We start from the raw sequence: 52,632 nt of genomic DNA on the forward strand, positions 1-52,632 counted from the left end.
CGACGGCCTGTGCGACGAACCCGATGACGGCGCCTCCTGGGCGGCGACGGAGCACCGCGGCGACGACCCCGAGCGGCACGCCGATCACCAGGGCGGTCACCAGCGACATCGCGGCGAGCGGCAGGGTGATCGCGAGCTTCTGCGCGATCTCCGGAGCGACGGCACCGTTCGTCACCAGGGAACGGCCCAGGTCGCCGCGGAACACCCCGCCGATCCAGTCGAGGTACTGCACCACGACGGGCCGGTCGAGTCCGAGCTGCTGGCGGAGCTGCTCCACCTGCGCCGGGGTCGACTGCGTGCCGGCGACGACCTGGGCGACGTCACCGGGCAGCACGCGGAGCGTGGCGAAGATGATGACGCTCGCCACGAGCAGGCCGACGACGAGCAGGAGCGCCCGCCCGATGAGGAACCGGGTCACGACACCGATGCTACGGGGATGGAGTGCGCCCCGGGCACGCGGCCGCTCCGGGGCGTGGTGTGGCTCCGCCTCACTTGACCGCGAGCTTCGACAGGTCGAGGCGCGAGTTGCCGCCGTCGACCGGGAAGCCCGTCACGCCGGAGCGCACCGCGGTGATCTCGGTCGCCGTGTAGAGCCACTCGCCGGCCGCGTCCTCGCTGACGATGCGTGCGGCCTTCCGCAGTGCCTCGGTCTTGGTGGCCTCGTCGGTCGCCGCGATCGACCGGGCGTACAGCGCCTGCACCTTCGGGTTGTCGTAGCCGAAGTAGTAGTCCGGGTTCGCCCAGTTGCCGAAGTCACGCGCCTCGACGTGGTCGACCATCGACAGGTCGAAGTCCCGCTCGCCGGACTTCGGCGCCTGGAACACCGAGGACAGCCAGGTGGCGAAGTCGACGCGCTTGACGGTCAGGGTGATCCCGACGTCGGCGAGCTGGGACTTCAGCACGTCGCCGATGGTGGTCGGGTAGATGTTCGCGTAGGTGAGCGTCAGCTTCAGGTCCTGCTGCCCGGCGGCGGCGAGGAGCTTCTTCGCGTTCGCGGGGTCGTACGCGTCGATGTCGGTCAGGTCCTCGTAGCCGGGGTCGAGCTCCGGGATCGGGCCGCCCTGCTCCACGCCGGTGCCGCCGATCGCCTTGATGAGCGCCTTCGCGTCGATCGCCTGCCGGATCGCCTGGCGCACGCGCTTGTCGGTGAAGGGTTCCTTGCGGTCGTTGAACGCCAGCGTGTACTTGTCGGTCGTCTTGCCGCTGTGCAGCGTGATGTCGCCGTTGCCCTGCAGCTGGCTCTTCAGGGTGCCGTCGACCGGGTTCAGGACGTCGAGGTCACCGTTCGCCATCGCGTTGACGGCGGTCGACGGGTCGGTGATGTACCGGAAGACGATCTTCGCGACCTTCGCCTTCGTGCCCCAGTAGTCCTCGTTGCGGTCGAAGGTGAGCGAGTCGCCCTGCTTCCAGTCCGCCACCTCGAACGGACCGGTGCCGTTCGCACTGTCGGACAGGTCGTTGTCCGCGGCCTTCTCGAGCACCAGGCCGGCGCGACCGGTCAGGTTCCAGAGCAGGTCGGAGTCGGGCTTGGCGAGTTGCAGCACGACGGAGTCCGCGGACGGCGAGGTGATCGACGTGACGCCCGCGAGCTTGGCCGAGTCGACGTACGAGTCGTTCGACTTGACCTGCTCGAGCGACCACACGACGTCGGCCGCGGTGACCGGCTTGCCGTCCTGGAACGTCGTGCCGTCCCGCAGCGTGAACGTGTACGTCAGGCCGTCGTCGGACACCTGGTGCGCCGAGGCCAGCACGTCGCGGACGTCGCCCTGGGCGGTCCGGCCGACGAGCCCCTGGTACACGTTGTCGATGAGCACCTGGTCGAGCGCCGCCCCGGACTGGGTGCGGATGTCGAGACTCGTCGGCTCGAGCACGAGCCCGACACGGACCGTGGCGTCCTTGCCGCCGGTGGTGTCGGACGAGCCGGAGCAGCCGGTCAGCGCGAGGGCTGCGACGACGGCGACCGCGGTGGCGGCGACGACAGCGCGCCCGGTGCGCGAGGAGCGTTCAGGACGACGGAGCAGGAGCGGACTCATGGGGTGGTGGGTTCCTTCCGGGCGCGAGGGCGGGATCGGGCCTCGCGCTCGCACGAGGCTACCGGCGGCCGGGGCCGTCCGGCGACGGTTCTTCGATCGGGTGCAACAATCCGTGCCGCCCCGCCCATGCCCGGATCGCCGACGCCAGTTCGAGGGGCGCCTGGTTCTGCACCGCGTGCCGCGAGGTCACCGTCACGATCTCGGCGTCCGGCAGACGCTCGGCGAACCCGGCGTGCAGCTTCGGGGAGACGTACCCGCGGTCGCCCCGGACGAGCAGGATCGGCACGCGCAGGGCCTCGAGGTCCGGCCACGCGTCGGCGAAGCGCCCCACCGACGACGTCCGGCCGGCGGGCAGGTGCGGGAAGTGGTGCCGGCGCACGAGCCGTCCGTCCGCACCGAGGGCCGTCGTGTGCCGGGCCTCGCGCAGCAGTACCTGCCGGTCGTCACCGACCCGAGCCTCGATCGCCCGGTCGACGACCTGCTCGAGGGACTCGAACGGCTCCTCGGCCTCGAGCGCACGGGCGATCCGGTCGACCGCACGCTGCGCGAAGTCCGGCGACATGTCGACGAGCACGAGTCCGGTGACCCGCTCCGGCGCGGTGGCCGCGAGCCGAGCCGACAGGATGGCGCCGAGCGAGTGCCCGACGACGACCCCCGGCGGCACCGCCAGTGCGTCGAGCGCGGCGAGCACGCTCGGCGCGGTCGCGGCGGCCGCGTAGTCCGCGTCCTCCCGCCACGACGACCGACCGTGGCCGGGCAGGTCGAGGGCGACCGCCGGCTCGCCCACGGCGAGTGCCGTGGTGTCGAAGCTGTGGGCGTCGATGCCGAGCCCGTGCAGGTAGGTGATCCGGGCCTCCTGGCCGACGTCGCCCCACCGGATCGCGGAGATCTCCTGACCGTCCGCGGTGCGGACCACCTGCCTGGAGGCGCGGAGCGGCGTGGTCACGCCGCTCGCGCTGGCGAGGGCGGGCAGGTCGGCGAATTCGTCGTCGGGGGCTTCGGACACGGGGACGATCCTCGCACCGTTCCGGGGGCCTGGAGACGTTAGGTAAGGCATGCCATACTCGGTTCCGTGGCAACCCGGTATCGCGTCTTCTCCGTCCGTGTGGCCGCCGTGACGTCGCTCACCCCGAACTTCGTCCGGGTGACACTGACGGGCGACGCGCTCGCCGACTTCTCCTCAGTCGGTCTCGACCAGCGGATCAAGATCGTGCTGCCCCTGCCCGGCATCGGCTTCTCCGAACTGCCCGAGGACGAGGACTGGTACGCCGCCTGGCGCGCGCTGCCGGACGAGACCCGGAACCCGCTCCGCACGTACACGGTCCGTTCGTTCCGGCCGGACGCCCGCGAGCTCGACATCGACTTCGTCGCGCACGGCGACACCGGTCCGGCGTCGCGCTGGGTTTCGGCGTGCCGCGTCGGTGACGAGCTGCGCATCGTCGGGCCGCGCGTGCCCGAGTCGCCGGAGGACCTGCCGACCGGTGCCGCCGAGTTCGCTCCCGGGCACGCGAACCGGATCCTGCTCGCCGGGGACGAGACCGCCGCACCCGCGATCTGCGCCATCCTCGAAGCCCTCGACGTCTCGACCGTCGGCCACGTCTTCATCGAGGTGCCCACCGACGCCGACCGGCTGCCCGTCAGCGCGCCCGCCGGGGTCGAGGTCCGCTGGATCGCCCGCAACGGCGCCACGCACGGCGTCCGGATGACCGACCAGGTGCACGCCTGGGCCTCAACCGTCGCACCAGCCGGTGCCGCCGCGTGCGAGCCGGCCGCCGAGCTCACCGACGTCGACGTCGACGAGCAGGTGCTGTGGGACGTCCCCGCCGCGGTCGACGAGCGTCCCGTGTACGCGTGGATCGCGGGCGAGGCCGGCTGCGTGAAGGAACTCCGCCGCCACCTGGTGCGCGGCGTCGGCATCGACCGCAAGCAGGTCGCGTTCATGGGCTACTGGCGGCACGGCAAGGCCGAGCACTGATGCCGACCGCGGGCACCGCGCACGGCCCGGTCCCGACCACCGCGCTGGGCGCCCGCGGGTTGACCCTGGCGTACGACGACCGGGTCGTGGTGGACACGCTCGACGTCGACATCCCCGACGGTGAGCTGACGGTCATCGTCGGCCCGAACGCCTGCGGCAAGTCGACGCTGCTGAAGTCCTTCGCCCGTACCCTGAAGCCCCGTGCCGGCACGGTGTTCCTCGACGGTGCGCCGATCGACTCGTACCGCCCGAAGGCCGTCGCCCGCCGGGTCGGGATGCTCCCGCAGACCCCGATCGCCCCCGACGGCATCACCGTGCGCGACCTCGTGTCCCGGGGCCGGTTCCCGCACCAGGACCTGCTGCACCCGTCGTCCGGGTCCGACCGGCAGGCCGTGCAGGCCGCACTGGAGCAGACGTCGACGGTGGAACTCGCCGACCGCAGTGTCGACGAACTCTCCGGCGGCCAGCGGCAGCGGGTGTGGATCGCGATGGTGCTCGCGCAGCAGACCGACATCGTGCTGCTCGACGAGCCGACGACGTTCCTCGACATCGCGCACCAATACGACGTGCTCGAACTCGCCTCGACGCTGCACGCCGCCGGCCGCACAGTCGTCGCGGTGCTGCACGACCTGAACCAGGCTGCCCGCTACGCCACCCACGTCATCGCGATGCGCGACGGTGCGATCGTCGCCTCGGGGGAGCCGTCGTCGGTGCTCACCGCGGACCTCGTCGAGGACGTCTTCGGTCTGCCGTGCGTCGTCGTCCCCGACCCCGAGACCGGCACGCCGCTCGTGGTGCCGCGGCGGCCCGCGGCCTGACGCGCGGCTGCGGCGGCGGCTGGGTGGGGCTGGTCACGACTCGTCGTGGGCCGGCGCGCGAGTGGTCACGAACCGTCGGCTGGCGGCGCCGCAGGCGACGGTCTGCGACCGCGCGGCGCGCGCCCGACGAGGTGTTGCGACCTGCCGTGGCCCTGTCCCGGCGCCGCCACGCGCCTCCAGGCCGTCGGCTGGTCGCGTTTCGTCGCCAGGCCGGCCCGCCGCCGAGTGGTCACGAACCGTCGTGGGTCGCACGTCGTGTGGTCACGAACCGTCGGCTGGCGGCGCCGCGGGCGACGGTCTGCGACCGCTCGCCGCGCGCCTCGCGGGGTGTTGCGACCGGTGCGCGGGTGCAGTGGGGTGGGGCGCGGTGGCCGGGAGGCCCGTGGCGGCGCCGGCACGCGCCTCCAGGCCGTCGGCTGGTCGCGTTTCGTCGCCTAGCCCTCCCGCCGCCGAGTGGTCACGACACGTCGTGGGCCAGCGCGCGAGTGGTCAGGAACCGTCGGCTGGCGGCGCCGCAGGCGACGGTCTGCGACCGCTCGCTGCGCGCCTGGCGGGTTGTTGCGACCCGCGACCGGGTGCAGTGGGGTGGGGCGCGGTGGCCGGGAGGCGCGTGGCGGCGCCGCCACGCGCCTCCAGGCCGTCGGCTGGTCGCGTTTCGTCGCCTGGAGCCCGCCTGCCGCCGAGTGGTCACGACTCGTCGTGGGCTGCACGTCGTGTGGTCACGAACCGTCGGCTGGCGGCGCCGCAGGCGACGGTCTGCGACCGCTCGCCGCGCGCCCTGCGGGGTGTTGTGACCGACCGGGCCCCGGCCGGCCGGCTCAGCGAGGCCGCACGAACTGCCGCCCGACGGACGTCGCGGCCACAAGTTCGCGCACCCGCACCCGTCAGCGGTACCCGCCGTCCTCCAGGCCGGCCTCGACCTCGAAGCGGTTCCGCAGCGGATCCCGGCCGGCGACGGCGTAGAGCAGCGGCATGAGCATGCCGTACCGCCGCCACTGCTCGACGTGCACCCGCTCGTGCCGGAGCACACGCGGGCCGTCGTTGTCGCGGGTCAGGTACACCGAGCCGACGCAGGTGCCGCCTCGACGGAACACCCAGCGCGGCAGCCCCGTGCAGACCACGAGCCCGTCGACCACCCGGATCCGCCCGGTCGACAGCGGGACGCCCACGGCGAGCCCGACGGCCGTCGCGAACGCCCACCCCGCCAGGGAGACGGGGGAGTCGAGCAGCGGGTTGCGCACGCTCAGGCCGGGCGGCCGTAGGTCTCGAGCAGGCGCAGCCAGACCTCGTTCATGGTGGGGTAGGCGGGCACCGCGTGCCACAGGCGGTCGATCGGGACCTCGCCCACGACGGCGACGGTGGCGCCGTGCAGCATCTCGGCGACGTCCTGGCCGACGAACGTGACGCCCACGACGACCCGGCGGTCCTCGTCGACGACCATCTTCGCGCGGCCCGTGTAGCCGTCGGCCTGCAGCGAGGACCCGGCGATCGCACCGAGGTCGTACTCGACGGCGCGGACGTTCATCCCCTGCTCACGGGCCTTCGCCTCGGTCAGGCCGACGCTCGCGACCTCGGGGTCGGTGAAGGTGACCTGCGGCGCGGCGGCGTGGTCGGCGGTGGCGACGTGCGCACCCCACGGCTCGGTGTGCAGCGGCGTGCCCTGGTACCGGGCGGCGATCGCCTCGCCAGCGGCGCGGGCCTGGTACTTGCCTTGGTGGGTGAGCAGGACGCGGTGGTTGACGTCGCCGACGGCGTACAGCCAGTCGGTGCCGTGCACGAGCATCGTGTCGTCGACGTCGAGCCAGTCTCCGGCGGTCAGGCCGACCGTCTCGAGCCCGAGGTCGCGTGTGTGGGCGGCGCGGCCGGTGGCGGCGAGCACCTCGCTCGTGATGACCGTGGTGCCGTCGTCGAGTTCCGTCGTGACGAGGCCGTGCTCGTCACGGTCGACGCGGACCGGGTTGACGCCGGTGCGGACGTCGACACCGAGTTCGCCCAGGGAGTCGGCGACGAGTTCCCCGGCGAAGGGCTCCATGCCGCCGAGCAGGCCGTGCCGGGCGACGAGGGTGACCTTCGCGCCGAGCGAGGCCCACGCGGTGGCGAGTTCGGAGCCGGAGACGCCGCCGCCGATGACGAGCAGGCTCTCGGGGACCTGCTGGGCGCTGGTGCCCTCGCGGGTGCCCCACGGCTTCGCGTCGGCGAGACCGGGCACCGGGGGCAGCGTGTGCAGGGAACCGGTGACGACCGCGACGGCAGCACGGGCGGTGTGCGTCTCGCCGTCGACGTCGATGGTCTTCGGTCCGGTGATGCGGGCGTGCCCGCGGATCAGGTCGATGCCGGCGGACTCGAGCCACGAGACCTGGCTGTCGTCCTTCCAGTCCGAGGTGAACGAGTTGCGGCGGGCCAGCACGTGGGCGGCGTCGAGCGTGCCGGTCACGGCCTGCTTCGCACCGTCGAGCCGCTTGGCCGCGGCGAGGGCGTGTCCGCTGCGCAGGAGTGCCTTCGAGGGCATGCACGCCCAGTACGAGCATTCGCCGCCGACGAGCTCGGCCTCCACGATGGCGACCGACAGGTCGCGCTTCCTGGCGTAGTCCGCCACGTTCTCGCCGACTGCGCCGGCGCCGATCACGATGAGGTCGTAGTCCGTCATGCGGCCGAGCGTACGCGGACCGGCATGGGGTGCGCCGGGCGCGCGGGGTGCGTGGTCAACCCACCCGGGAGGCGCTGGTCACCGCGCCGACGACGCGCAGGATCACGCCGAGGTCGTCCACTGCACGGCCCGGGTCGACGGGGGCGAACCCGGTGAGCGCGGCGCCGGCGAGGCGCCGGCCGCGCGTCGCGGCCTGGATGCGCTCGACGAGCGCTGCGCCGTCGAGGCCGAACGGCACGGGTTCGAGCAGTCCGTCGACCTCGGACGGGTCGAGGACGTCGAGGTCGACGTGCACGAACACGGACGACGCACCGGTGCGCTCGACCGCTGCGGCGAGGGCGTCCGGGGTGGCGGCGTCGACGTCGAGGTGCACGATCCCGGCCTTGTCGAGGGCGGCGCGCTCGGCGTCCTCGACCCCGCGGACCCCGGCGACGACGACCGAGGACGCCGGCACCGCCGGCAGGCCGGGGAACAGGTCGTCGGGGCGGTCGACCAGCAGACGCAGGGCGGCGGTCTCGGCGGCGACGGGCTGGGCACGGTTGAGCGCGCGGTACCCGCTGGAGCCGGAGATCCGGACGAACGCGGTGTCCGGCAGAAGGGCGGCGGTCGCGCCGAGGACACTGGCGCCGTCACCGCCGACGACGAGCACCGGTTCGGTGGCGACGGCGGTCTCCTCCGCGACGCGTTCGGCGACGGCGAGCACCGAGGTGTAACGGGCGACCGCGGTCTCGAGGCGGTCTCCGGCGCCGGCCGGGACATCGACCACGGTGGTGGACGCCCGGGGGAGGTCGGCTGCGATCGCCGACGCGCCGTCACCCAGGCGCATCGCGCGCGACGACGCCGAACCCTGCCACTGACCGACCACGAGGAAGTGCATCGTCTCAGTCTGTCAGCTGGGGTCCGGCGTCGTCAGGGTGTTCGTCAGATGCTCGAGGATCCGCCGGACTTCAGCGCGGCGAGCCGTGCCTCGACCTCGGCGTCCTTGCCGACGTCCTCGAGGCTCTCGAACTGGGCGTCGAGGCTCGACGACTGCAGCTCCTGCTGGCCGAGCACCTTCGCCTCTTCGCGGCGGACCTTCTCCTCGAAGCGGCCGAGGTCGCTCGTCGGGTCGAGCACGTCGATGTTGCCGAGGGCGTCGTTGACGCGGGACTGGGCCTCGGCGGTCTTCGAGCGGGCGACGAGGTTGTCCCGCTTCGCGCGGAGCTGCTCGAGCTTCTGCTCCATGCCGGCGAGACCGGTCTTGAGCTTCTCGACCGCCTCGTTCTGCGACGCCAGGTTCGGCTCGGCGTCCTTGACCTCCTGCTCAGCGGCGATCTGCTTGCCGATCGCGATCTTGGCGAGGTTGTCGAACTTGTCGGCCTCGGCCGACTTGCCCTCGGAGCGGTACTTGTCGGCTGCGGTGGAGGCGTTGGCGGCCTTCTGGCCCCACTCGACCGCGGCCTTCTTGTCCTCCTCGTGGTCCTGCTCGAGCAGGCGGACGTTGCCGATGGTCTGCGCGATCGCGGTCTTCGCGTCGGCGATGTTGTTCGTGTAGTCGCGGACGAGCTGGTCCAGCATCTTCTGCGGGTCCTCGGCGTCGTCGATGATCTGGTTGATGTTCGCGCGCACGAGGGTGGAGATGCGTCCGAAGATGGTCTGCTTGGCCATTGCTGTTCCCTTTCGTGGAAGTCCTGTGGACGGTGTTGTCGGGTCGGGTCGTGTCTGGTTCTGGGTGCCGGGGGAGTCCGTCGGGTCAGAAGCGGCCACCGCCGGAGAAGCCGCCGCCCCCGCCACCGCCACCTCCGCCGAAGCCGCCACCGCCGCTGAAGCCGCCGCCGCCACCGAAGCCGCCGCCCCCGAAGGAACCGCCGCCGTAGCTGCCACCGCGACCGCCGAGCAGGCCGCCGAGGACGAGTCCGGTGACGAGTCCGCCGAGCTGGGCGCCGCCACCGCCTCCGCCCTGACCGCCGCCCCAGCCGCCCAGGTCGTCGTTCGCGGCGTCCATCGCGGCTGCGGCGTACTGCTCGGCCGCGCGGGCGGCGTTCAGCGCCTGGCCGGGGTTGCTCGGGGCGAGTTCGACGGCGTCGTCGTAGGCACGCTGGGCCTCGGACAGTCGCGTCCGGGCGGTCGGGCCGATGCCGCCGCGGTGCAGGGAGACGTAGTCGCGGGCCTGGCTGATCCGGTTCCGGGCGTCGCGCAGGGCGGCGTCGAGTGCCTGGGTGGCGCGCTGGCGCTGTTCCTCGGCACCCCGTGCCGCGGCGATGGCCTGGTCGATCTCGGTGTTCGCCCGGGTCAGCGCGTCGACGGCGGCGACCGGGTCCTTCGGGTCGAGCCCCTGGCGGAGCACGGCTTCGGCGCGGGTGACCGCTGCGGCGAGGTCCGGACCGCCGGAGCGCAGGCTGCGGGCGGCGGCGACGTCGCCCTGGATGTCGATGCGCATCGCCGCGGCGCGGGCGGTGGCCTCGTCGAAGGACTGCTCGGCGGCGAGTGCGCCGTCGGTGAGCTGCTGCACCTGGGCGAGGGCGTGCTGGGCGTCGCGCACGGCGACGACAGCCTCGCCCTTGTCGCCGGCGGCGATCGAGGCGGTGGCCGCGTTCGAGCGTTCGGTCGCGAAGGCGAGCACCTGGTGGGCCTGGTCGACGTTGTTCGCCACGGTTGCGAGGGTGCGGCCGGTGTAGCGGGCGCGGACGCGGTCGAGTGCGGCGGCTGCCGACCCCACCGAGGCCGGTGCGGCGGCCACGGCCTGGGCGAGCGATGCGGCGGCGTCCTCGACGCCGTCCTCGAGTGAGCGGAGCTGGTCGAACGCCTCGGTCTGCTCCTCGATCGCGGCGTGCGCCCGTTCGCAGATGACGATGATCTGGTTCGCCCACTCGGCGCGCTGCTGGGGGGTGTCGGGGATCTCGTCGTCGAGCTGCTGCCGGATCGTGAAGGCCTTGCGGACCTCGCGCTGGGCGGCCTGCACGGCGTCGGCGAAGGGCTTGGCGGCGTCGGGGCCGAACTGCGCGCTCGCGAACCCGACCTCTTGCTCGGCGGTGCGGAGTTCGTCGTCGATGGTGACCAGGGCGCCGCCGGCGGTGCGTTCGAGGTCGGCGAGCGAGGCTTCCTGTGCCTCGGTGGCTGCTGCGGTGCGGCGCTTGTTGCGGGTCCGGATGACCAGGACCACGACGACGAGTCCGACGACCACGACGAGCAGCAGGATCCACAGCCAGGTGAGGTCGACCGGGGCCTGCGACTGGGTCAGCCCGTCGGCGAAGGCCACGGCGGCGCCGGACCAGTCATCCTGCTTGAGCCGGGGCAGCAGCGAATCGTCGACGGCGTTCTGCACGTCGGACTCTGAGATCGCGGTCTCGTTCGTCTGCTGCACGTCGTAGTTGCGCTCGGTGACCGCGACCGAGAGCAGGATGCCGTCGCTGTCGATCTGGTTCTTCTCGAGCACCGCCCGACCCCACTCGGTGTGGTCGGTTGGATCGGAGAAGGAGGGCACGAACACGACGTACAGCTGCGTCTGCGTCTCGGCGTACAGGTCTTGCACGGCCTGTTCGACCCGCGCCTGCTGTGGTGCGGTCAGCGCGTCGGCCTCGTCGAGGACGTACGTCCCGCCCAGGTCGACGGGCGCCGTGGCGTGGGCGGTCGCTGCCGGAGCCAGGACGATCAGCATCGCGACGAGGGCAGCCGTCACACGGCTCCACAGCCGCGTTGTCCCCCTGTGCCCGCTCGATCCGTCCGTGTCCGATCCGTGCTGGACCGCTCGCATCCGTCCTCCGTCCGTCGCCGGTCGGTACCCCGTGGCACCGCCCCGGACCGCGCCGCGAGGGCGCTGTCGCCCGGAGTCTATCCAGGCCACGCAGGGGCACCGCCAGACTCTGGGGGAACGCTCCGGAGGGTGCTTCCTGTGGACGTCTTGTCCCCCGTACCGGGGTATGCTGGCGCCACTGTTCGAGGATGAACGGAAGGGGAAGAACGATGGAACGCACCACGAGCACCGAGGTCGTCCCGCTCGAGGACGGCTACCACCGGGTGTCGACTCCGGCGACGGGCGTGATCGGTTTCGTGCGCGAGCACGACGGCCGCTACGAGGTCCTGCGCGGACGGGTTCGCCAGGCGACCCGCTCCGAGGGTCAGTACAGCACCATGAACGTCGCGCTCATCGCGCTGACGCACGCCTGATCCGCTCTGGGCCGGGCCACACGACCGACGGGCGCTGCCCGGGTCGGTGAGCCGCGCCTCCAGGCCGTCACGGTGACCATCCGGACACCGGGCGCTGCGCGCGCGGACGACCGGGAGGCACTGGTCGCCGCCGTCGCGTCGGCGACGGGTGCCGAGCCGGTCGCGGTGCGCGCGGGGCGCTTGTGCCCGCACTGCGCGGAGGCCGACCACGGCCGTCCGTGGGCGAGTGCCGCGGGCGTCCCGGTCGGCGTGAGCCTGTCGCGCGCACCGGGCGTCGTCGCCCTCGCGGTCGGACCGGCGGCACTCGGTGTCGACGTCGAACGGGTGTCCCGGGTCGCCGCCGCGCCGCTCGACGCCTTCACGCCGGGGGAACTGTTCCGGGCCGACGGGGACCCGGCGCTCCTCGCTGCCGCGTGGGCGGCCAAGGAGGCCGTGCTGAAACGCGACGGACGTGGGCTGCGCGTCGACCCGCTCGCGGTGGACGTCGACGTGGTCGGCGGCACGGCCCGCTTCGAGGGTGTCGGACAACCGCTCACCGTGCTGTTCCCCGCGCCGGACGTGGTGCTCGTCGTCGCTGCGGGTGGCCTGCCCGTCGACGTGGTCGGGACGGTCAGCGGGGGAGCGTGAGCACCTCGGCGCCGTCCTCGGTGATCGCGATGGTGTGTTCCGTGTGGGCGGTCCGCGCTCCGGTGGCACTCCGCAGGGTCCAGCCGTCGGGGTCGGTGACCAGGACGTCGGTGTCCGCCATCACCCACGGTTCGAGCGCGAGCAGGAGCCCCGGTCGGAGCGTGTAGCCGCGGCCCGGGCGGCCGGTGTTCGACACGTGCGGGTCCTGGTGCATGGTGGAGCCGATGCCGTGTCCGCCGAACTCGACGTTCACCGGGTAGCCCGCGGCTTCGAGCACGGTGCCGATCGCGTGCGACAGGTCGCCGATGCGTGCCCCGGGTCCGGCGGCGGCGATGCCCGCGGCCAGCGCCCGCTCGGTGGCGTCGATGAGTGCGGTGTCCTCGGGGCGTGCGGTGCCGACGACGAAGCTGATCGCGGCGTCGGCGGCGATGCCGTCGAGGGAGACCGCGAGGTCGAGGGTCAGCAGGTCGCCGTCGCGCAGCGCCTGGTCGTGGGGCAGCCCGTGCAGGACGGCGTCGTTCACGGCGGTGCAGATGTGGTGGCCGAAGGGGCCGCGGCCGAACGAGGGGGCGTAGTCGACGTAGCAGGAGTCGGCGCCGGCGGCCTCGATCATCTCCTTCGCCCACCGGTCGATCTCGAGCAGGTTCGTGCCGACGCGGGTGCGTTCGCGCAGGGTCTGCAGGATCGTGCCGACGAGGGCTCCGGTGGCGCGGCCCTTGTCGACCTCGGCGGGGGTCAGGATCTCGATCACGCGGATGATCATACCGGTATTACTATGTGGTCATGGTCCGTCTCCCACTCCGCCCCGACGAGGTCGCGCGCGGTCGTCGCCTCGGTGCGCTGCTCCGTCGTGCCCGGGGTCCGCGGTCGATCGTGGACACCGCCCTGGCTGCGGGGATCTCGCCGGAGACACTCCGGAAGATCGAGACCGGGCGCATCGCGACGCCGGCGTTCTCGACGATCGCGTCGGTCGCCGGTGTGGTCGGGCTGTCGCTCGACGCGGTGTGGTCCGAGGTCAGCTGCGACCCGGTCGACGGCGAGCTGGCGGGATAGTCGACGCGGCGAAGCCTGCTAGCCAGCGGGCAGCGCCGGCACGGACACCTCGTCGACCCAGGGCCCGGTCACCGCGTGGACGTCCGCGACGGAGCGACCGGCGGCGTCCGCGAAGGCGCTGAGCACGGCCTGCACGGTGACGGATCCGTGCCGGTGCCGCTCGGTGATGCTCCGCAGCCCGGTGAAGAAGGCGTCGTCGCCGAACGTGCGGCGGACGGCGTGCAGGGCGAGGGCGCCGCGCTTGTAGACGCGGTCGTCGAACATGTCCTTCGCGCCCGGGTCACCGACGACCAGGTCCTCCGGCTGCTCGAGCAGTCCGTGCCGGTACCGCTCGGCCAACACGTCGGCGGTGTCGTCGCCGCGGTCCTCGGACCACAGCCACTCGGCGTAGCAGGCGAACCCCTCGTGCAGCCAGATGTCCTGCCAGCGGGTGACGGTCACGGAGTTGCCGAACCACTGGTGGGCGAGCTCGTGGGCGATGAGACGGTCGGTGCCGTGCTCGCCGTCGACGTGGTTCCGGCCGAACACCGCCAGGCCGTGGGCCTCGAGCGGGATCTCGAGGTCGTCGTCGGTCACCACGACGGCGTACGCCGCGAACGGGTATTGGCCGAACCGGTCACCGAACAGCGCGAGCATCTCCGGCACCTGGCCGAAGTCGGTCTTCGCGGCGGCGGCGAGGTCGGCGGGGTGGTGCAGTGTCACGGGGACGCCGCTCGTGCGCAGCTTCGTGGTGCGGTAGCGGCCGATCTGCACGGTCGCCAGGTACGTCGCCATCGGCTCGGTGGTGGCGTAGGTCCAGCGGGTGCCGACGCGGTCACGTTCCTTGGCGAGCAGCTCGCCGTTCGCCAGGACGTCGTACGCCGCCTCGGCAGCGATCTCGATGCGGTAGGTGGCCTTGTCGTCGGGGCGGTCGTTGCACGGGAACCACGACGGCGCCCCGGTGGGCTGCGCGGCGACGATCACACCGTCGGAGAGTTCCTCCCACCCGAGCTGCCCCCATGCGCTGCGCACGGGGTGCGGGGTGCCCCGGTACCGCAGGTGCACGCTGAACACGGTGTCGGCGGCGATCGGTTCGGCCGGGGTGACGGTCACCTTGTGCGTGGCGGTCGACACCTTCTTGGCGCGTCGGCCGTCGACGTCGACACGGTCGACCGTGAGCCCGTGCAGGTCGATGACGACCTTGTCGAGCGGTTCGAGGGCGCGCGCGGTGATCGTCGCGGTGCCGTCCAGGCGGTTGGTGGCGACGCGGTAGTCGAGCCGGAGCTCGTAGTGCTCCGCACTCCACCGTCGGTCGCCGCTGTGCGGGGTGTAGGGGTCTGCAGCGGGATCGGTGGGCACGGGGACAGTCAACCTCATGGTGCCGGTGGGGCTGTCACCGAGGGCGGTACCGCTGTCCACGGAGCGATCGGGTTGCCGGCCCAGCGGGACCCCGGCGGCACCTGCTCACCGCGCATCACGAGCGAGGACGGTCCGACGGTCGCCCCGGCACCGATGCCGGCCGCCGGCAGGACCACGCTGTGCGGCCCGAGCGTGGCGCCAGCGTCGAGCCGGACGGTGTCGAGCTGCATCACGCGGTCGTGGAACAGGTGCGTCTGCACGACCGTGCCCCGCGCCACCGACGCCCCGGACCCGATCGTGACCAGGTCGGCCTCGGGCAGCCAGTACGTCTCGAGCCAGGTCCCGCGCCCGATCGTCGCGCCGAGGCTCCGCAACCAGACGGCCAGAGCAGGGGTGCCGGTGGCCTGCTCGGCGAACCACGGCCGGGCGACGGTCTCGACGAAGGTGTCCTGCACCTCGTTGCGCCACACGAACGACGACCACAGCGGGTGCTCCCGGGCGGTGATCCGGCCGACGAACGCCCACTTCGCGATCGTCGACACCACGGCGGCGACGGCACCGGCGGCGATGAGCACCGGACCGGCGAGCAGCACCGTCCACCCGATCCCGACGGCCGACCACAGCGCCAGCAGTGTGCCGGCCACGCCGAGCGCGATCGCGGCGGACACCATCGGGGCGACCAGGCGCAGCAGCTCCCAGCAGCCGCGGGCGACCTTCAGCCGCCGGGACGGACGGAACGTGCGCGCCTCGTCGAACTCCGTCGCCGCACGCCGCAGCCGCACCGGGGGCGACCCGAGCCACGACGACCCGCGCTTGGCCTTCTTCGGCACGGCGGACAGCACCGCCACCAGGGCCTCGCGCGGCACCGAGCGTCCGGCGCCCGTCATCCCGCTGTTGCCGAGGAACGCCCGACGGCCGACCTTCGACCGACCGATCCGCACCCGACCGCCGCCGAGTTCGTAGGTGGCCACCATGGTGTCGTCGGCCAGGAACGCCCCCGACGCGATCTGCGTCAGCGCCGGGATGAGCAGCACCGTGGAGATCTCGGTGTCCCGACCGACCCGGGCGCCGAGCAGGCGCAACCACACCGGCGTCACGAGCGAGGCGTACAGCGGGAACAGCAGGGTCCGCGCCGCGTCGAGCACCCGCTCGGTCGACCACACCTGCCAGCCGATCCGGGAGCGCACCGGGTGCCGCCCCTCGTGCAGGCCGACGCCGAGCAACCGCACCGCGACCACCACCAGCAGCGCGTACACCGCACCGGCGACGACCGTCGCCAGGGGGACCGTCACCAGCGCGCGGAGCACCGCGTCGCCCAGGGCCGACGCCCGCCCCACCAGGGCCAGGGCGACCAGCAGACCGACCGCGACACCGACCACCGGCAACCCGGCCACCGCCAGGGACCCGGCCCCGTACGCGAGCAGCCAGCGGCGACGGACCGCAGGGCGGGCCTCCCGGTCGCCGCGAGCCGACCCGACGCGTTCCGCCGGCGCCCCCGCCCAGCGTTCGCCCGCCGGCACCGGACCGCCCACGGCGGAACCCGCCGTCACCTCGGCACCCGCGCCGACGTGCGCCCCCGGCAGCAGCGTCGTCCGGCTCCGCACCACCGCGTCGTCGTCGATGCGGACGTGCCCCAGGTGGAACACGTCGCCGTCGAGCCAGTGCCCGGCAAGGTCGACCTCGGGTTCGATCGACGCGCGCTTGCCGATCGTCAGCATCCCGGTCACCGGCGGCAGCGTGTGCAGGTCGACGTCCCGCCCGATCCGCGCACCGAGCGCCCGCGCGTAGTAGCTGATCCACGGGGCACCCGCGGTCGACGGGCCGTCCACCGCCTCGGCGATGCGCTCGGCCAACCACACCCGCAGGTGCACCGAACCCCCTCGGGGGTACGAGCCCGGACCGACCCCGGCGAGCAGCAGCCGCGCCAGCACCACCGTCAGCGCCATCTTGCCGATCGGCGTCACGAACACCAGGAGCATCAGCACCAGCACCGGCCAGGGCAGCACCGGCAGGAACGGCAACGTCGTCGCGTGCAGCACCGCAGCCACCAGGGCCGTCCAGGTCAGCACCCGCAGCCCGCGGAGCACCTGCACCGGCAGCCCGAGCAGCGTCATCAGCAGCCCTGTCGCCGGGGGGACCGGCGCCACGTCGCGCGACGATGCCTCGACCGGCCCGGACTCGTCCAGCGCCGCCGCCAACGCCCCGATCCGCGGGTGGTCGTACACGTCCGCCACCGTCGTCGTCGGGAACCGCTCACGGATGGCCGACACCAGCTGCGCCGCCGTCAACGACCCACCGCCGTGCGCGAAGAAGTCGTCGTCGACGCTCGCCACCGGCACCCCGAGGATCGCCGACCACCGCTCGGCGATCCACGCCACCGTGTCCGGCAGCATCGCCGCGTCCGTCGCCCCCGGCAACGGCCACGGCAGCGCCGCACGGTCGACCTTGCCCGACGTCCGCGTCGGCAGCGACTCCACCACCGCCACCAACGGCACCAGCGCCGCCGGCAACTCCTGGCGCAACCGTGCGTTCGCCGCCGCCACGTCCACCGTCGCCCCCGCCACCGGCGCCACGTACCCGACGAGCACCTGGTTCCCCGCCGGGGTCCGCTGCACCACCGCAGCACCACCCGCCACGTCGTCCAGGGCCTGCAGCGCCGCATCGATCTCACCGAGCTCGATCCGCCGACCGCCGAGCTTCACCTGGTCGTCCGCACGCCCCTGGAACACCAGCCCCTCGGGCTCGTACCGCACCAGGTCCCCGCTCCGGTACGCCCGCTCCCACCCGAGCTCCGGGAACGGCGCGTACTTCTCCGCGTCCTTCGCCGGGTCCAGGTACCGCCCCAGCCCGACCCCACCGATCACCAGCTCACCGACACCGCCCGGCTCCACCCGCTGCCCGGCACCGTCCACCACGGCCAGGTCCCACCCGTCCAGCGGCAACCCGATCCGGATCGGCTGGCTCCCGTCGAGCAGGGACCCGCACGCCACCACCGTCGCCTCGGTCGGCCCGTACGTGTTCCACACCTCACGGTCACGACTCGCGATGCGCGCCGCCAGCTCCGGCGGGCACGCCTCACCACCGAAGATCACCAGCCGCACCTGCTCCAACGCATCGTCCGGCCACAACGCCGCGAGCGTCGGCACCGTCGACACCACCGTGATCGTGTGCGCGATGAGCCACGGCCCCAGGTCCACCCCCGTCCGCACCAGCGACCGGGGCGCCGGCACCAACGCGGCACCGTGCCCCCACGCCAACCACATCTCCTCGCACGACGCGTCGAACGCCACACTCAGCCCCGCCAGCACCCGGTCACCCGGACCGATCGGCGCCGCCTGCAGGAACATCCGCGCCTCGGCGTCCACGAACGCCGCAGCACTGCGGTGGGTGACCGCCACGCCCTTCGGCACACCGGTCGACCCGGACGTGAAGATGATCCACGCGTCGTCGGTCTCGCGGGGGAGCTCGGCGCTCGCCGCAGGGTCGGTCACCGGCAGTTCGGCGCCGTCGCGGTCGCGCAGGACGCCGCCGGCACCGATCACCCCGACGACACAGGCTTCGCCGAACACCAGGGTGGCGCGTTCCTCGGGGTCGTCGGCGTCGACGGGCACGTAGGCGGCTCCGGCGGCCAGCACGGCGAGGATCGACAGGTACAGGTCGCGCCCGCCGGAGGGGATCCGCACCCCGACCCGGTCCCCGCGCCGGACGCCCCGGCGTGCGAGGTCGTCGGCCTGCGCGTGCACCAGGTCGAGCAGGGCGGCGTAGTCGACGCTGCCGGCGGGGTCCTCGAGCGCGGTGGCGTCCGGATGGGTCGCCGCGGTCGCCGAAAGGACGTCGAACAGGGTCCGTGGGGCGGGTGCGTCGCCGCCGCGGGCGAGTTCGAGCTGCGCGTTCCCGGTGCCGGTGGTCATCGAGGCCTCTTCCCGGTCGCGTGCGGGACGACCGGCCCGTGATCCTAGGGGACCGAGGTGTCCCGCTCGGAAACACGGGGTAGCGCAGGGGCGGGGCGGGGCGTCGCGCGCCGAGTGAGCAGAAGACGTCGGGTCACCCGCCTCGACCCGTCGCGTTCTGCTCACTCGACGAGGAGCCCCAACGGGGGAAGGTCGCCGCAGGCGACATCGTGCGCAGCCGACAGAGCGCAGCGAAGACGTCTGCTTGCGCGGGTGTGTCCAGTGCCCCCAGGAGGATTCGAACCTCCGCCCCTGCCTCCGGAGGGCAGTGCTCTATCCCCTGAGCTATGGGGGCCAAGGGGTGTGAACAACCGTAGCAGGTCCGGTGGGTGGTCCTGGACAGCGCGTGTCGCGCAGTGGACGCGGGGGGCGGCCGGTCTGGAGGCGCGGTGCGGGCCCGCCACGGGCCTCCCGTCCGCACGGTGCGCGGGTTGCGTTCCGGTGCGGGGTTCTGCGTTCCGTGCGGCGCTGGAAGCGCGCACCGGGCACGCAACCGCGCACCAGGTGGCGGATCGCGCACCGTGCCGGCCCGAGCGCGTCAGCCCGCAGGCGTCGCCGACCCCGTCGCGGACGGCTGCAGCGCGGCCCGCACCGCGTCGACGACGGGCTGCGCCCCACCCGGCTCGGTGAACAGCGTCGACTGCGCGGTGATCCAGTACGGGTCGGCGAAGGCATCCGCCCGGCCGACGGCACCGTTCAGGGCGAAGTACCCCTCGACGCGGTAGGTGGGGACCGATCCGCCCCGCTCGTACAGGGCGTCCTTCAGGTTGGTGAGCGACTTCTCAGGCAGATCGGCGACCGCGAACGTGATCGCCGTGGCGTCCGCGTCGGTGCTGACGAACCGGCAGACGCGGCCCTGCTGCTTCGCGATGGTCGCGGCGGGGGAGCCCTTCGCCGGTGTGAACGAGTCGTCGAGCTCGAAGGTCTGCCCGTACACGGACAGGGCGCTCATCGGCAGGAGTTCACCGCAGGTCTGCGACACCGGCTTGCCCGCGGGGGTCGCACTGGCCGACGGGGTGCTGGCACCGCCGCCCGAGCACCCGGCGAGCACGACGGCTGCTGCGGTGGTGAGGGTGGCGACGGTGAGCGCCCGGGCACGGCTGCGGGGGGTCATCCCGACATGATGCTGCATCGACCGGTGCGGACCTGGGCGTCCCGGTAGGATCGGTCCTCGTGACTCCAGCCGAACTCTCCGCCGCGTACCTGTCGATCCTGACCGGGATCGTCGAGCGCCGAGGCGCGTCCGACACCGTGACGATCGAGGAGTCCCACGTGGTGCTCGAGCGTCCGAAGAACCGCGCCCACGGTGACTGGGCCTCGAACGCGGCCATGCAGCTCGCGAAGCGGCTCGGCACGAACCCGCGCGAGCTCGCGACCGAGATCGCCGGTGAGCTGACCGAGCTCGACGGCGTGGACTCGGTCGACGTCGCCGGCCCGGGCTTCATCAACATCACGCTCGAAGCCGCCGCCGCGGGTGAGATCGCGCGCACCATCGTCGACGGCGGCGAGTCCTTCGGCACCGGGGACCTGTACGACGGCGTCCGGATCAACCTGGAGTTCGTCTCCGCCAACCCCACCGGTCCGATCCACATGGGCGGCGTGCGCTGGGCAGCGGTCGGCGACAGCCTGGCCCGCGTGTTCCAGGCGCAGGGCGGGCTCGTCACCCGCGAGTACTACTTCAACGACCACGGCGCGCAGATCGACCGCTTCGCCCGCTCCCTCGTGGCCAGCGCCCTCGGTGAGCCGACGCCCGAGGACGGCTACGGCGGCGCCTACATCGCCGAGATCGCGGCACGGGTCATCGCGACCCTCGAGCCGGGCACCGACGTCCGCGACCTGCCGCGTGACGAGGCGCAGGAGCTCTTCCGCCGCGAGGGCGTCGACTTCATGTTCGCCGACATCAAGTCGTCGCTGCATGACTTCGGCGTCGACTTCGACGTCTACTTCCACGAGAACGCGCTACACGAGTCGAAGGCCGTCGAGCGTGCCATCGCCCGACTGCGGTCGGCCGGTGTGATGTACGAGGCCGAGGGCGCCGAGTGGCTCCGCACCACCGACTTCGGCGACGACCGCGACCGCGTCGTCATCAAGTCGGACGGCGAACCCGCGTACATCGCCGGTGACCTGGCGTACTACCTCGACAAGCGCGAGCGCGGGTTCGAGCGCAACCTGATCATGCTGGGCGCCGACCACCACGGCTACGTCGGCCGGCTGATGGCGATGTGCGCCGCGTTCGGCGACGAGCCGGGCAAGAACCTCGAGATCCTGATCGGGCAGATGGTCAACCTGCTCAAGGACGGCGAACCGATGCGCATGTCGAAGCGCAACGGCACCATCGTCACGATGGAGGACCTGGTCGACGCCGTCGGTGTCGACGCCGGCCGCTACGCCCTGGTCCGCTTCGCCAGCGACACCGCGATCGACATCGACCTCGACCTGCTCACGAAGCGCACGAACGACAACCCCGTCTTCTACGTGCAGTACGCCCACGCCCGCACCCAGTCGGTGGCCCGGAACGCCGCGGCCGCCGGGGTCGACCGGTCGGTGTTCGACGCCTCGCTGCTGACCCACGAGTCGGAGAGCGCGCTCCTCGGAGCCCTCGCCGAGTACCCGCGGGTCGTCCGGCACGCCGCCGAGCTGCGCGAGCCGCACCGCATCGCGCGCTACATCGAGCAGCTGGCCGGCCTGTACCACCGCTGGTACGACTCCTGCCGCGTCACGCCCCTCGGCGACGAGCCCGTGACCGACCTGCACCGCACGCGCCTGTGGCTGAACGACGCCACCGGCCAGGTCGTCCGGAACGGCCTCGGCCTGCTCGGCGTGTCGGCTCCGTCCCGCATGTAGCGGTCGCCCTCTCCGCAAGACACCGGTGTTCGCGCACCGAACACCCGCATCCCGGGGTGTCGAGCGCGAACACCGGTGTTTTGCGTCCTGGCCGCGCCCGGCCGCAGCCCGGCCGCGCCTGGCCGCGCCCGGCTGCAGCTGCGCCGCAGACCGGGCTGGCAGGCTAGGACGCATGCCTGCAGCCACCGAACGCCCCACCAAGCGCCGCCGCTGGCCCGTCGTCCTGCTCGTGCTCGTCGTGGTGCTCGCCGGCCTCGTCGTCGTCGCCGAGTTCGTGCTGCGCGGCGTCGTCGACCGGATCATCGCCCAGCAGGTCGAGCAGTCGCTGCCCGACGGCACGACCGGCCAGGTCGACGCGCACGCCGAGGGCATCGTCATCCCGCAGCTCATCAGCGGCACGCTCGATCGCGTCGAGATCTCCTCGGAGAAGCTCACGGTCGACGGCATCCCGCTCGCCGCCGACGTCACTGCGCAGGACGTCCCGGTGGACGGCAAGGGTGACGTCCGCGACGTCGACGGCACGGTCACCCTGGCGTCGTCGAGCGTCAAGGACCTGGCGAAGTACAGCCCGCTCTTCGACCGCCTCAGCCTGGCCGACGGTGGGGTCGAGCTGACCGGGTCGTCGTCGGTGCTCGGCTACGACATCACCTACGCCGCCAAGGGTGCCGTCGTCGCGCAGGACGACGGCCGCGGTATCTCGATCACCCCGGAGAGCGTCCGGATCACGAACTCCGACCTCGGTCTGAAGGTCGACTCGATCCCGGGCGTCACCGGCGTCCCGGTGCAGGTCTGCACCGCGCAGTTCCTGCCCGAGGCGCTGCGGGTGCGCTCACTCGACGTGTCGAAGTCGGACGCGACGGTCCGCATCACCGCGGACGCGCTGCCGCTCACCGAGGACGGCCTGCGGACCGTCGGCAGCTGCCGCTGAGCGGACGGGTGCGTAACGCGGCCCGGGAGGCGTGGCTCGCGTCGGTAGGATCGGGTCCCGTGAGCGAGAACCCCCTTGCACCGCCGCGGCTGCGGTTCCCGACGGACGCCTCCGAACTGGTGGACCGCATCTGGCCCGCGTCCGCGACGCGGACCGACGACGGCACCCTGGCGATCGGTGGCATCAGCGCGACCGACCTGGTCGCCCGGTTCGGCACGCCGCTGTACGTCGTCGACGAGCGTGACGTGCAGTCCCGTGCGGTGCGGGTGCGGAACGCCTTCACCGAGGCCTTCGAACGCATCGGCAGTCACGCGCACGTCTACTACGCCGGCAAGGCGTTCCTGACGACGCAGGTGGTCGCGTGGATGGCCGAGGCGGACCTGCGCGTCGACGTCTGCACCGCCGGTGAGCTCGCGGTCGCCCTGGCCGGTGGCATCGACCCCGGTCGGCTCGGCTTCCACGGCAACGACAAGTCCGACGCCGAGATCGCCCGCGCGGTCGAGGTCGGCGTCGGCACGATCGTGCTCGACAGCCACGAAGAGGTGCAGCGCGTCGCCCGCGCCGCCGCCGACGCCGGGGTCGTGCAGCGTGTGCGCATCCGGATCAACACCGGCGTGCACGCGTCCACCCACGAGTACCTGGCGACCGCTCGCGAGGACCAGAAGTTCGGCATCCCGCTGTCCGAGGCCGTCGACGCCGCGGCAGCCGTCCGTGCCGAGCCCTCGCTCGCCTTCGTCGGCCTGCACTCGCACATCGGTTCGCAGATCTTCGACGACGCCGGCTTCCGCGAGGCCGCACGTCGGCTGATGGACGTGCACGCGACGCTCGTCGCCACCGGCCCGGTGCCCGAGCTGAACCTCGGCGGCGGCTGGGGCATCGACTACACCGAGGCCGACTCGGCGTTCGCCCCCGAGGACGTCGCCGATGCACTGGCCGCGATCATCGGCGAGGCCTGCGCCGAACGCGGCATCCCGGTGCCGGACATCGCCGTCGAGCCGGGCCGGTACGTCATCGGCCCGCCCGGGGTGACGCTGTACCGCGTCGGCACGATCAAGCCCGTCACGCTCGAGACCGACGACGGCGGCAGCGCGACCCGCACGTACGTCTCGGTCGACGGCGGGATGAGCGACAACATCCGTCCGGCCCTGTACGGCGCCGACTACACGGCCCGGCTCGCCCGCACCTCCGACGCACCAGCGGTGCTGAGCCGCGTCGTCGGCAAGCACTGCGAGAGCGGCGACGTCGTGGTGAACGACGAGTACCTGCCCGGCGACGTGCAGCGCGGCGACCTGCTGGCCGTGGCGGCCACCGGTGCCTACTGCTGGGCGCTGTCGAGCAACTACAACCACGTGGGCCGCCCGCCGGTCGTCGCCGTCGCGGACGGCACAGCCCGTATCCTCGTGCGGGGCGAGACGATCGACGACCTGCTCGCCCGTGACACCGGGGTCGCCGCCGTGCCCGCCGAGGGCACCGGCCGCTGACCCCCGACCCGACCGGGTCCGCCCACCCCGCAGGGCGTGCCCCCATCGACAGGAACCGCTACCAGATGATCGAATACCGCAACGTCCGTGTCGCGCTGCTCGGGGCCGGCTCGGTCGGTTCCCAGGTCGCGCGACTGCTCCTCGAGCACGGCGACGAGCTGGCCTCGCGCGCCGGAGCCGGGCTGGAGCTCGTCGGGATCGCCGTGCGCGACGTGGACGCGGAGCGCGACGTCGACCTGCCGGCGGAGCTCTTCACCACGGACGCTGCGTCGCTCATCCTCGGCGCGGACATCGTCGTCGAGCTCATCGGCGGCATCGAGCCGGCGCGCACCCTCGTGCTCCAGGCGCTGCAGTCCGGCGCCGACGTCGTCACCGGCAACAAGGCGCTGCTCGCCACCCACGGCCCGGAGCTCTTCGCCGCGGCCGAGCAGGTCGGTGCACAGCTCTACTACGAGGCCGCCGTGGCCGGTGCGATCCCGATCATCCGTCCGCTGCACGACTCGCTCGCCGGTGACCGCATCGTCCGGATCATGGGCATCGTCAACGGCACGACCAACTTCATCCTCGACCTGATGGACCGCAAGGGTTCCACGTTCGAGGACGCCCTGGCCACCGCGACGGAGCTCGGGTACGCCGAGGCCGACCCGACCGCCGACATCGAGGGCTACGACGCCGCGCAGAAGGCCGCGATCCTGGCCTCGCTCGCGTTCCACACCTCGGTGCCGCTCGCCGCCGTGCACCGCGAGGGCATCACCCACGTCACGATCGAGCAGGTCCGCGCCGCCCGCAAGGCCGGCTACGTCGTGAAGATCCTGGCGACCGCGGAGCGGCTGACGGACGAGGACGGCCGCGAGGGCGTCAGCGCCCGCGTCTACCCGGCCCTCGTGCCCGAGTCGCACCCGCTCGCGAGCGTGCACGGAGCGAAGAACGCCGTGTTCGTCGAGGCTGAAGCCGCCGGTGACCTGATGTTCTACGGCGCGGGTGCCGGTGGCGTCGAGACGGCCTCGGCGGTCCTCGGCGACCTGGTCTCCGCGGCTCGTCGGCACGTCATCGGTGGCCCGGGCGTCGCCGAGTCGACGCAGTCCGAGCTGCCGGTGTTCCCGATCGGCACCGTTCGCACGAGCTACCAGATCACCCTGCACGTCACGGACGCACCCGGCGTGCTGTCGACCGTCGCGGGCGTGCTCGCCAAGCACGGCGTCAGCGTCGAGACGGTCGAGCAGACCACCACCGGCGCAGCCGAGGGGACCGCGACGCTCGTCATCGGCACCCACCTGGCGCGCGAGGCCGACCTCGCGGACACCGTCGTCGCCCTCCGCGGCGAGGACGTCGTCCTGGACGTCACCAGCGTCCTGCGCGTCGTCGGTCGCTGACGCGACCACGGGCCTCCAGGCCGACCAGCAGGCTCGCCGAGCCGAGCCGAACCACCACCAGATCCACCCCACCGGACAGAGAGAGAAGCCTGATGGCCCACCAGTGGCAGGGAGTCCTGCGCGAGTACGCCGACCGACTCGACGTGACCGAGGCGACGCCCATCGTCACCCTCGGTGAGGGCGGCACGCCGCTCATCCCGGCTCGTCGGCTCTCCGAGCGCACCGGCGCCGAGGTCTACGTGAAGTTCGAGGGCATGAACCCGACGGGCTCGTTCAAGGACCGCGGCATGACGATGGCGATCTCGAAGGCCGTCGAGCACGGCGCGAAGGCCGTCATCTGCGCCTCGACCGGCAACACCAGCGCCTCGGCCGCCGCGTACGCGACGCACGCCGGCATCACCGCCGCGGTGCTCGTGCCCGAGGGCAAGATCGCCATGGGCAAGCTCAGCCAGGCCGTCGCCCACGACGCCCAGCTGCTGCAGGTGCAGGGCAACTTCGACGACTGCCTCGACATCGCCCGCGACCTGGCGGCGAACTACCCGGTGCACCTCGTCAACTCCGTCAACAACGACCGCATCGAGGGGCAGAAGACCGCCGCGTTCGAGGTCGTCGACGTCCTCGGTGACGCACCGGACTTCCACTTCCTGCCCGTCGGCAACGCGGGCAACTACACCGCGTACTCGCGCGGCTACCGCGAGGACGTCGCCGCCGGTCGGAGCACCAAGCTGCCCCGCATGTTCGGGTTCCAGGCCGCCGGTTCCGCCCCGATCGTGCACGGCGAGGTCGTCCGGCACCCGGACACCATCGCGTCGGCCATCCGCATCGGCAACCCGGCCTCGTGGCAGTTCGCGCTCGAGGCGCAGCAGGAGACCGACGGCTACTTCGGTGCGATCAGCGACGAGGCCATCCTCGCCGCGCACCGCATCCTGTCGGCCGAGGTCGGCGTCTTCGTCGAGCCCGCGTCGGCGATCGGTGTCGCCGGGCTGCTCGAGCGCGCCGACGCCGGTGTCGTGCCGAAGGGCGCGAAGGTCGTCATCACGGTCACGGGTCACGGCCTGAAGGACCCGCAGTGGGCCCTCCGCACGCCGGACGGCGGCGAGGTCACCCCGACGAGCGTGCCGGTCGACACGAAGTCGATCGCCGACGTGCTCGGTCTGGTCAGCGAGCAGTGATCTCCGACCGCTCGTCCGGACCGGGGGAGGGCGTCACCGCCCGCAGCGCTGTACCGGCCGGACGGGCGGTCCGGACACTGCCGGCCGGATCGACGGTCCGCGTCCGGGTGCCGGCCACGTCGGCGAACCTCGGCCCCGGCTTCGACTCGCTCGGCCTCGCGCTCTCGCTCTACGACGAGGTCGTGGTGCGCGTGCGCCCCGAACCCGGCGCGACCGTCACGGTCGAGGGCGTCGGCGCCGGTGAGGTCGCCACCGACGACTCGAACCTGGTCGTCCGTGCCGTCCGCCGAGGGTTCGAACACGCCGGTGTCGACCAGCCCGGCCTCGAGCTGCACGCGACGAACGCGATCCCGCACGGGCGCGGTCTCGGCTCGTCCGCCGCGGCGATCGTCGCGGGGCTGATGGCGGCCCGCGGCCTGCTCGAGGGCATCGTCGACCTCGACGCCTCGACGCTCCTGACCCTGGCCACCGAGATGGAGGGCCACCCGGACAACGTCGCGCCGGCGCTCTTCGGCGGCCTGACGATCGCGTGGATGACCGCCGAGGGCCCGGCGTACAAACGGCTCCTGGTGCACCGCGGTGTCGCCCCGGTGGTGTTCGTGCCGACCTCGACGCTCTCCACCAAGCTCGCGCGCTCCCTGCAGCCCGAGCAGGTCCCGCACGCCGACGCCGCGTTCAACGTCTCCCGCTCGGCGCTGCTCGTCGCGGCGCTCATCCAGAGCCCCGAGCTGTTGCTCGCCGCGACCGAGGACCGTCTGCACCAGGCGTACCGCGCCAGCGCCATGCCCGAGACCGACGCCCTGATCCGGCTGCTCCGGCAGCACGGCCTGGCCGCGGTGGTCTCCGGTGCGGGGCCGAGCCTGCTCGTCCTCGGCAGCGACCCGGCACAGCGGCTGACCGCCGCCGACCTGGTCCAGCGACACGCCGAATCCGACTGGCGGCCGCTCATGCTGGCCGTCGATCTCGGTGGTGCTACAGTGGCAGCGCACTCGGCGCTCGAAGCCGAACCCGCGTAACCGTACGGATCGCTCGTCCTCCAGGACAGCTCCTACGACGTCGCAGGGTCCGGTGCGCGAGTGTGCATCTCTTTCTGATCACCGAATCCCGATCCGTCGTCTGAACGGCGGTCGATGCTCACTGCATCCGGGACGGTGGAAACTCTCCGCGTTCTGCGGTTCGAAAGGAAACACCGACCTTGACCGACAACAACTCCGCCCAGGTGGAGATCCCCAGCGACCTGCGTGCCCTCCGTCTTCCGGAGCTCCAGCGCATCGCCTCCTCGCTCGGCATCACCGGGCTCTCCAAGCTCCGCAAGGGCGACCTGATCGCCTCCATCGAGGACAAGCGCCCCGTCGACGAGACGCCGGCCGCCCCGGCCGCCGTCGTCCCCGAGACCCCCGCCGAGCCGGCCGCCACCGAGCAGCCGACCCTGCCGGAACCCGCCGAGACGCCCGCGCAGCCCGCTGCCGAGGCCCCCGTCGCCGACTCCGAGGCACCCGCCGAGTCGGCAGCCCCGAGCCGTGCCCGTCGTTCGCGCCGTGCGTCGTCCGGTGGCACCGTGAACGCCGCACCGACCTCGGCCGCCGAGCACACCAACCACGGTCAGACCGGCACCGAGGACCTCCTCGCCGGGCTCGACCAGGTCCGCGCCGAGAAGGACGCGCAGGAAGCCGCGCAGTCCGGCTCGCAGCGCCGCGGCCGTGGCCAGCGGAACGCCGAGCAGCGCACCGAGCAGCGTGGCGCCGAGCAGGGCGAGCAGGCGTCGGCACCGGCCGAGGCCGAGCAGCCGAACCAGGCTGCCCAGCAGCAGGGCCAGCAGAGCCAGCAGGCCCCGACGTCCGCCGTGCAGGCCGACCAGGACCAGAACGAGTCCGGCGACCAGAACGACCAGGGCGACCAGAACTCCGAGCAGGGCGAGGGCGGCTCGCGCCGCGGTCGTCGCAGCCGTGGTCGCGGTCGTGGCCGTGGGCAGAACGCCGAGAACGGCGAGCAGCAGAACGGCGCCGACCAGCAGAACGGTGGCCAGAACGGCGGCCAGCAGAAGCAGAACGGCGCCGACCAGAACGGCCAGCAGAACGGCCAGCAGAACGGCGGCCAGCAGAACCAGCAGAAGCAGAACGGCGGCGAGCAGCAGAACGGCAAGCAGAACGACCAGCCGAAGCAGGCCGACGCCAAGCAGGACGACAAGTCCGACCAGAAGCAGCAGAACGCCGGTCAGCAGAAGCAGCAGACCAGCGGCCAGCAGAAGCAGCAACAGCAACAGCACGCCGACGAGGCCGAGAGCGGCCGCAGCCGTCGCCAGCGCGACCGCAAGCGCGGCCGTGGCGGCCAGAACGACGACTTCGAGCCCGAGGTCAACGAGGACGACGTCCTGATCCCGATCGCGGGCATCCTCGACGTCCTCGACAACTACGCGTTCGTCCGCACCACCGGCTACCTGCCGGGCCCGAGCGACGTCTACGTCTCCCTCGGCCAGGTGAAGAAGTACCACCTGCGCAAGGGCGACGCCGTCGTCGGTTCGATCAAGCAGCCGCGTGACGGCGAGCAGCAGAGCCGTCAGAAGTACAACGCGCTCGTGGCCGTCGAGTCGATCAACGGCCAGTCCGCCGACGAGGCCGCGGCCCGTGTCGACTTCAACGACCTCACCCCGCTGTACCCGAACGAGCGCCTGCGCCTCGAGACGGAGCCGGGCAAGCTGTCGACCCGCATCATCGACCTCGTGTCGCCGATCGGCAAGGGCCAGCGCGGTCTCATCGTGTCCCCGCCGAAGGCCGGCAAGACCGTCGTGCTGCAGGCCATCGCGAACGCCGTCGCCAAGAACAACCCCGAGGCGCACCTGATGGTCGTCCTCGTCGACGAGCGGCCCGAAGAGGTCACCGACATGCAGCGCACGGTGAAGGGCGAGGTCATCGCCTCGACCTTCGACCGTCCCGCCGAGGACCACACCACCGTCGCCGAGCTCGCCATCGAGCGTGCGAAGCGCCTGGTGGAGCTGGGCCACGACGTCGTGCTGCTGCTCGACTCGATCACGCGCCTGGGCCGTGCGTACAACCTGTCGACCCCGCCGTCGGGCCGCGTGCTCTCCGGTGGCGTCGACTCGGCGGCGCTCTACCCGCCGAAGCGCTTCTTCGGCGCCGCGCGCAACATCGAGGACGGCGGCTCGCTGACCATCCTCGCGACCGCGCTCGTCGAGACCGGCTCCAAGATGGACGAGGTCATCTTCGAGGAGTTCAAGGGCACCGGCAACATGGAGCTCCGCCTGAACCGTCACCTCGCCGACAAGCGGATCTTCCCCGCGGTCGACGTGAACGCCTCTGGTACCCGTCGCGAGGAGCAGCTGCTCTCCGCGGACGAGGTCAAGATCACCTGGCGTCTGCGCCGGGCCCTCGCCGGGCTCGACCCGCAGCAGGCCCTCGAGATCGTGCTGCGGAACCTCAAGGAGACGCAGTCGAACGTCGAGTTCCTGGTGCAGGTGCAGAAGTCGGTCCCCTCGACCGGCGCCCACCACAACGGCCACCAGGAGTAACGCGTGTTCGAGTCGGTAGCGGGGCTGCTGGCGGAACACGAGGACCTGACGCAGCAGCTGTCGGACCCCGCGCTCCACGCCGATGCGGCCCGGGCGAAGAAGGTGAACCGGCGGTACGCCGAGCTCAACCAGATCAAGTCCGCGTACGAGGCCTGGCAGGCGGCGGGGGACGACCTCGCCGCCGCCCAGGAACTCGCGCGTGAGGACGCGGCGTTCGCGGACGAGGTCCCCGGGCTCGAGGAGCAGCTGTCGGAGCGCCAGGAGCGTCTCCGGCGGCTGCTCATCCCGCGCGACCCGGACGACGGCCGCGACGTCATCATGGAGATCAAGGGCGGCGAGGGCGGCGAGGAATCGGCGCTGTTCGCGGCCGACCTCCTGCGCATGTACTCGCACTACGCCGAGACCAAGGGCTGGAAGGTCGAGCTCCTCGAGCGCACCGAGTCCGACCTGGGTGGCTACAAGGACGTCCAGGTCGCGATCAAGTCGAACACGACCGACCCGTCCCAGGGCGTCTGGGCACACCTGAAGTACGAGGGCGGTGTGCACCGCGTCCAGCGTGTGCCGCAGACCGAGTCGCAGGGGCGCATCCACACCTCGACCACCGGCGTGCTGGTGTTCCCCGAGGTGGACGAGCCCGAAGAGGTCCAGATCAACCAGAACGACCTGAAGATCGACGTCTACCGGTCCTCCGGTCCGGGCGGCCAGTCCGTCAACACGACGGACTCCGCGGTCCGCATCACCCACCTGCCCACGGGCATCACGGTGGCGATGCAGAACGAGAAGTCGCAGCTGCAGAACCGTGAGGCCGGCATGCGCGTGCTCCGTGCACGCATCCTCGCGCGCCAGCAGGAGGAGCTCGACGCGATCGCCTCGGACGCGCGCAAGTCGCAGATCCGCGGGATGGACCGTTCGGAGCGCATCCGCACGTACAACTTCCCGGAGAACCGGATCGCGGACCACCGCACCGGCTACAAGGCGTACGACCTCGACCGCGTGATGAACGGTGCCCTCGAGCCCGTCATCCAGTCCGCCATCCAGGCGGACGAAGAGGCACGGCTGGCCGCCATCGGCGACCAGGACGCCTGATCGGCGTGACCGGACTGGAGGCCCGCGGCGGCTCCGACGGGTCCCGCACGTTCGCCGCGGATCGCCTGCTCGAGCAGGCGACCGCGGCGCTCGTCGCCGTCGGCGTCCCCACGCCCCGGGTCGACGCCGAGCTGCTGCTCGCCTGGGCGACCGACACCTCGCGCGGTGCTGTCCAGGCCCGGGCGCTGATCGGCGGCGGCATCGCCCCGGAGCACGTCGAGCGCTTCCGGCACGCGGTCGCCCGCCGCGCCACCCGTGAGCCGCTGCAGCACATCACCGGGCAGGCGTACTTCCGTGCGCTCACCCTGGCGGTCGGACCGGGCGTGTTCGTGCCCCGTCCGGAGACCGAGGGCGTCGTGCAGTTCGGCATCGACGCCCTCCGCGCGACCGCCGTGCCCGAGCCGATCGCCGTCGACCTGGGCTCCGGAAGCGGTGCGATCGCGATCGCGATGGACACCGAGGTGCCGAACGCCGTGGTCTACGCCGTCGAGCGGTCGCCCGAGGCGCTGCCCTGGACCCGGTGCAACGTCGACGCCCACGGCGGGACCGTGCGGCTCGTCGAGGGCGACCTCGCCGACGCGCTGCCGGAACTCGACGGCACCGTCTCCGTCGTCGTGTCGAACCCGCCGTACGTGCCGGACGACGCGATCCCGGTCGACCCCGAGGTCCGCGACCACGACCCGGCGATGGCGCTCTACGGTGGGCCGGACGGCCTCGACGCCGTGCGCGCCCTCGCCGAGACGGCCTGGCGGTTGCTGGTGCCCGGGGGAGCACTGGTCATCGAGCACGCCGAGCCGCAGGGCGCCGGCGTCCGGCAGGTCCTGGCGGGCCGGGGGTTCCGCACCCCGGAGACGCACGTCGACCTGACGGGTCGCGACCGCATGACCACCGCGACGCGCTAGGCGGGGTGAGCCGCGCCTCCAGGCCGTCCTCGCCCGCCGTCGGCTGCGGTGAGACGCCGTCGTGTCGGTGAGACGCCGCGATGTGCGCGAGACGCCGCGGTGTCTGGCGGCGTCCTGACAAGACGACGGCGTGTCGGCGGGTGTGAGCGCTCGTCAGGCGACGGGGGAGGTCTCGCGCTGCGCCGCGACGAAGGCGCGGACGTGCTCGCGAAGGTCGGTGTCGTGCTCGACCAGCACCGCGTGGATGCCGACGCTCCGCGCACCGGCGATGTTCTCGGGCATGTCGTCGGCGAAGAAGGTGCGCTCCGCGGGGACCCCGTGGTGGGCGATCGCGCGCTGGAAGACCTCGGGCTCGGGCTTCCGGGCGCCGAAGTTGCTCGTCGTGTCGAGGTGCTCGCCGAAGACCTCGGGCAGGGACGGTGCCCACTCGTGGATCCACCGGCCGGCGAGCGGACCGTTGTTGGTGAGCAGCCCGACACGCCCGTGCTCGCTCGCGATCCGGACCGCCTCGATGCGTTCCGGCAGCTCGGTCATCGCGGCGCCGCGGATCCGGGCCCAGTCGGCCTCGGGGACGTCGCACTCCATCGCGCGCTCGAACGCAGCGAGGTACTCGTCGCCGTCCGCGAACCCACCGGCCTCGGCGCGCATCTCGTGACCGCAGTCCCACCAGCGGCGTCGGAGCTCCTGGAACGCGTGTCCGGTGAACTCGGAGAGTGCGGCCATGCGCACCTTCCAGTCGTACCGGACCAGGACGTCGTCCATGTCGAAGAGGAACAGGAGCGGGGGTGCAGGCGTCTCGTTCACGATGTCCACCATTGTGTCGCACTATCATCGTCGAGTCATGGCATCCCGATACGACTGCACCGACTCCGACGGGCTCCTGACCGGGATGCGGCTCGCACGCGCCGCCCTCGGACGCGGAGAGCTCGTCGTGGTCCCCACCGACACCGTCTACGGCCTCGCCGCGGACGCCTTCAGCGCGACCGCCGTGCAGCGGCTGCTCGACGCGAAGGGCCGCACACGGCAGTCCCCGCCGCCCGTGCTCATCCCCGGTCCGCCCACGCTCGACGCACTCGCCAGCGACGTCCCGCAGCCGGTGCGCGACCTGGTGGCCGAGTTCTGGCCCGGCGGGCTGACCGTCATCCTGCATGCCCAGCCGTCGCTCGACTGGGACCTCGGCGAGACGCGGGGCACGGTCGCCCTGCGGATGCCGGACTCACGGATCGCCCTCGAGCTCTTGCAGGAGGTCGGGCCCCTGGCGGTCTCGTCCGCGAACTCCACGGGCGACCCGGCCGCGATGGACGTCGACGCCGCCGAACGCATGCTCGGTGACAGCGTCGCGATCTACCTGGACGGCGGGCCGATCGAGGTGCACGACGGCTTCGAGGCCAGCACGGGGTCGACCATCGTCGACGCCACCGGGCTGTCGGACGGCGGGAAGCTCCGCATCGTCCGGCACGGGGTGATCCCCGACGAGGAGATCATCCGGGTCGTCGGAGCCGACCTCGTCACATGAAGTACTACCTGCTCGCGGGGGCCATCGCCGCGGTCGTGAGCTTCGTGATGAGCCTGATCGTCTGGAAGCTCGGGCTGAAGTACAAGTGGTACCCGCAGGTCCGCGAGCGGGACGTGCACCGCACCCCGACGCCGCGGCTCGGCGGCATCGCGATGTACATCGGCGTCATCGTCTCGCTGCTGGCGGCCTGGTTCCTGTTCCCGTCGATCGCGGGGACCGACTACTTCCGGTTGGTGTTCTCCGAGCCGGGCCGTGTGCTCGCGGTGCTCGGGGGAGCGACGATCATCGTGGTCCTCGGCGTCGCGGACGACATCTGGGACCTCGACTGGATGACGAAGCTCGCCGGGCAGATCATCGCGGCGGGCATCCTCGCCTGGCAGGGCGTCGCGATCGTGTCGCTGCCGATCGGCAACACGCTGGGCGTCGGCTCGTCGTACATGAGCCTGATCTTCACCGTGCTGGCGGTGGTGCTCGTGATGAACGCGGTGAACTTCATCGACGGGCTCGACGGGCTGGTGGCCGGTGTCGCGATCATCGCCGGCGGCGTGTTCTTCCTCTACACGTTCTTCATCAACCGCGTGGTCGTGCAGACCGAGTTCTTCTTCAACCTGCCGTCGCTGCTCACCGCGGTCCTCGTCGGGGCCTGCTTCGGCTTCCTCATCCTGAACTGGCACCCCGCGAAGCTCTTCATGGGGGATGCCGGCGCGCTGCTCGTCGGGTTCCTGATGGCCACGAGCGCGGTCTCGGTCACGGGCAACATCGACCCGGCGGCGGTCCAGACACGCCAGGCGCTGCTGCCGGCGTTCATCCCGATCCTGCTGCCGTTCGCGATCCTGATCGTCCCGATCCTGGACTTCGGGCTCGCGGTCACCCGACGGCTCAGCGCGGGGAAGTCGCCGTTCTCGGCCGACCGGAAGCACCTGCACCACCGCCTGCTCGACATGGGGCACTCGCACTTCCACGCGGTGCTGATCTTCTACGCCTGGACCGCGACCGTCGCCTTCGGGTGCCTGCTGTTCCTCTTCGTGGACTGGTACTGGGTCGTCGTCTTCGTGTCCGTCGGCTTCACCGTCTGCGCCGTCGCGACGTTCGCGCCGCTCGGCCGGAAGCGCGCCGAGATCGCCGCGCAGACCGCGAACCGCTCCGCCGCCGTGGTGGACGCCAGCCTCGACCCGCTCGACCGGGCCGCCAACGACCGCACGATCCCTGGAGACATCACGTGACCGCACCGAACGCGCTCGACCACGTCCGGCCGGTGTTCCGCCGCATCATCACCTGGGGAGCGGTCCTCGCCGTCGCCCTGGCGGTCGTCGGCGGACTCATCGGGTTCCTCGTCGCGGACGGCCCCGGGCTGGTCGGGGGACTGCTCGGCGCGGTGCTGAGCGTCGTGTTCCTCGGCCTCACCGCGGTCAGTGTCCTCGTCGCGCTGCGGGTGTCGAAGGGCCAGATGATCTCGGGTGCGTTCTTCGGGATCGTGATGGGCACCTGGCTGCTGAAGTTCATCGTCTTCATCGTGCTGCTGGTCCTGCTCAGGGACCGCGACTGGGTCGACTTCCCGGTGCTGGCGATCGTGATCATCGCGGGGGTCGTCGGCTCCTTGGTGATCGACGTCGTCGCGGTCGCGAAGGCCCGCACCCCGATCGACGTCCGGCTGCCGGGCGACGGTCTCGACGACTCCGCGGACGCTGGGAACCCGACCCCCCGCGTCTGAGAAGCCGGGAAGCCTCTCGCACCTGATAGGCTTCTCGAAGTCCGCTACCGGAGCCTTTCGCTCGGGGCGGGCGAGCCTCCACAACGTCCACCATCGCGTGCCATGATGTGCGCGCGCCGACACAGGAGACAGCGCTGCTATCCCACGCTCTTCCCCTGTCCCTCTCCGCTGCGGTTGACACCGTCGCGGCGGGGAGCAGCAAGGCCGCCGAGTTCCATGGTCCGTCGATCAACGAGTTCTTCCCCGATGCTCTTCTGTGGGCAGGGACGCCGTTCGAGATCGATCGGCTCGTCCTCATCCGATTCTTCGCCGTCGCCGTGCTCCTGGTGTTCGCGTTCGTGGGTACCCGTGCACTGAAGCTCGTGCCGAACCGCGGTCAGGCGTTCATCGAGTACGCGTTCGACGTCGTCCGCCGCAACACCTTCGACAACCTCGGCGAGAAGGACGGCAAGCGCTTCCTGCCGCTCCTGGCGACGATCTTCTTCGGCGTGCTGTTCATGAACCTGACCGGTCTGGTGCCGTTCATGAACCTCGGCGGGACCAGTCGCATCGCGATGCCGATGATCCTGGCGATCGTCGCGTACGTCGCGTTCATCTACGCCGGTCTCCGCAAGCACCCGGGCACGTTCCTCCGGAACTCGCTCTTCCCGCCCGGTGTGCCGTGGTTCCTCTACATCATCGTGACGCCGATCGAGCTCGTCTCGACCTTCGTGCTCCGTCCCGTCACCCTGACGCTGCGACTCCTGATGAACATGGTCGTGGGGCACCTGCTCCTCGTGCTGTTCTTCTCGGCCACGCAGTTCTTCTTCTTCGACGCTTCGCTCGGCTTCAAGGCCTTCGGCGTCGGGACCATCGCGTTCGGCATCGCGTTCAGCTTCTTCGAGGTCCTCGTCGCGCTGCTGCAGGCCTACGTCTTCATGCTCCTCACCGCCGTCTACATCCAGCTGGCGCTGGCTGACGAGCACTGATTCCTCACTGACCCCCTACGGGACCGACGACCGTCGGACCCGCACCTCGAAAGGAAAACACGTGGACGCAACGACCGTTCTCGCGGAGATCAACGGCAACATCGCGACGGTTGGCTACGGCCTCGCAGCGATCGGCCCGGCCATCGGCGTCGGCATCGTCGTCGGTAAGACGATCGAGTCCGTCGCTCGCCAGCCCGAGCTCCAGGGCCGCCTGACGACCCTCATGTACATCGGTATCGCCTTCACCGAGGCCCTGGCCTTCATCGGTATCGCCACGTACTTCATCTTCACCGGCACCAACTAAGGCTCCTCGATGCACAACGCACTCATCATCGCGGCGGAGGAGACGCACAACCCGCTGATCCCGCCGTTGTACGACGTCGTCTGGTCGGCGCTTGCCTTCGTCATCATCTTCCTGGTGATGTGGCGTGTCGTCACGCCGCGCATCACGAAGATGCTCGATGAGCGCACCGAGGCCATCGAGGGCGGCATCAAGAAGGCCGAGGCCGCTCAGGAGCAGGCCGCTGCTGCGCTCGAGGAGTACAACAAGCAGCTCGCTGATGCACGTGCCGAGGCATCGCGCATCCGTGAGCAGGCCCGCGCCGACGCCACGGCGATCGGCAACGAAGTCCGCGAGCAGGCGACCGCCGATGCAGCACGCATCACGGCCAACGCCCAGGCGCAGATCGAGGCCGAGCGCCAGAGCGCCGTCCAGGCACTCCGGTCCGAAGTTGGCACCCTCGCGCTGGACCTCGCGTCCGGCGTGATCGGTGAGTCCCTCAAGGACGACGCCAAGTCCACCGCAGTGGTCGACCGCTTCCTCGCCGACCTCGAGGCCTCGCAGGCCACGAAGACGGGGGAGCACTGAGCATGCGCAGCGCTACCAGAGAAGCACTCGCGTCCACCAGGGCGGTGCTCTCGGACCTCGGTCCGAGCGCCGGCCTGGTCGCGGGTGCCGAGATCCTCGCCTCCGGGCGTGCGATCGCCGGTGCGCCGCAGCTGCTCGGGCTGCTGTCCGACCCCACGGCCGACGCGGCCGGCAAGAAGGTCCTCATCGACCGTGTCTTCGCCGGACAGTCGGACGCGACGCGTGCGGTCCTGACCGCGGTGGCCGGCTCGCGCTGGTCCTCGCAGCAGGACCTGCTCGCCGGCATCGAGGACGCGGGCATCCGCGCCGTCGCCGCCACCGCGGGTCCGGACTCGTCGATCGAGTCGGAGTTGTTCGCCTTCGAGACCGCCGTCCGTTCGGACGCCGGACTCGAGCTGGCGCTCGGCACCAAGCTCGGCAGCCCCGAGCAGAAGGGCGCGCTCGTCGAGCGGCTCCTCGGTGCCAAGGCGTCGGAGCAGACGGTCATCATCGTGTCGTCCCTGGTGCAGCAGCCCCGTGGTCGTCGCATCGGTGAGATCGTCCGCGACGCATCGCGCATCGTGGCCGAGCAGGCCGGCAAGCTCGTCGCGACGGTCGTCACGGCGACGCACCTGACCCCCGCCCAGTCGGCCCGCGTCACGCGCGGTCTATCCGAGCGGTACGGCAAGGACATCAGCATCAACCAGGTCGTCGACCCCACGGTCGTCGGCGGGGTCCGGGTGCAGATCGGCGGCGACGTCATCGACGGCACCGTGTCCACGCGACTCTCGGAGCTCCGGCTCCAGCTCGCCGGCTAGGCGTACGGTCGAAGCCGCTCCTCCCCAAGTCCACAACGGGAACTGCCGAGTTCGGCAGCGTCACCCTCTCGGAGCCGAAGGGCCCCGGAAAACCACAAGGAAAATCCCATGGCAGACATCACCATCAGCCCCGATGAGATCCGTGATGCCCTGAAGGACTTCGTCTCGAACTACGAGCCGACGAAGGCCTCCACGGCCGAGGTCGGGCACGTCACCGACGCCGGTGACGGCATCGCCCACGTCGAGGGTCTCCCCGGCGTCATGGCGAACGAGCTCATCCGCTTCGCGGACGGCACGCTCGGCCTGGCGCAGAACCTCGATGAGGACTCGATCGGCGCCATCGTGCTCGGCGAGTTCGGCGGCATCGAAGAGGGCATGGAGGTCACCCGCACGGGTGAGGTCCTCTCCGCCCCCGTCGGCGACGCCTTCCTCGGTCGCGTCGTCGACCCGCTCGGCGCCCCGATCGACGGTCTCGGCGAGATCGCAGCCGAAGGCCGTCGTGCCCTCGAGCTGCAGGCCCCCGGCGTCATGGCCCGCAAGTCGGTCCACCAGCCGCTGCAGACCGGCATCAAGGCCATCGACGCGATGATCCCCGTCGGCCGTGGTCAGCGTCAGCTGATCATCGGCGACCGCCAGACCGGCAAGACGGCCATCGCGATCGACACGATCATCAACCAGAAGGCCAACTGGGAGTCCGGCGACGAGGACAAGCAGGTCCGCTGCATCTACGTCGCCATCGGCCAGAAGGGCTCCACGATCGCCTCCGTCAAGGGTGCGCTCGAGGACGCCGGTGCGATGGAGTACACCACCATCGTCGCCGCCCCGGCCTCCGACCCGGCCGGCTTCAAGTACCTCGCCCCGTACACCGGTTCGGCCATCGGCCAGCACTGGATGTACCAGGGCAAGCACGTCCTCATCATCTTCGATGACCTGTCGAAGCAGGCCGAGGCCTACCGTGCGGTGTCGCTCCTGCTGCGTCGTCCGCCGGGCCGCGAGGCCTACCCGGGTGACGTCTTCTACCTGCACTCCCGTCTGCTGGAGCGTTGCGCGAAGCTGTCCGACGAGCTCGGCGCGGGCTCGATGACGGGTCTCCCGATCATCGAGACCAAGGCGAACGACGTCTCGGCGTACATCCCGACCAACGTCATCTCCATCACCGACGGCCAGATCTTCCTGCAGTCGGACCTCTTCAACGCGAACCAGCGTCCGGCCGTCGACGTGGGCATCTCGGTGTCCCGCGTCGGTGGTGACGCCCAGGTGAAGTCGATCAAGAAGGTGTCCGGCACGCTGAAGCTCGAGCTGGCGCAGTACCGCTCGCTCGAGGCGTTCGCGATGTTCGCGTCCGACCTCGACCAGGCGTCGCGTCGTCAGCTGGAGCGCGGTGCACGTCTGACCGAGCTCCTCAAGCAGCCGCAGTACTCGCCGTACCCGGTCGAGGAGCAGGTCGTCTCGATCTGGGCCGGCACGAACGGCAAGCTCGACACCGTCCCGGTGCCGGACGTGCTCCGCTTCGAGTCCGAGCTGCTCGACCACCTGCGTCGCAACTCCGACGTGCTCACGACCCTGCGCGAGACGAACCAGCTCAGCGACGACACCGTCGCCGAGATGGACAAGCAGATCGACGAGTTCACGAAGAGCTTCCAGACGAGCGACGGCAAGACCCTCGGCTCCGAGCAGTTCGACGCGGCCGAGGCCGAGGACGTCGACCAGGAGCAGATCGTCAAGGGTCGTCGCTAGATGGCAGCGCAGGTCCGGGTCTACCGCCAGCGGATCAAGTCGGCGAAGACCACGAAGAAGGTCACCCGCGCGATGGAGCTGATCTCGGCGTCGCGGATCCAGAAGGCGCAGGCCCGTATGGCTGCGTCCGGTCCGTACTCGCGGGCCGTCACGCGTGCGGTGTCGGCCGTGGCGACGTTCTCGAACGTCGACCACGTGCTGACCACCGAGCCGGAGTCGTCGACCCGTGCAGCCGTCGTGCTCTTCACCTCGGACCGCGGCCTGAACGGTGCGTTCAGCACGAACGTCCTCAAGCAGGGCGAGGAGCTCGCCTCCCTGCTCCGCAGCGAGGGCAAGGACGTCGTCTACTACCTGGTCGGTCGCAAGTCCGTCGGGTACTTCGCGTTCCGTGAGCGTCCGTCCGAGCAGCAGTGGGTCGGCAACACCGACCAGCCGGAGTTCTCGACGGCCAAGGAGATCGGCGACGCCGTCGTGGCGAAGTTCCTCCAGGACACCGCTGCGGGCGGCGTGGACGAGATCCACATCGTGTTCAACCGGTTCATCAGCCTGGCGACCCAGGAGCCCCAGGTCGTTCGCCTGCTGCCCCTCGAGGTCGTCGAGGGCATCGATGAGCCCGAGGGCAACGAGCCCCTGCCGCTCTACGAGTTCGAGCCGGACGCCGACGCGGTGCTCGACTCGCTGCTCCCGGTCTACATCGAGAGCCGCATCTTCAACGCCATGCTGCAGTCGGCTGCTTCCGAGCACGCCGCACGGCAGAAGGCGATGAAGGCGGCCAGCGACAACGCCGACTCGCTGATCCGTGACTTCACCCGACTCGCGAACAACGCGCGTCAGGCGGAGATCACCCAGCAGATCTCCGAGATCGTCGGCGGCGCCGACGCCCTCTCGTCGAAGAAGAAGTAGTCCGCGTCGTTCGCGGACAGATACCCACCCTCAGGAAGGCACCAGCCATGACCGACACCGCAACCACCGCGGTCGAGACGTCGTCGGCGCCCGGTGTCGGCCGGATCGCCCGCGTCACGGGCCCCGTCGTCGACATCGAGTTCCCCCACGACGCAATCCCGGAGATGTACAACCTCCTGTTCACGACCATCACCATCGGTGACTCGTCGCAGGAGATCGGCCTCGAGGTCGCGCAGCACCTCGGCGACGACCTCGTTCGTGCCATCTCCCTGAAGCCGACCGACGGCCTGGTCCGTGGCCAGGAGGTCCGTGACTCGGGCGCTCCGATCTCGGTCCCCGTCGGCGACGTCACCAAGGGCAAGGTCTTCGACGTCCTCGGCAACGTGCTCAACACGGACGAGAAGCTCGAGATCACCGAGCGCTGGCCGATCCACCGCAAGGCCCCGGCCTTCGACCAGCTCGAGTCCAAGACCTCGATGTTCGAGACCGGCATCAAGTCCATCGACCTCCTCACCCCGTACGTGCAGGGTGGCAAGATCGGCCTCTTCGGTGGTGCGGGCGTCGGCAAGACCGTCCTCATCCAGGAGATGATCCAGCGCGTCGCGCAGGACCACGGCGGTGTGTCGGTGTTCGCCGGTGTCGGTGAGCGCACCCGTGAGGGCAACGACCTCATCGGTGAGATGGAAGAGGCGGGTGTCTTCGACAAGACGGCCCTCGTGTTCGGCCAGATGGACGAGCCGCCGGGAACGCGTCTCCGCGTGGCCCTGTCGGCGCTGACGATGGCGGAGTACTTCCGCGATGTCCAGAAGCAGGACGTGCTCCTCTTCATCGACAACATCTTCCGCTTCACGCAGGCCGGCTCCGAGGTCTCGACGCTGCTCGGTCGCATGCCGTCCGCCGTGGGCTACCAGCCCAACCTCGCCGACGAGATGGGTGTGCTCCAGGAGCGCATCACCTCGACGCGTGGTCACTCGATCACCTCGCTGCAGGCGATCTACGTGCCGGCTGACGACTACACCGACCCGGCTCCGGCCACCACGTTCGCGCACCTCGACGCGACGACCGAGCTCTCCCGTGAGATCGCGTCGCAGGGTCTGTACCCCGCGATCGACCCGCTGGCGTCGACGTCGCGCATCATGGACCCGCGTTACCTGGGTGCCGACCACTACGAGACGGCCACGCGCGTCAAGCAGATCCTCCAGAAGAACAAGGAACTGCAGGAGATCATCGCCATCCTCGGTGTCGACGAGCTCTCCGAAGAGGACAAGATCACCGTCGAGCGCGCTCGTCGTATCCAGCAGTTCCTCTCGCAGAACACCTACATGGCGAAGAAGTTCACGGGTGTCGAGGGCTCCACGGTGCCCCTCAAGGACACCATCGAGTCCTTCCGTGCCATCGCCGACGGCGAGTTCGACCACGTTGCGACCCAGGCGTTCTTCAACGTCGGTGGCATCAACGACGTGGAAGAGAAGTGGGCGCAGATCCAGAAGGAGAACCGCTGACATGGCGGGTCTCAACGTGAGCGTCGTCTCGGCTGACCGTGAGGTCTGGTCGGGCGACACCACCATGGTCGTCGCACGGACGACAGAGGGCCAGATCGGCATCCTCGCCGGACACGAGCCGATGCTCGCGATCCTGGCGCAGGGTCAGGTCCGCATCACGCGGGCCGATGGGTCGACCGTCGCGGTCGACGCCGAGGACGGCTTCCTGTCGGTCGAGCACGACACGGTGACGATCGTCGCGCGGCAGGCCGCGCTGGCGTCCTGACCGGACTGACCGTCCTGCTCCCGCCTTCGGAGACGAAGCGGGAGGGCGGGGACATGAGTCGCACGCTCGATCTGCGTGCGCTCTCGTTCCCGGAACTGGCCGATGAGCGGGCCGCGGTGATCACCGCGGCCCGCTTCGTCAGTTCCGAGGAGTCCGCGGCCAGGACGGCACTCAAGCTCGGTCCGAAGTCGATCGCCGAGCGTCTCCGGAACCTCGAGCTCGAGACCTCGGGCACCATGCCTGCGATCGAGCGGTACACGGGGGTCCTGTACGACCCGTTGGGCGCCCAGGACGCGGACGCTGCGACCCGGGAGTGGTGGGCGGAGCACGTGATCGTGCAGTCCGCGATGTTCGGGCCGATCGGTGCGGGGGACCCGATCCCGGCGTACCGGCTGTCGCACGACTCGCGGCTCGGTTCGATCCGGTTGGCCGCGCACTGGCCGGCGGTGTCGACCCGTTCCCTGCTGACCCGTGCGGACGGCCTGGTGCTCGACCTGCGGTCCGAGGGGTACCGGCAGCTCGGCCCCGTGCCCGGAGCGGTGGCACCACGGGTGGTGAGCGTCGACGGCTCCGGCCGTCGTCGAGCCCTGAACCACTGGAACAAGACGGCGAAGGGTCGCCTGGTGGCGCTGCTCGCCCGCACCGGTGCGAGCATCGGCAGCATGGGCGACCTGGTCGAGTGGGCTGCTGCGCACGGTGTCGTCGTCGAACCGAACGAGGGCGGCTGGGATCTGGTCGCCGAGAGCCTGGAGCCCGTCACGGCCTGAGCGGGACCCGCCCGGTCCGTCCTCCACAAGCGTCGTCAGTGGCGCTCCGGTCCACAGATGGCCGGGGCGCCCCTGCCTGGAGGCCCGCAGCACGTTTCGATGACGTGCATGATCCCTCTCACGGCACAGTCCGACCCCGGTTCCGCAGTCCGTTACCCTCGCGAGATCGCCGCTGCGGTCACCCTCCCCGCCGCGGCGGCCGCGCTGGTCGCGCCCGGTCGTGCCGACCTGTCGACGGCCGCTGCGACGGCCGTGGTGACAGCGTGCGGCGCGCTCGCGCCCCGGATGGCCCTGGTCCCCTTCATCGCGGCACAGGGCGCACCGGATCCCCGGTCGATCCGCGTGTTCGACCCCTTCGCCGATCCGACGCCGCCGGCGCTCCACGGGTTCGGCCCAGCGCCCGACCGTGCCAGGGTCCGGCTCGCAGGGGATCGGTGTGCTGATGCCTGGCGGCTGTGGCGGGCACAGGACGGCCCGTTCGACGGCTCGTCGGGCGCTGCGGGTGCCCTGTCGCTCGGGGCGTGGTGCGCCTGGGCGCTCGGATCGTGGGCACGGGCGGAGACCCGGGCACGCTACGCCCTCGAGACCCGCGCGGACGACCCGCTCGCGGGGCTGGTCCTGCGCTCGGTCATCGCCGGCAGTGGGCCGTCGTGGGAGCGGCGATGACCTGGGGTCGACAGGATCGTCTACGGTGGGGGAGACCACACTGGGAGGGCTCCGGTTGCGCGACGACGACATCGAGGACACCGTCATCCGGCGACCCCGACGATCGCCGGGCGGTGACCGGACGGCCGACGCCATCGGCGACACGGTCATCCGTGGCGCAGCACCGGGCGGTTCCGGCACCGGAGCGGACCCGGCGTCCGCGTCCGACGACGGGGTCCTCGGCGACACCGTCATCCGGCCCGGACACGACGGCGCCGTCCGGGTGCCGGCGCCGGCTGACGACGCCGATCCGGAGGACACCGTCGTCCGGCTGCCAGCGCGACCGGGCGCCGGGCCGGGCCCGTCCGTGGGTGCTGCCCCGGGCCTCCCGACCGTGCCGTCGGTCCCCGCAGCGCCGACGGCACGCGTGCCGTCCATCCGCATCGGCGACCGCACCTTCCGGCTCGACCACCCGGTGGTCATCGGCCGACGGCCGTCGCTGCCGCGGGTCACCCGCGGTCCGCAGCCCGAACTCGTGACCGTGCGGTCGGTGTACGGACAGGTGTCCTCATCGCACGTGCGGATGCACGCCGAGGGCGAGGCCGTCGTCGTGCAGGACCTCCGGTCCACCAACGGGACGGTCGTCCGCCCGGCCGGTGCACCCGCCTACCGCATGGCTTCGGGTGCGTCGATCGTCGCGCTGACGGGTACGGTAGTCGAGATCGGTGACGGCAACGCCATCGAGGTCCTCTCGCCGTACCTCCGGGTCGCACCGACGGCAGAGGGGGCGCCTCCGGTTCTCCCGTGGCCCTCCGATCAGACAGCACACGGCACGCCCCGACCCACCAGAGAGCGATCCTGACACGTGACCGAACTCGGCCGAGCAGCCACTGCGCACGCCATCGACGTCCCCGGTGCCGACGGCGCCACCCTGACGCTCTCGTGGGGAGCCGCGACCGACGTCGGTCGACGGCGTGACCACAACGAGGACAGCTACATCGTCGGTGCGCCGTTCTTCGTCGTCGCCGACGGCATGGGCGGGCACCTGGCAGGCGACCGCGCCAGCGACGCGGTCGTGCGTCGGCTCGAACAGGTCACCGCGGAACCGTTCACCACGCGGCAGGGCATCCAGCGTGCCCTGCTCCTGGCGACGGCCGACATCGAGCGTGCAGCCGGCGGCAACGCCATCGGCGCAGGTACCACGGTCACCGGGATCGCACTCGTGGCGTCGCTCGGGCAGCCCGCGGCGCTCGTGTTCAACGTCGGCGACTCGCGTACCTACCGCATCGAGGACGGCGTGCTCCGTCGCGTCACCGTCGACCACTCGGTGGTGCAGGAGATGGTGGACGCCGGCCTGTTGCGGGCCGAGGACGCCGAACAGCACCCCGACAGCAACGTCATCACGCGAGCCGTCGGCTTCGGTGAGCCGCCGGCGCCGGACTGGTGGACCCTGCCCCTGCGGGCCGGTGACCGCTACATCGTCTGCTCGGACGGGCTGACCAAGGAGCTCGGCGACGCCGGCATCGCCCGGATCGCCGCACGCGAGCCGGGCGCGCAGGACCTGGCGGAGCGCCTGGTCGGCGACGCCGTCGTGGCCGGGGGCCGGGACAACGTCACCGTGGTGGTGCTGCAGGTCGACGCCGCACCGGACGACGGTGACCTCGAGGACACGCTGCCGCGGCACTAGCTGGCCCCCGAACTGGGGGAACACGTCGACCGGTGGGGGACCGACGTGCGGAATGTCGGTCACCCACGCTTCGTACAATGACATGGCCACGTCGAGAGAGCTGGCCGCTCGGCCGGGGGGAGGAGAGGACCATGGCGAGACGCCTGCCGTCCAACCCGCCCGTGATCGGCGGTTTCAGTCCCGTGCACGTCCTCGGGTCCGGTGGCTTCGCCGACGTCTTCCTCTACGAGCAGGACATGCCCCGGCGCCAGGTCGCGGTCAAGGTGCTGCTGGACGAGGTCGTCGACGACCGTGTCCGGCAGATGTTCCAGGCCGAGGCGAACCTGATGGCACGGCTGAGCACGCACCCGTCGATCCTCACCGTCCTGCAGGCGAGCGTCGCGGCGGACGGTCGCCCGTACCTCGTGATGGAGCTCTGCTCGTCGTCGCTCAGCGAGCGGTACCGTCGCGAACCGATCCCGGTCTCCGAGGTGCTGTCGATCGGCATCCGCATCGGATCCGCCCTCGAGACCGCACACCGCGAGGGCGTGCTGCACCGCGACATCAAGCCGTCGAACATCCTGCTGACCGCCTACGGCAACCCCGTGCTCTCCGACTTCGGCATCGCCGCGACCATCGGCGGCACCGACCCGGACGAGCCGATCGGCATGTCGATCCCGTGGTCGGCCCCCGAGGTCCTGATCGACGAGTCGCGCGGCACGATCCAGTCCGAGGTGTACTCGCTCGCTGCCACCGTCTACTCGCTCCTGGCGGGGCGCAGCCCGTTCGAGGTCCGTGGCGGCAAGAACGGTGCGAACGACCTGATGCACCGGATCGACAAGGGCGGGGTGAAGCCCACCGGACGCACCGACGTGCCGCCCTCGCTCGAGCGACTGCTCGCCTCGGCACTGTCGCGCAAGCCGCAGGGGCGCCCGGCGTCGGTGATCGAGCTCGTGCGCGGGTTCCAGCAGGTCGAGGCCGAGCTCGGCATCCCGCAGACGTCCGCCGACGTCGCGGTCGAGGCCTGGGCGATCTCCACACCGACCCCACACGGCGACCGCACGATGATCCGTGAGCTGCAGCCGCCGACCCGTGTCGGTGGCCGCCGCCGGACCCGACGCGCCGTGCAGGGCGGTGTCGTGGCCGGCGGCGGCCACAGCGTCGGCACGGTGCACCGCACCGGTTCCGTGACGCGGAGCCGCCGCCGGAGCCGTTCGACCCTGGTCTGGGCGACCTCCCTCACCGTCGTCGTGGTCGCCGCCCTCGCCGTCGCCACGGTCGTCGTCGTCGGACGACTCGGCGCCGGGGCGATCCCCGTCGTCGCCGAACTCCGTGCCGAGACGTCCCCGCAGTCGGTGTCGTTCAGCTGGACCGACCCGGGCCTGCGCAGCGGCGACACCTACGTCATCTCGTCGAACGGCTCCTCGAGCCAGCAGACCGGCACGACCTTCGTCGTCTCCGGTGACCGGGGCGACGAGGAGTGCATCGCCGTCGCGGTGAACCGGGACGGCAAGACGGGCGCTGCGAGTGCGCAGAAGTGCGCGACGATCGGGAGCGCCGGGTGATCCGCGCCCTCCTCGCGAAGCACCGCTCCGCCGCGGTGACGACGGGCGTCTCGGTGCTCGTCGCCGCCGTCGTCGCGACCACCGCCATCGTGTCCACCGGGTACCACACGCAGCGCGTCGACCTCGGGGACGGCACCGTGTGGGTGCCCTCTGCCGAGTACGGCGCCGTCGGACGGGCGAACACCGGCATCCTGCAGCTCAACACCGCGGTCGAGACGGCCAGCGACGACCTCTCGGTGCTGCAGCGTGGATCCACCGTCTACAGCGTCGACGAGACGAAGGGCACCGTCGCACAGGTCAACGTCGCCGACGCCACCGTCGGTGACGCCATCACCCTGCCGGCGGGGACGCCACATGTCTTCTTCGCCGGTGACACCGCGGTCATCGGCAATGCCGACACGGGCGAGCTCTGGGCCACACCCGCGAGCGACCTCGCCGAGTTCGACGCGTCGGCCAAGGCCGACCTGACCCTCGGCGCCGACACCGTCTTCGACGCCTCCGACGGGCACGTCGCGGTCTACTCCGCGAAGACCGGGACCGCATCGCTCGTCGACGTCGGCACGACACTCACCGTCGACCAACGGTGGAAGGTCAAGATGGACCGCGGCGACGACTTCCAGGTCGCGACGTTCGACGGGCACCTCGCCGTGCTCGACCGCACGAGCGGTGCCCTGTCGGTCGACGGCCGCACCGTCGAGCTCGGTGACCGGGTGGGCTCGTCGCCGGCGCTGCAGCGTTCGTCGGACACGACGGCCCAGGTGACCGTCGCCGGCACAGCGGGCCTGGTCCGGGTCAGTGCCTCCGGTGCCGTGGACGCCACCGCGCTCCAGGTCTCCGGACGCGCCGCCCGGCCCTACGTCGACGGATCGTGCACCTACGCGGCATGGGCGGGCGGACAGGCGATCGACACCTGCGACGGCAACGCGCTGCAGCGGCTGGCGAGCACCGGCGGCACGAGCGAACTGCAGATCCTGCACAACGGCGACACCGTCGTCGCCAACGACCCGACGAGCGGCCGTTCCTGGGCCATCGACCGGAGCGGTCAGCTCATCGACAACTGGGCCGACCTGATCAAGCGGGACGACCAGCAGCAACGGGAGCAGGTCTCCGACGACGACCCCGAGGTCGACAAGGACCAGAAGCCGCCGGTCGCGGTCGACGACGAACTGGGCGCTCGTCCGGGACGCACCACGAGCCTCCCGGTCCTGCTCAACGACTACGACCCGAACGGTGACCCGATCATCGTGAGCAAGGTCGGCACCATCTCGAAGTCCGCCGGCCGCGTCGCGATCGTCGGCGACGGTCAACGCCTCCAGGTGACGCTGTCGTCGCGCGCCACCGGGACCGTGACGTTCCCGTACACGATCACCGACGGCATCGGCGGCTCCGACACCGCGACCGTCCGGGTCACCGTCCGCCCCGACAGCCAGAACGAAGCACCGCGGCAGGTGCGCGACACCTCTGCCGACGTCGTCCAGAACGGGCACGTCGTGACGAACGTCCTCGGCGACTGGGTCGACCCGGACGGCGACCCGGTGTACCTGGAGTCGGCCACGGCGTCGAACGGCGACCGGGTGTCCACCACGCCCGACGGTCTGCTCGACTTCCGGAACGACAGCGGTCGGACCGGCGAACGGTCCGTGCAGCTGGTCGTGAGCGACGGCCGCGCGGACGGCCGGGGCGCCGTGACGGTCCGGGTGGCCAAGCAGGGCACCGTCCCGCTGCGTGCCGATCCGTTCCCCGTGTCCGGCTACGCGGGCAAGGCGTTCACGGTCGAGCCGCTCGACCACGTGCGGGGCGGCAACGGCACCGTGACGCTGACGAGTGTGTCCTCGGCGTCCGGCCTCACCGTCACCCCGAGCTACGACGCCGGCACGTTCCGCGTGCAGGGTGAACGGGCGGGCGACCACCAGCTCGAGTACACGGTGACCGACGGCGTGAAGACGTCGAGCGGCATCGTCCGTGTGACCGTCCTCGCGCCACCGGACGCGTCGACGGCGCCGATCACCACGCCGAAGACGGTGTTCGTCAACACCCTGTCCTCGAAGGACACCGACGTCACCGCGACCGACATCGACCCGGCGGGCGGCGTGCTGCTCGTGACGGCGCTCGACGGCCCCGGACGCGGCAGCGGCGTGCAGGCGAGCATCCTCGACCAGCACACGGTCCGGGTCACCCTCACGGCACCGCTCGACGGACCGGTCTCGTTCGGGTACACCGAGACCAACGGCCTGGCGTCGTCCCCTGGCACGATCACCGTCGTCGAGATCCCGAAGCCCGACCGCATCCAGCCACCGGTCGCCCAACCGGACAGCTCCACGGTGCGTGTCGGCGACGTCGCGAACATCGACGTGCTCGACAACGACACCCAGCCAGAAGGCGAGCCGCTGACGCTGCAGCCCGAGCTGGTGCAGAACGTGCCGGGCGACGGCGGGCTGCTGTTCGTCTCCGGTGACCACCTGCGGTACCTCGCCCCGAAGACGCCGGGCAACTACACCGCCGTCTACCGGGTCGCCGGGCCCGACGGCCAGTACGCCGACGCCGCCGTGTCGATCTCGGTGCGCGAGCGCGACGCCGCCACGAACAACCCGCCGGTCCCGCAGACCGTCACCGCGCGCGTCGTCGCCGGTTCGTCGGTGCGGGTCAGCGTGCCCCTGAACGGGATCGACCCGGACGGCGACTCCGTCCAGCTCGTCGGCGTGGGTTCCAACCCCGACAAGGGATCGGTCACCGACGTAGCCGCGGACGCCCTGACCTACGAGGCCGGCGACTACTCAGCCGGCACCGACGAGTTCACCTACACCGTGGTGGACGCTCTCGGCGCCCGTGCGAGCGGCACCGTGCGCGTCGGCATCGCGCCGCGCGCCGAGCAGGCGTCGAACCCCGTGGCCGAGGCCGACCACGTCACCATCCGGCCGGGCGGCTCGGTCACGGTGCGCGTCCTGCAGAACGACTCCGACCCCGAGGGTGGGCAGCTCACCGTCGCACAGGCGGAGCCCACGGCAGAGGACGTCACCGCGAAGATCCTCCGCAAGCAGCAGATCCGCGTCACGCCCCCGAAGTCGGCGAAGAGCGGTGACTTCGCGGTCCTGTACACCGTCGCGAACACCAGCGGGGGATCGAGCACGGCCTTCCTCACGGTGACCGTCGACCCGGACGCCCAGCCGCTCCGGCCCGAGGTCGACGACACCACCCTCGACCTGCAGGACATCCTGCACCGGCAGAGCGTGACCGTCGACGTGCTCGACAACGTCTTCTTCGCCGAGGGCACCGCGGCCGACCTGCGGGTCGGCGTCGTCCCCGGCTACGGCGACACGGCGAAGCCCACCGACGACGGCCGCATCACCGTGCGGTTGACCGACGACTCGCAGGTGATCCCGTTCTCGGTCGCTCGGATCGACCATCCGGACATCGTGTCCTACGGTTTCATCAACGTGCCGGGCTTCGACGATGCCCTGCCCCAGATCAACCGCAGCGCGGGCGCGGTCACGGTGAAGAGTGAGGCGACCGTCCGCATCCCGCTGCAGGACTTCGTCGTCACCGCGAACGGCAAGACCGCGAAGATCACCGACCGCGGCACGGTCAAGGCCACCCACGCCAACGGGCAGAGTCTCGTGGTGGACTCGTCGACGCTGCAGTTCACGTCGGCGAAGCTCTACTACGGCAGGGCGTCGATCTCGTTCGAGGTGACCGACGGGTCGTCGGCGAACGGCGGCAAGGGACGCGTCGCCACACTCGTGCTGCCGATCACGGTGACACCCCGGTCGAACCAGCCGCCGGCGTTCACGGGCTCCTCGGTCGAGATGCAGCCGGGGGAGACCCGCAAGATCGACCTCACGAAGCTGACCGACTACCCGTACCCGAAGGACCTGCCGGAACTCCGGTACTCGATCGTCGGGCGGCCCGCAGCGGGGACGACCGCGTCGATCGCGAAGCAGCAGCTCACGATCTCGGTCGCCGACACCGCGAAGAAAAACACGACGGCGTCCGTCGGGATCGGTGTCGCCGACGACGCCAACGCCGGGCGTGCCGGGACGGTCACCGTCGGTGTCGTCGCCTCCACGCGACCGGTGGTGCAGCCCGGCGCCGACCGATCGGTGACCAAACGCGGGGCGACCACCACCATCGACGTGCTCACGAACGACCAGCCGACCAACCCGTTCCCGGGTGAGCGTCTGCGCGTGGTGAACATCCGCGGACTGTCCGGCGGGCTGCCGAGCGGTGTCACCGTCACCCCGAGCGGTGACCGCACCCGCCTGCAGGTCTCGGTCGCAGCCACCGCGAAGCCCGGCGACGCGCACCTGCAGTACCAGGTGGCGGACGCGACGAACGATCCCGACCGCTACGTCTGGGGCGACGTCACGATCTCGGTGCAGGACGTTCCCGATGCCCCCGGTGCGCCCAGCCGGACCGGCTCCTACGACGGTGGCCAGGCCACCCTCACCTGGTCGACGCCGCAGGGCAACAACTCGCCCATCACCGGCTACCGCGTCGTCGGGACCAACGGTGTCTCGAAGAACTGCGGCACCGCGACGGTGTGCACGCTCACCGGTCTCGACCCGAAGGCGTCCTACCGGTTCCAGGTCGTGGCGACCAACGCGATCGGCGACTCGAAGCCCTCGGCCCGCTCGGCCCCGGTGAGCGCGGACTTCGTGCCGGCACCGCCGAAGGGCATCACCGTCACGCCGAGCAAGTCGACGCCGAACCAGCTCGACGTCAAGTGGGGCAAGGTGTCCGCGCCGAACAACGGCAGCGCGGTCGACGACTACATCGTGTCGATCGAGGGCCCGGGCCTGTCGACAACTCGCCACACCGGGACCGCCACGAACACCTCGTTCACCGGTGCCCAGAGTGCTGCTCAGTACAAGGTCACCGTGTCGGCCCGCAACGACGCCGACCGCAACGGCACCGTCGTGCAGTGGAACTCCGCGTCTGCGACCGGCAGCGCCGTCGGGACGCCCGGCAAGCCGACGAACCTGCAGGCGGTCGCCGGAGACCAGGCAGACTCCTCTGGTCGGTCGACCGTCACCGTGACCTGGAGCGCCGGTGATGCCGCGGGCGGCTCGGGGCTCCGCTACGCCGTGTTCCGTTCCGGCAACGTGAACTGCGCTGCGCCGTCCTCGAACTCACTCGGCAGCTCGAGTCCGACGCGGGACTCGGGTGTCGGCGGTGGGTCGACCCGGTACGCGGTGACCGTGACCAACGGCTACTTCTGCAACGTCGAGTACGTCGACGCCGTGACCTACGAACGCCCGTCGGGAACCGGCAGACCCTCGGTTGACGTCGTGCCGGCTGGCACCAACCTCTGGAACGTGAGCGTCACCGCCCCGTCGCGGCCTGCACATCACTACCAGCTCGAGACCGGCGGACAGCCGATCACGCTCCAGCCTGGCCAGACGTGGACGGGCGTGCCCGGGTCCGGCGCCCGCAACGTCTCAGCACTCCTGACCCTCCGCGCATGCGGCGGCCCAGGGAGCAGCTTCTGCACGTCTGATGCTGACTCCTGGACGGGGAACGCCACCGCGTTCGATGCGAACCTGACGGTCACGACCGCCCAGCAAGGACAGGCGATCGCCGTGACGGGCCCCAGCGGCAGTGGGATCACGGTGCGGTACACCGCGTACTGGTACGCGAGCGACGACGGTGACGGATTCCCCACGACATCGAGCTGGGACGCTGGGCAAACTCCTCCCGAACCACCGTTCTTCGCCAAGTCCGTCAAGGTCCGCGCGTACGTCAGCGCGACGGACGGATCCGGTTCGACCCAGGCCGGCGAAGCGACCGAACCGTTCCCGGTCGCAGCCGCCCCGGAACCTCCGCCAG

The 52,632-nt window shown here is 71.4% G+C and carries 44 protein-coding genes and 1 tRNA gene (1 of these 45 cut by a window edge); 31 read left to right on the top strand and 14 right to left on the bottom strand.

Annotation, left to right across the window (positions count from 1 at the left end; all coding sequences use genetic code 11):
- From BOSE127_RS15985 to BOSE127_RS15995, 3 genes are all read right to left on the bottom strand, one after another.
- Positions 1–418, bottom strand: the start of a protein-coding gene (locus BOSE127_RS15985; RefSeq protein WP_159557983.1) for an ABC transporter permease. It extends 536 nt beyond the left edge of the window; only the first 418 of its 954 coding nucleotides appear in the window; it begins with the start codon at positions 416–418; its stop codon lies beyond the left edge, outside the window.
- A gap of 70 nt (positions 419–488) precedes the next feature.
- The gene (locus BOSE127_RS15990) at positions 489–2,033 is read right to left on the bottom strand and encodes an ABC transporter substrate-binding protein (protein WP_159557985.1); all 1,545 of its coding nucleotides are present in this window, start codon (positions 2,031–2,033) and stop codon (positions 489–491) included.
- A 58-nt stretch (positions 2,034–2,091) separates the two neighbouring features.
- On the bottom strand, positions 2,092–3,039 hold the full coding sequence (locus BOSE127_RS15995) for an alpha/beta fold hydrolase (RefSeq protein ID WP_017885778.1): 948 nt from the start codon (positions 3,037–3,039) through the stop codon (positions 2,092–2,094).
- Positions 3,040–3,105: 66 nt separating this feature from the next.
- Here BOSE127_RS15995 and BOSE127_RS16000 point away from each other — a divergent pair, with 66 nt between their 5' ends.
- Together BOSE127_RS16000 and BOSE127_RS16005 are read left to right on the top strand one after the other, a co-directional pair.
- The gene (locus tag BOSE127_RS16000) at positions 3,106–4,008 is read left to right on the top strand and encodes a siderophore-interacting protein (protein WP_236559576.1); all 903 of its coding nucleotides are present in this window, start codon (positions 3,106–3,108) and stop codon (positions 4,006–4,008) included.
- The gene (locus BOSE127_RS16005) at positions 4,008–4,826 is read left to right on the top strand and encodes an ABC transporter ATP-binding protein (RefSeq protein WP_140448124.1); all 819 of its coding nucleotides are present in this window, start codon (positions 4,008–4,010) and stop codon (positions 4,824–4,826) included. Before BOSE127_RS16000 ends, BOSE127_RS16005 begins: the two co-directional genes overlap by 1 nt.
- A gap of 884 nt (positions 4,827–5,710) precedes the next feature.
- On the opposite strand, the gene BOSE127_RS16010 is transcribed toward BOSE127_RS16005, so the two are convergent.
- The 5 genes from BOSE127_RS16010 to BOSE127_RS17455 form a co-directional block, all read right to left on the bottom strand.
- Positions 5,711–6,067 (bottom strand): Fe-S oxidoreductase, encoded by a 357-nt coding sequence (locus BOSE127_RS16010; protein WP_201300463.1) that lies wholly within the window; start codon positions 6,065–6,067, stop codon positions 5,711–5,713.
- A 2-nt stretch (positions 6,068–6,069) separates the two neighbouring features.
- The gene (locus BOSE127_RS16015; protein WP_042539463.1) at positions 6,070–7,473 is read right to left on the bottom strand and encodes a dihydrolipoyl dehydrogenase family protein; all 1,404 of its coding nucleotides are present in this window, start codon (positions 7,471–7,473) and stop codon (positions 6,070–6,072) included.
- Between the two features lie 55 nt (positions 7,474–7,528).
- Complete coding sequence (locus BOSE127_RS16020; RefSeq protein WP_042539465.1) at positions 7,529–8,350, bottom strand: arginase family protein; 822 nt, start codon at positions 8,348–8,350, stop codon at positions 7,529–7,531.
- Positions 8,351–8,394: 44 nt separating this feature from the next.
- Positions 8,395–9,120 carry a PspA/IM30 family protein gene (locus BOSE127_RS16025; protein ID WP_017885772.1) on the bottom strand — a complete coding sequence of 242 codons (726 nt, stop codon included), beginning with the start codon at positions 9,118–9,120 and terminating at the stop codon, positions 8,395–8,397.
- Positions 9,121–9,205: 85 nt separating this feature from the next.
- Complete coding sequence (locus BOSE127_RS17455) at positions 9,206–11,110, bottom strand: TPM domain-containing protein (protein ID WP_201300464.1); 1,905 nt, start codon at positions 11,108–11,110, stop codon at positions 9,206–9,208.
- 305 nt (positions 11,111–11,415) lie between these two features.
- Between BOSE127_RS17455 and BOSE127_RS16035 the strand changes: the two genes are divergently transcribed.
- Positions 11,416–11,619, top strand: coding sequence for a hypothetical protein (locus tag BOSE127_RS16035; protein ID WP_017885770.1), 204 nt, complete (start codon positions 11,416–11,418; stop codon positions 11,617–11,619).
- Between the two features lie 72 nt (positions 11,620–11,691).
- Complete coding sequence (locus BOSE127_RS16040; protein ID WP_159557987.1) at positions 11,692–12,246, top strand: 4'-phosphopantetheinyl transferase superfamily protein; 555 nt, start codon at positions 11,692–11,694, stop codon at positions 12,244–12,246.
- Here BOSE127_RS16040 and map read toward each other — a convergent pair.
- Positions 12,230–12,997, bottom strand: coding sequence for a type I methionyl aminopeptidase (gene map / locus BOSE127_RS16045; protein ID WP_031259118.1), 768 nt, complete (start codon positions 12,995–12,997; stop codon positions 12,230–12,232). The genes BOSE127_RS16040 and map overlap by 17 nt on opposite strands.
- Before the next feature lie 32 nt (positions 12,998–13,029).
- Between map and BOSE127_RS16050 the strand changes: the two genes are divergently transcribed.
- Positions 13,030–13,299, top strand: a complete 270-nt coding sequence (locus BOSE127_RS16050; protein ID WP_031259117.1) for a helix-turn-helix domain-containing protein — start codon at positions 13,030–13,032, stop codon at positions 13,297–13,299.
- Between the two features lie 18 nt (positions 13,300–13,317).
- On the opposite strand, the gene BOSE127_RS16055 is transcribed toward BOSE127_RS16050, so the two are convergent.
- From BOSE127_RS16055 to BOSE127_RS16070, 4 genes are all read right to left on the bottom strand, one after another.
- A complete protein-coding gene (locus BOSE127_RS16055) occupies positions 13,318–14,637 on the bottom strand; it encodes a M1 family metallopeptidase (protein ID WP_236559577.1) in 1,320 nt (439 codons plus the stop codon).
- Positions 14,638–14,651: 14 nt separating this feature from the next.
- Complete coding sequence (locus BOSE127_RS16060) at positions 14,652–18,548, bottom strand: Pls/PosA family non-ribosomal peptide synthetase (RefSeq protein ID WP_159557991.1); 3,897 nt, start codon at positions 18,546–18,548, stop codon at positions 14,652–14,654.
- A gap of 262 nt (positions 18,549–18,810) precedes the next feature.
- Positions 18,811–18,882: transfer RNA gene (locus BOSE127_RS16065), tRNA-Arg, on the bottom strand.
- A 243-nt stretch (positions 18,883–19,125) separates the two neighbouring features.
- Positions 19,126–19,701, bottom strand: coding sequence for a hypothetical protein (locus tag BOSE127_RS16070; RefSeq protein ID WP_042539469.1), 576 nt, complete (start codon positions 19,699–19,701; stop codon positions 19,126–19,128).
- 59 nt (positions 19,702–19,760) lie between these two features.
- Here BOSE127_RS16070 and argS point away from each other — a divergent pair, with 59 nt between their 5' ends.
- From argS to prmC, 9 genes are all read left to right on the top strand, one after another.
- Positions 19,761–21,431, top strand: a complete 1,671-nt coding sequence (gene argS, locus BOSE127_RS16075; protein ID WP_017885763.1) for an arginine--tRNA ligase — start codon at positions 19,761–19,763, stop codon at positions 21,429–21,431.
- A gap of 172 nt (positions 21,432–21,603) precedes the next feature.
- A complete protein-coding gene (locus tag BOSE127_RS16080; RefSeq protein WP_017885762.1) occupies positions 21,604–22,359 on the top strand; it encodes an LmeA family phospholipid-binding protein in 756 nt (251 codons plus the stop codon).
- A 59-nt stretch (positions 22,360–22,418) separates the two neighbouring features.
- Positions 22,419–23,840 (top strand): diaminopimelate decarboxylase, encoded by a 1,422-nt coding sequence (gene lysA, locus BOSE127_RS16085; protein WP_056068836.1) that lies wholly within the window; start codon positions 22,419–22,421, stop codon positions 23,838–23,840.
- A 65-nt stretch (positions 23,841–23,905) separates the two neighbouring features.
- Positions 23,906–25,213 carry a homoserine dehydrogenase gene (locus tag BOSE127_RS16090; RefSeq protein ID WP_017885760.1) on the top strand — a complete coding sequence of 436 codons (1,308 nt, stop codon included), beginning with the start codon at positions 23,906–23,908 and terminating at the stop codon, positions 25,211–25,213.
- 92 nt (positions 25,214–25,305) lie between these two features.
- A complete protein-coding gene (gene thrC, locus BOSE127_RS16095) occupies positions 25,306–26,385 on the top strand; it encodes a threonine synthase (RefSeq protein ID WP_017885759.1) in 1,080 nt (359 codons plus the stop codon).
- Between the two features lie 77 nt (positions 26,386–26,462).
- On the top strand, positions 26,463–27,401 hold the full coding sequence (thrB, locus tag BOSE127_RS16100) for a homoserine kinase (protein WP_071251731.1): 939 nt from the start codon (positions 26,463–26,465) through the stop codon (positions 27,399–27,401).
- 179 nt (positions 27,402–27,580) lie between these two features.
- Complete coding sequence (rho, locus tag BOSE127_RS16105) at positions 27,581–29,911, top strand: transcription termination factor Rho (protein WP_159557993.1); 2,331 nt, start codon at positions 27,581–27,583, stop codon at positions 29,909–29,911.
- Positions 29,912–29,914: 3 nt separating this feature from the next.
- Complete coding sequence (gene prfA, locus BOSE127_RS16110; RefSeq protein WP_017885756.1) at positions 29,915–30,997, top strand: peptide chain release factor 1; 1,083 nt, start codon at positions 29,915–29,917, stop codon at positions 30,995–30,997.
- Between the two features lie 14 nt (positions 30,998–31,011).
- A complete protein-coding gene (gene prmC, locus BOSE127_RS16115; RefSeq protein WP_159558219.1) occupies positions 31,012–31,899 on the top strand; it encodes a peptide chain release factor N(5)-glutamine methyltransferase in 888 nt (295 codons plus the stop codon).
- A gap of 153 nt (positions 31,900–32,052) precedes the next feature.
- Here the strand turns inward: prmC and BOSE127_RS16120 are convergent, their stop codons facing one another.
- Entirely contained in the window at positions 32,053–32,703 is a 651-nt protein-coding gene (locus tag BOSE127_RS16120) for an HAD family hydrolase (protein WP_159557995.1), read from the bottom strand.
- A gap of 37 nt (positions 32,704–32,740) precedes the next feature.
- On the opposite strand from BOSE127_RS16120, the gene BOSE127_RS16125 reads away from it, so the two are divergent.
- The 17 genes from BOSE127_RS16125 to BOSE127_RS16205 form a co-directional block, all read left to right on the top strand.
- Positions 32,741–33,415: an L-threonylcarbamoyladenylate synthase gene (locus tag BOSE127_RS16125; protein ID WP_017885753.1), complete on the top strand. Its 675-nt coding sequence runs from the start codon at positions 32,741–32,743 to the stop codon at positions 33,413–33,415.
- The gene (locus tag BOSE127_RS16130; protein WP_017885752.1) at positions 33,412–34,638 is read left to right on the top strand and encodes an MraY family glycosyltransferase; all 1,227 of its coding nucleotides are present in this window, start codon (positions 33,412–33,414) and stop codon (positions 34,636–34,638) included. Before BOSE127_RS16125 ends, BOSE127_RS16130 begins: the two co-directional genes overlap by 4 nt.
- Entirely contained in the window at positions 34,635–35,126 is a 492-nt protein-coding gene (locus tag BOSE127_RS16135) for a hypothetical protein (RefSeq protein WP_017885751.1), read from the top strand. The genes BOSE127_RS16130 and BOSE127_RS16135 overlap by 4 nt, the downstream gene beginning before the upstream one ends.
- Before the next feature lie 107 nt (positions 35,127–35,233).
- On the top strand, positions 35,234–36,094 hold the full coding sequence (gene atpB / locus BOSE127_RS16140) for a F0F1 ATP synthase subunit A (RefSeq protein WP_017885750.1): 861 nt from the start codon (positions 35,234–35,236) through the stop codon (positions 36,092–36,094).
- Between the two features lie 61 nt (positions 36,095–36,155).
- Complete coding sequence (gene atpE / locus BOSE127_RS16145; RefSeq protein WP_017885749.1) at positions 36,156–36,398, top strand: ATP synthase F0 subunit C; 243 nt, start codon at positions 36,156–36,158, stop codon at positions 36,396–36,398.
- Positions 36,399–36,407: 9 nt separating this feature from the next.
- Complete coding sequence (locus tag BOSE127_RS16150; RefSeq protein WP_017885748.1) at positions 36,408–36,962, top strand: F0F1 ATP synthase subunit B; 555 nt, start codon at positions 36,408–36,410, stop codon at positions 36,960–36,962.
- Positions 36,963–36,964: 2 nt separating this feature from the next.
- The gene (locus tag BOSE127_RS16155) at positions 36,965–37,759 is read left to right on the top strand and encodes a F0F1 ATP synthase subunit delta (RefSeq protein WP_031259114.1); all 795 of its coding nucleotides are present in this window, start codon (positions 36,965–36,967) and stop codon (positions 37,757–37,759) included.
- 108 nt (positions 37,760–37,867) lie between these two features.
- Positions 37,868–39,496, top strand: a complete 1,629-nt coding sequence (gene atpA, locus BOSE127_RS16160; RefSeq protein WP_017885746.1) for a F0F1 ATP synthase subunit alpha — start codon at positions 37,868–37,870, stop codon at positions 39,494–39,496.
- A complete protein-coding gene (locus tag BOSE127_RS16165) occupies positions 39,497–40,399 on the top strand; it encodes a F0F1 ATP synthase subunit gamma (protein ID WP_017885745.1) in 903 nt (300 codons plus the stop codon).
- A 47-nt stretch (positions 40,400–40,446) separates the two neighbouring features.
- The gene (gene atpD, locus BOSE127_RS16170; protein WP_017885744.1) at positions 40,447–41,901 is read left to right on the top strand and encodes a F0F1 ATP synthase subunit beta; all 1,455 of its coding nucleotides are present in this window, start codon (positions 40,447–40,449) and stop codon (positions 41,899–41,901) included.
- A gap of 1 nt (position 41,902) precedes the next feature.
- A complete protein-coding gene (locus tag BOSE127_RS16175) occupies positions 41,903–42,166 on the top strand; it encodes a F0F1 ATP synthase subunit epsilon (RefSeq protein ID WP_017885743.1) in 264 nt (87 codons plus the stop codon).
- Between the two features lie 14 nt (positions 42,167–42,180).
- Positions 42,181–42,933 carry a YaaA family protein gene (locus tag BOSE127_RS16180; RefSeq protein ID WP_268892450.1) on the top strand — a complete coding sequence of 251 codons (753 nt, stop codon included), beginning with the start codon at positions 42,181–42,183 and terminating at the stop codon, positions 42,931–42,933.
- A gap of 108 nt (positions 42,934–43,041) precedes the next feature.
- Entirely contained in the window at positions 43,042–43,599 is a 558-nt protein-coding gene (locus tag BOSE127_RS16185; protein WP_017885741.1) for a hypothetical protein, read from the top strand.
- Positions 43,600–43,624: 25 nt separating this feature from the next.
- On the top strand, positions 43,625–44,440 hold the full coding sequence (locus tag BOSE127_RS16190; RefSeq protein WP_159557997.1) for an FHA domain-containing protein: 816 nt from the start codon (positions 43,625–43,627) through the stop codon (positions 44,438–44,440).
- 3 nt (positions 44,441–44,443) lie between these two features.
- Entirely contained in the window at positions 44,444–45,265 is an 822-nt protein-coding gene (locus BOSE127_RS16195) for a PP2C family protein-serine/threonine phosphatase (protein WP_017885739.1), read from the top strand.
- 131 nt (positions 45,266–45,396) lie between these two features.
- A complete protein-coding gene (locus tag BOSE127_RS16200; protein ID WP_031259111.1) occupies positions 45,397–46,809 on the top strand; it encodes a serine/threonine-protein kinase in 1,413 nt (470 codons plus the stop codon).
- Positions 46,806–52,632, top strand: a 5,827-nt coding sequence (locus BOSE127_RS16205) for an Ig-like domain-containing protein (protein ID WP_159557999.1), incomplete at its 3' end; no start/stop codon positions are given. The genes BOSE127_RS16200 and BOSE127_RS16205, both read left to right, overlap by 4 nt.

Source organism: Curtobacterium sp. 8I-2 (assembly GCF_902506155.1).
Lineage (GTDB): Bacteria > Actinomycetota > Actinomycetes > Actinomycetales > Microbacteriaceae > Curtobacterium > Curtobacterium poinsettiae.

Coding starts and splice junctions, on each gene's coding strand:
- BOSE127_RS15990 (WP_159557985.1), bottom strand. CDS start 2,033: ATGAGTCCGCTCCTGCTCCGTCGTCCTGAACGCTCCTCGCGCACCGGG.
- BOSE127_RS16015 (WP_042539463.1), bottom strand. CDS start 7,473: ATGACGGACTACGACCTCATCGTGATCGGCGCCGGCGCAGTCGGCGAG.
- BOSE127_RS16150 (WP_017885748.1), top strand. CDS start 36,408: ATGCACAACGCACTCATCATCGCGGCGGAGGAGACGCACAACCCGCTG.
- BOSE127_RS16080 (WP_017885762.1), top strand. CDS start 21,604: ATGCCTGCAGCCACCGAACGCCCCACCAAGCGCCGCCGCTGGCCCGTC.
- atpA (WP_017885746.1), top strand. CDS start 37,868: ATGGCAGACATCACCATCAGCCCCGATGAGATCCGTGATGCCCTGAAG.
- BOSE127_RS16005 (WP_140448124.1), top strand. CDS start 4,008: ATGCCGACCGCGGGCACCGCGCACGGCCCGGTCCCGACCACCGCGCTG.
- BOSE127_RS16175 (WP_017885743.1), top strand. CDS start 41,903: ATGGCGGGTCTCAACGTGAGCGTCGTCTCGGCTGACCGTGAGGTCTGG.
- BOSE127_RS16130 (WP_017885752.1), top strand. CDS start 33,412: ATGAAGTACTACCTGCTCGCGGGGGCCATCGCCGCGGTCGTGAGCTTC.
- thrC (WP_017885759.1), top strand. CDS start 25,306: ATGGCCCACCAGTGGCAGGGAGTCCTGCGCGAGTACGCCGACCGACTC.
- BOSE127_RS16070 (WP_042539469.1), bottom strand. CDS start 19,701: ATGACCCCCCGCAGCCGTGCCCGGGCGCTCACCGTCGCCACCCTCACC.
- BOSE127_RS16050 (WP_031259117.1), top strand. CDS start 13,030: ATGGTCCGTCTCCCACTCCGCCCCGACGAGGTCGCGCGCGGTCGTCGC.
- BOSE127_RS16035 (WP_017885770.1), top strand. CDS start 11,416: ATGGAACGCACCACGAGCACCGAGGTCGTCCCGCTCGAGGACGGCTAC.
- BOSE127_RS16165 (WP_017885745.1), top strand. CDS start 39,497: ATGGCAGCGCAGGTCCGGGTCTACCGCCAGCGGATCAAGTCGGCGAAG.
- BOSE127_RS16200 (WP_031259111.1), top strand. CDS start 45,397: ATGGCGAGACGCCTGCCGTCCAACCCGCCCGTGATCGGCGGTTTCAGT.
- BOSE127_RS16090 (WP_017885760.1), top strand. CDS start 23,906: ATGATCGAATACCGCAACGTCCGTGTCGCGCTGCTCGGGGCCGGCTCG.
- BOSE127_RS16020 (WP_042539465.1), bottom strand. CDS start 8,350: ATGCACTTCCTCGTGGTCGGTCAGTGGCAGGGTTCGGCGTCGTCGCGC.
- atpD (WP_017885744.1), top strand. CDS start 40,447: ATGACCGACACCGCAACCACCGCGGTCGAGACGTCGTCGGCGCCCGGT.
- BOSE127_RS16060 (WP_159557991.1), bottom strand. CDS start 18,548: ATGACCACCGGCACCGGGAACGCGCAGCTCGAACTCGCCCGCGGCGGC.
- BOSE127_RS16155 (WP_031259114.1), top strand. CDS start 36,965: ATGCGCAGCGCTACCAGAGAAGCACTCGCGTCCACCAGGGCGGTGCTC.
- BOSE127_RS16185 (WP_017885741.1), top strand. CDS start 43,042: ATGATCCCTCTCACGGCACAGTCCGACCCCGGTTCCGCAGTCCGTTAC.
- BOSE127_RS16125 (WP_017885753.1), top strand. CDS start 32,741: ATGGCATCCCGATACGACTGCACCGACTCCGACGGGCTCCTGACCGGG.
- BOSE127_RS17455 (WP_201300464.1), bottom strand. CDS start 11,110: ATGCTGATCGTCCTGGCTCCGGCAGCGACCGCCCACGCCACGGCGCCC.
- BOSE127_RS16025 (WP_017885772.1), bottom strand. CDS start 9,120: ATGGCCAAGCAGACCATCTTCGGACGCATCTCCACCCTCGTGCGCGCG.